Source organism: Paenibacillus sp. FSL R5-0766, assembly GCF_037971845.1.
In the GTDB taxonomy this organism is placed as follows: domain Bacteria; phylum Bacillota; class Bacilli; order Paenibacillales; family Paenibacillaceae; genus Paenibacillus.
In genome coordinates this window covers 57,672-115,342 of record NZ_CP150227.1, presented here as the reverse complement: position 1 = coordinate 115,342, position 57,671 = coordinate 57,672, and the positions used below count along the sequence as shown (strand labels likewise).

The 57,671-nt window shown below is 47.5% G+C and carries 51 protein-coding genes, 1 tRNA gene, 3 rRNA genes and 1 riboswitch (1 of these 56 only partly in view); of the genes, 11 read left to right on the top strand and 44 right to left on the bottom strand.

What is annotated here, in order from left to right; translation table 11 throughout:
* On the top strand, window positions 1-937 hold the 3' portion of the coding sequence (locus MKY66_RS00550) for a PBP1A family penicillin-binding protein (RefSeq protein WP_036607282.1). It extends 1,142 nt beyond the left edge of the window; 937 of the gene's 2,079 nt are visible here — the last part of the coding sequence; its start codon lies off the left edge, out of view; the stop codon is at window positions 935-937.
* A gap of 202 nt (window positions 938-1,139) precedes the next feature.
* Here the strand turns inward: MKY66_RS00550 and MKY66_RS00545 are convergent, their stop codons facing one another.
* Complete coding sequence (locus tag MKY66_RS00545; protein WP_076217003.1) at window positions 1,140-1,643, bottom strand: YwhD family protein; 504 nt, start codon at window positions 1,641-1,643, stop codon at window positions 1,140-1,142.
* Window positions 1,644-1,744: 101 nt separating this feature from the next.
* On the opposite strand from MKY66_RS00545, the gene MKY66_RS00540 reads away from it, so the two are divergent.
* From MKY66_RS00540 to MKY66_RS00520, 5 genes are all read left to right on the top strand, one after another.
* Complete coding sequence (locus MKY66_RS00540; RefSeq protein WP_076217002.1) at window positions 1,745-3,736, top strand: M1 family metallopeptidase; 1,992 nt, start codon at window positions 1,745-1,747, stop codon at window positions 3,734-3,736.
* Window positions 3,737-3,746: 10 nt separating this feature from the next.
* The gene (locus MKY66_RS00535; RefSeq protein WP_076217015.1) at window positions 3,747-4,598 is read left to right on the top strand and encodes a hypothetical protein; all 852 of its coding nucleotides are present in this window, start codon (window positions 3,747-3,749) and stop codon (window positions 4,596-4,598) included.
* A gap of 245 nt (window positions 4,599-4,843) precedes the next feature.
* A riboswitch (cyclic di-AMP (ydaO/yuaA leader) is annotated at window positions 4,844-4,981 on the top strand.
* A 39-nt stretch (window positions 4,982-5,020) separates the two neighbouring features.
* The gene (locus tag MKY66_RS00530) at window positions 5,021-5,455 is read left to right on the top strand and encodes a C40 family peptidase (RefSeq protein ID WP_223199955.1); all 435 of its coding nucleotides are present in this window, start codon (window positions 5,021-5,023) and stop codon (window positions 5,453-5,455) included.
* Window positions 5,456-5,809: 354 nt separating this feature from the next.
* Entirely contained in the window at window positions 5,810-6,304 is a 495-nt protein-coding gene (locus MKY66_RS00525) for a GNAT family protein (protein ID WP_076217001.1), read from the top strand.
* 150 nt (window positions 6,305-6,454) lie between these two features.
* Window positions 6,455-6,811 (top strand): cytochrome c, encoded by a 357-nt coding sequence (locus tag MKY66_RS00520; RefSeq protein ID WP_036607288.1) that lies wholly within the window; start codon window positions 6,455-6,457, stop codon window positions 6,809-6,811.
* Window positions 6,812-6,886: 75 nt separating this feature from the next.
* Here the strand turns inward: MKY66_RS00520 and rbsK are convergent, their stop codons facing one another.
* The 4 genes from rbsK to MKY66_RS00500 are packed head-to-tail and all read right to left on the bottom strand — an operon-like array spanning window position 6,887 to window position 8,756.
* Window positions 6,887-7,870, bottom strand: coding sequence for a ribokinase (gene rbsK, locus MKY66_RS00515; protein WP_076217000.1), 984 nt, complete (start codon window positions 7,868-7,870; stop codon window positions 6,887-6,889).
* 45 nt (window positions 7,871-7,915) lie between these two features.
* Entirely contained in the window at window positions 7,916-8,212 is a 297-nt protein-coding gene (locus tag MKY66_RS00510) for a 4a-hydroxytetrahydrobiopterin dehydratase (protein ID WP_062838136.1), read from the bottom strand.
* Between the two features lie 30 nt (window positions 8,213-8,242).
* Entirely contained in the window at window positions 8,243-8,437 is a 195-nt protein-coding gene (locus MKY66_RS00505; protein WP_076216999.1) for a hypothetical protein, read from the bottom strand.
* 25 nt (window positions 8,438-8,462) lie between these two features.
* Entirely contained in the window at window positions 8,463-8,756 is a 294-nt protein-coding gene (locus MKY66_RS00500) for a hypothetical protein (protein WP_076216998.1), read from the bottom strand.
* Window positions 8,757-8,990: 234 nt separating this feature from the next.
* Here MKY66_RS00500 and motA point away from each other — a divergent pair, with 234 nt between their 5' ends.
* Together motA and motB are read left to right on the top strand one after the other, a co-directional pair.
* Window positions 8,991-9,791, top strand: coding sequence for a flagellar motor stator protein MotA (motA, locus tag MKY66_RS00495; protein WP_056698100.1), 801 nt, complete (start codon window positions 8,991-8,993; stop codon window positions 9,789-9,791).
* The gene (gene motB / locus MKY66_RS00490) at window positions 9,778-10,596 is read left to right on the top strand and encodes a flagellar motor protein MotB (protein WP_076216997.1); all 819 of its coding nucleotides are present in this window, start codon (window positions 9,778-9,780) and stop codon (window positions 10,594-10,596) included. Before motA ends, motB begins: the two co-directional genes overlap by 14 nt.
* Window positions 10,597-10,809: 213 nt before the next feature.
* Here motB and rluF read toward each other — a convergent pair whose 3' ends face one another.
* Both rluF and MKY66_RS00480 read right to left on the bottom strand, forming a co-directional pair.
* Window positions 10,810-11,511, bottom strand: a complete 702-nt coding sequence (rluF, locus tag MKY66_RS00485) for a 23S rRNA pseudouridine(2604) synthase RluF (RefSeq protein WP_076216996.1) — start codon at window positions 11,509-11,511, stop codon at window positions 10,810-10,812.
* Window positions 11,512-11,529: 18 nt separating this feature from the next.
* The gene (locus MKY66_RS00480; protein WP_076217014.1) at window positions 11,530-13,869 is read right to left on the bottom strand and encodes an ATP-binding protein; all 2,340 of its coding nucleotides are present in this window, start codon (window positions 13,867-13,869) and stop codon (window positions 11,530-11,532) included.
* Between the two features lie 332 nt (window positions 13,870-14,201).
* Between MKY66_RS00480 and tadA the strand changes: the two genes are divergently transcribed.
* Together tadA and MKY66_RS00470 are read left to right on the top strand one after the other, a co-directional pair.
* A complete protein-coding gene (gene tadA, locus MKY66_RS00475) occupies window positions 14,202-14,702 on the top strand; it encodes a tRNA adenosine(34) deaminase TadA (protein WP_076216995.1) in 501 nt (166 codons plus the stop codon).
* A gap of 234 nt (window positions 14,703-14,936) precedes the next feature.
* Window positions 14,937-15,506: a GNAT family protein gene (locus tag MKY66_RS00470; protein ID WP_076216994.1), complete on the top strand. Its 570-nt coding sequence runs from the start codon at window positions 14,937-14,939 to the stop codon at window positions 15,504-15,506.
* A gap of 265 nt (window positions 15,507-15,771) precedes the next feature.
* Here the strand turns inward: MKY66_RS00470 and MKY66_RS00465 are convergent, their stop codons facing one another.
* The 13 genes from MKY66_RS00465 to MKY66_RS00405 all read right to left on the bottom strand — a co-directional run bounded on the left by MKY66_RS00465 (window position 15,772) and on the right by MKY66_RS00405 (window position 30,261).
* Window positions 15,772-16,866, bottom strand: coding sequence for a hypothetical protein (locus MKY66_RS00465; protein ID WP_076216993.1), 1,095 nt, complete (start codon window positions 16,864-16,866; stop codon window positions 15,772-15,774).
* A 233-nt stretch (window positions 16,867-17,099) separates the two neighbouring features.
* A complete protein-coding gene (locus MKY66_RS00460; protein ID WP_036607296.1) occupies window positions 17,100-17,252 on the bottom strand; it encodes a small acid-soluble spore protein P in 153 nt (50 codons plus the stop codon).
* A 22-nt stretch (window positions 17,253-17,274) separates the two neighbouring features.
* The gene (locus MKY66_RS00455; protein WP_017691325.1) at window positions 17,275-17,451 is read right to left on the bottom strand and encodes a hypothetical protein; all 177 of its coding nucleotides are present in this window, start codon (window positions 17,449-17,451) and stop codon (window positions 17,275-17,277) included.
* Window positions 17,452-17,480: 29 nt separating this feature from the next.
* Window positions 17,481-17,819, bottom strand: a complete 339-nt coding sequence (locus MKY66_RS00450; RefSeq protein ID WP_036607297.1) for a hypothetical protein — start codon at window positions 17,817-17,819, stop codon at window positions 17,481-17,483.
* 192 nt (window positions 17,820-18,011) lie between these two features.
* Window positions 18,012-18,100: transfer RNA gene (locus tag MKY66_RS00445), tRNA-Ser, on the bottom strand.
* A gap of 193 nt (window positions 18,101-18,293) precedes the next feature.
* Entirely contained in the window at window positions 18,294-19,577 is a 1,284-nt protein-coding gene (gene serS, locus MKY66_RS00440) for a serine--tRNA ligase (RefSeq protein WP_076216992.1), read from the bottom strand.
* 273 nt (window positions 19,578-19,850) lie between these two features.
* Window positions 19,851-20,441: a pyridoxal 5'-phosphate synthase glutaminase subunit PdxT gene (pdxT, locus tag MKY66_RS00435; protein ID WP_076216991.1), complete on the bottom strand. Its 591-nt coding sequence runs from the start codon at window positions 20,439-20,441 to the stop codon at window positions 19,851-19,853.
* A gap of 217 nt (window positions 20,442-20,658) precedes the next feature.
* Entirely contained in the window at window positions 20,659-22,047 is a 1,389-nt protein-coding gene (locus MKY66_RS00430) for a D-alanyl-D-alanine carboxypeptidase family protein (RefSeq protein WP_076216990.1), read from the bottom strand.
* A gap of 416 nt (window positions 22,048-22,463) precedes the next feature.
* On the bottom strand, window positions 22,464-23,921 hold the full coding sequence (guaB, locus tag MKY66_RS00425; RefSeq protein ID WP_017691330.1) for an IMP dehydrogenase: 1,458 nt from the start codon (window positions 23,919-23,921) through the stop codon (window positions 22,464-22,466).
* Between the two features lie 367 nt (window positions 23,922-24,288).
* Window positions 24,289-24,405: ribosomal RNA gene (gene rrf, locus MKY66_RS00420) — 5S ribosomal RNA — on the bottom strand.
* Window positions 24,406-24,480: 75 nt separating this feature from the next.
* A 23S ribosomal RNA gene (locus MKY66_RS00415) occupies window positions 24,481-27,408 on the bottom strand.
* A 309-nt stretch (window positions 27,409-27,717) separates the two neighbouring features.
* Window positions 27,718-29,270 (bottom strand): 16S ribosomal RNA (locus MKY66_RS00410).
* Together the 16S, 23S and 5S rRNA genes form the textbook arrangement of a ribosomal RNA operon.
* 439 nt (window positions 29,271-29,709) lie before the next feature.
* The gene (locus tag MKY66_RS00405; RefSeq protein ID WP_076216739.1) at window positions 29,710-30,261 is read right to left on the bottom strand and encodes a hypothetical protein; all 552 of its coding nucleotides are present in this window, start codon (window positions 30,259-30,261) and stop codon (window positions 29,710-29,712) included.
* Window positions 30,262-30,347: 86 nt separating this feature from the next.
* Between MKY66_RS00405 and MKY66_RS00400 the strand changes: the two genes are divergently transcribed.
* Window positions 30,348-30,938, top strand: a complete 591-nt coding sequence (locus tag MKY66_RS00400; protein ID WP_076216740.1) for a TetR/AcrR family transcriptional regulator — start codon at window positions 30,348-30,350, stop codon at window positions 30,936-30,938.
* 86 nt (window positions 30,939-31,024) lie between these two features.
* Here MKY66_RS00400 and MKY66_RS00395 read toward each other — a convergent pair whose 3' ends face one another.
* The 24 genes from MKY66_RS00395 to spoIIE form a co-directional block, all read right to left on the bottom strand.
* Window positions 31,025-32,362, bottom strand: coding sequence for a TrkH family potassium uptake protein (locus tag MKY66_RS00395; RefSeq protein WP_076216741.1), 1,338 nt, complete (start codon window positions 32,360-32,362; stop codon window positions 31,025-31,027).
* A 204-nt stretch (window positions 32,363-32,566) separates the two neighbouring features.
* Window positions 32,567-34,078, bottom strand: a complete 1,512-nt coding sequence (gene lysS, locus MKY66_RS00390; protein ID WP_076216742.1) for a lysine--tRNA ligase — start codon at window positions 34,076-34,078, stop codon at window positions 32,567-32,569.
* A 116-nt stretch (window positions 34,079-34,194) separates the two neighbouring features.
* Complete coding sequence (greA, locus tag MKY66_RS00385; RefSeq protein ID WP_076216743.1) at window positions 34,195-34,674, bottom strand: transcription elongation factor GreA; 480 nt, start codon at window positions 34,672-34,674, stop codon at window positions 34,195-34,197.
* A 246-nt stretch (window positions 34,675-34,920) separates the two neighbouring features.
* Entirely contained in the window at window positions 34,921-35,940 is a 1,020-nt protein-coding gene (dusB, locus tag MKY66_RS00380) for a tRNA dihydrouridine synthase DusB (protein WP_076216744.1), read from the bottom strand.
* Between the two features lie 98 nt (window positions 35,941-36,038).
* Window positions 36,039-36,242 (bottom strand): helix-turn-helix transcriptional regulator, encoded by a 204-nt coding sequence (locus MKY66_RS00375; RefSeq protein ID WP_047844502.1) that lies wholly within the window; start codon window positions 36,240-36,242, stop codon window positions 36,039-36,041.
* Complete coding sequence (gene folK / locus MKY66_RS00370; protein WP_076216745.1) at window positions 36,194-36,742, bottom strand: 2-amino-4-hydroxy-6-hydroxymethyldihydropteridine diphosphokinase; 549 nt, start codon at window positions 36,740-36,742, stop codon at window positions 36,194-36,196. Before folK ends, MKY66_RS00375 begins: the two co-directional genes overlap by 49 nt.
* Window positions 36,743-36,751: 9 nt before the next feature.
* Window positions 36,752-37,114 (bottom strand): dihydroneopterin aldolase, encoded by a 363-nt coding sequence (gene folB / locus MKY66_RS00365; protein WP_036606103.1) that lies wholly within the window; start codon window positions 37,112-37,114, stop codon window positions 36,752-36,754.
* A 115-nt stretch (window positions 37,115-37,229) separates the two neighbouring features.
* On the bottom strand, window positions 37,230-38,093 hold the full coding sequence (gene folP, locus MKY66_RS00360) for a dihydropteroate synthase (RefSeq protein WP_076216746.1): 864 nt from the start codon (window positions 38,091-38,093) through the stop codon (window positions 37,230-37,232).
* On the bottom strand, window positions 38,090-38,974 hold the full coding sequence (locus MKY66_RS00355) for an aminotransferase class IV (RefSeq protein WP_076216747.1): 885 nt from the start codon (window positions 38,972-38,974) through the stop codon (window positions 38,090-38,092). The genes folP and MKY66_RS00355 overlap by 4 nt, the downstream gene beginning before the upstream one ends.
* 1 nt (window position 38,975) lies before the next feature.
* Entirely contained in the window at window positions 38,976-39,551 is a 576-nt protein-coding gene (gene pabA, locus MKY66_RS00350) for an aminodeoxychorismate/anthranilate synthase component II (protein WP_076216748.1), read from the bottom strand.
* A 50-nt stretch (window positions 39,552-39,601) separates the two neighbouring features.
* Entirely contained in the window at window positions 39,602-41,215 is a 1,614-nt protein-coding gene (locus tag MKY66_RS00345) for an anthranilate synthase component I family protein (RefSeq protein ID WP_076216749.1), read from the bottom strand.
* Between the two features lie 140 nt (window positions 41,216-41,355).
* Complete coding sequence (cysK, locus tag MKY66_RS00340; RefSeq protein ID WP_036668448.1) at window positions 41,356-42,294, bottom strand: cysteine synthase A; 939 nt, start codon at window positions 42,292-42,294, stop codon at window positions 41,356-41,358.
* Between the two features lie 344 nt (window positions 42,295-42,638).
* Window positions 42,639-43,589, bottom strand: coding sequence for a peptidyl-prolyl cis-trans isomerase (locus tag MKY66_RS00335; RefSeq protein WP_076216750.1), 951 nt, complete (start codon window positions 43,587-43,589; stop codon window positions 42,639-42,641).
* A gap of 23 nt (window positions 43,590-43,612) precedes the next feature.
* Window positions 43,613-44,533 carry an Hsp33 family molecular chaperone HslO gene (gene hslO / locus MKY66_RS00330; protein WP_076216751.1) on the bottom strand — a complete coding sequence of 307 codons (921 nt, stop codon included), beginning with the start codon at window positions 44,531-44,533 and terminating at the stop codon, window positions 43,613-43,615.
* 73 nt (window positions 44,534-44,606) lie between these two features.
* A complete protein-coding gene (locus MKY66_RS00325; RefSeq protein ID WP_026081372.1) occupies window positions 44,607-45,377 on the bottom strand; it encodes a type III pantothenate kinase in 771 nt (256 codons plus the stop codon).
* 6 nt (window positions 45,378-45,383) lie between these two features.
* A complete protein-coding gene (nadC, locus tag MKY66_RS00320; RefSeq protein WP_076216752.1) occupies window positions 45,384-46,250 on the bottom strand; it encodes a carboxylating nicotinate-nucleotide diphosphorylase in 867 nt (288 codons plus the stop codon).
* A complete protein-coding gene (nadB, locus tag MKY66_RS00315; RefSeq protein ID WP_076216753.1) occupies window positions 46,247-47,887 on the bottom strand; it encodes an L-aspartate oxidase in 1,641 nt (546 codons plus the stop codon). The genes nadC and nadB overlap by 4 nt, the downstream gene beginning before the upstream one ends.
* 35 nt (window positions 47,888-47,922) lie before the next feature.
* The gene (gene nadA, locus MKY66_RS00310; RefSeq protein ID WP_036606114.1) at window positions 47,923-48,861 is read right to left on the bottom strand and encodes a quinolinate synthase NadA; all 939 of its coding nucleotides are present in this window, start codon (window positions 48,859-48,861) and stop codon (window positions 47,923-47,925) included.
* 299 nt (window positions 48,862-49,160) lie between these two features.
* The gene (gene ftsH, locus MKY66_RS00305; RefSeq protein WP_036606115.1) at window positions 49,161-51,206 is read right to left on the bottom strand and encodes an ATP-dependent zinc metalloprotease FtsH; all 2,046 of its coding nucleotides are present in this window, start codon (window positions 51,204-51,206) and stop codon (window positions 49,161-49,163) included.
* 100 nt (window positions 51,207-51,306) lie between these two features.
* On the bottom strand, window positions 51,307-51,846 hold the full coding sequence (hpt, locus tag MKY66_RS00300) for a hypoxanthine phosphoribosyltransferase (RefSeq protein ID WP_017691352.1): 540 nt from the start codon (window positions 51,844-51,846) through the stop codon (window positions 51,307-51,309).
* A gap of 52 nt (window positions 51,847-51,898) precedes the next feature.
* Window positions 51,899-53,338, bottom strand: coding sequence for a tRNA lysidine(34) synthetase TilS (tilS, locus tag MKY66_RS00295; RefSeq protein WP_076216754.1), 1,440 nt, complete (start codon window positions 53,336-53,338; stop codon window positions 51,899-51,901).
* A 44-nt stretch (window positions 53,339-53,382) separates the two neighbouring features.
* Window positions 53,383-54,330 (bottom strand): protein kinase, encoded by a 948-nt coding sequence (locus MKY66_RS00290; protein ID WP_036606117.1) that lies wholly within the window; start codon window positions 54,328-54,330, stop codon window positions 53,383-53,385.
* Complete coding sequence (locus MKY66_RS00285) at window positions 54,314-55,066, bottom strand: VWA domain-containing protein (RefSeq protein WP_076216755.1); 753 nt, start codon at window positions 55,064-55,066, stop codon at window positions 54,314-54,316. Before MKY66_RS00285 ends, MKY66_RS00290 begins: the two co-directional genes overlap by 17 nt.
* 85 nt (window positions 55,067-55,151) lie before the next feature.
* Window positions 55,152-57,659 carry a stage II sporulation protein E gene (gene spoIIE, locus MKY66_RS00280; protein WP_179088588.1) on the bottom strand — a complete coding sequence of 836 codons (2,508 nt, stop codon included), beginning with the start codon at window positions 57,657-57,659 and terminating at the stop codon, window positions 55,152-55,154.
* Window positions 57,660-57,671 lie beyond the last annotated feature (12 nt).

Here is a 57,671-nt window from a genome sequence, read left to right as displayed (position 1 = left end):
CACCAGCGCATCCATATTTAACAGTGAACCTACCCTGTTTCACTATGACAATGACCGCAAAACCTATAAACCCGGCAACTTTGGAGACAAGTATCTGGGTGAGATTGATCTAAGACAGGCGATCGCCGCTTCAGACAATATCTATGCGGTGAACACCATTATGCAGATCGGTCCTGAGCAGGTTGTCAGTATGGCAAAAAATCTGGGCATTACAAGCAACCTGAGCGCCGTGCCCTCTCTTGCACTGGGAACCTCACCTGTTAGTCCGCTGGAGATGGCGTCGGCCTTTTCCGTCATTGCTGCTGGTGGACAACGGACGCCACCTGTCGCCATTCTGCAAGTAACAGATGCCGCAGGACGTGTACTCTATGAATCCCCTCAAACCAAGGCTGAGACCGTCGTGGAACCTGCAGCAGCTTATGTCCTGACTCGTTTAATGGAAAGTGTCTTCGAAAATGGGGGAACGGGTAACCGGGTGTCTAAGGCGATCAAACGTCCGGTTGCCGGAAAGACGGGAACGACCAATACGGATGCCTGGCTCGTCGGATTCACACCCGAGCTCTCCACCGCTGTATGGGTTGGGTACGACCAAGGCAAAGCCATCTCAACTTCGGATGGTCGCCGGGCGGCGCCGATCTTTGCCCAATTCACAGAGCAGGCTCTTGCGAGCGTACCACCCAAAATTTTCACCGTGCCTGATCATGTTGTAAGTGTCTATATTGACCCGGAATCCGGCAAGCTGGCAGGCAACGGTTGTGAAGAGAAACGATTGGAAGTTTTTATTGATGGTACTGAACCGACAGAGGTATGTCATGGTACGACGGATGATTCGGATTCTGGAGAAGATGAGAAGACCCGCCAGGTACAGAATCAACAAGGCATACAGGAAGAAAAACATTCCTGGTGGGGAGATTTCAAACGTTGGTGGGTAGAATGATGCAAATGGGCGATGACTTAGTTGCGTCACCTATAACCCCTGGTTATATTGAACAATTGGAAATTCACTTCGAATGGAAACTCATAATTATTCAGATCGATGAATATGATTAATGCACAAGCAAAAGACCCCCAGCCGAACTTTCCGGTCAAGGGGCCTTTTGCTTCTTTTTGCTTTTATACTTTGTTGAAAATGATCTGCCTTAGGCGAGTGCTTCCTTCAATACATCTGGAGAAGCATTCCACCATTCTTCATTGTGTGAGATCAGCAGTGTCTTAAGTGCAGCTCGAGCTTCAGGTCCAAGCTCATCCAGCATGAAGCGACGCTTCAAGGCATAATCCATGCGATTCACATGTTCGGCCAACAGTTTCCATCCGCGTCTTGCTTCCGTATCAATCCACATCTCACATGCCGTTGCTCCACCATACAGTTGGCCTTCCTCCGTGCGATCGACAGCTACCCACACCAGCCATACCTGGCGTCCGTTGGGCACATCTTCACGATTGGTAGAGAACTTGATATTGCGTTCCACTTTGCTCTTCGCATGCATCGCACCGATATCGATTTTGGCTTCGCCATTATCAATAATGACCGGGGAAAGGTTATTCAGATCAATGGAGCCTGCACCGAAGCCTTTATGCTTGCTTTTTGCACTAACGATATTCAAGGCAATCTGTTTTTTGCCGTTTTGCTCGTTTTGGTCCATGTTTATAGCCTCCAAGGGTTGATACAAATATTTTAACTAATAATTGCCCCATTGCAAACATATACATGCTGTAGATGCTTGTCAACGGGAGGTATTTAACGATGATTCCACGACGCGCCAAGAGCTGGCTCACTGCATCCCTGGCCCTGTGTGTACTTGCCGGAGGGATATGGATCACTCTGGGTTATAATCGCTCAACTCATTCCGAATTGCCAGTACTCGCCCCCGAATCGGGCAAGCCCAAGGCAATAGCTCCAACTCCAGCACCTCCAGAAAGTGTACAGACCCCTACAGCCGAAGTGTACAGCAACCGTGTTGTGGAATATCACATGGATGTGAAGCTGGTCGAAGGAAACGTATTGGAAGGGACTCAGACGATTACCTGGACACATCCAGGCAAAAAAACCGTCAGCGAGCTTTACTTTCATATGTATCCCAACGCCTTCTCTTCTGCTGACACCACCTTTATGAGGGAATCCGGCGGAAAGCTTCGGGGTGATGTCATGCCTACCAATGGTTACGGCTCCATGAACATTACCGAAATGAAAACGGAGGACGGGCTCTCTCTCCTGCACCGGATGCAGTATGTGCAACCAGATGACGGAAATATCAAGGACACCACCCTCATTAAAGTACGCCTGCCCAAACCCGTCAAAGGCGGGGAAAGCATCACGCTCCACACCCGATTTGAAGTGAATCTGCCAAAGATTTTTGCACGGATGGGAACTGCTGATCACTTTGTCATGGCAGGTCAATGGTTTCCCAAATTAAGTGCCTATGAACCTGTAGGCAGGCGTGGACGAACAACGGAAGGCTGGAATCTGCACCAGTACCATGGCAATTCAGAGTTCTACGCCGACTTCGGTATATATAGTGTGCGTATTCGGGTGCCTGAAACATACAAAGTGGCTGCTACCGGATTTCCAACGCAGCAAGCCGTGGTGAAGAACGGAGAAAAGGTCTATCAATTCTATGCCGATGATGTGCATGACTTCGCCTGGGCAGCCTCACCCGATTTTGTGTACGCCGAGGAACCATTCTCTGCACCCAATGTGCCTGGTGTACGAATCAAGTTATATCTGGACCCAGCTCATCAGGATCTGAAAGAACGTTATTTCCATGCTGCGAAGGCGGCTCTAGCCAATTATAGCAAATGGTTTGGCCCATATCCTTACGCTACCTTATCCATCGTAGTTCCACCCAAAGTGGGGAACGGTGCTGGAGGTATGGAATACCCTACGCTAGTTACGGCCTTTGGAGCCGATGACACTACGCCAGGTTATGACCTGGAACGTACCGTAATCCACGAGATCGGACACCAGTACTTCTACGGCATGGTTGCCAGCAACGAATTCGAGGAGGCCTGGCTGGATGAGGGGTTCACCTCTTATGCAGAAGACAAACTGATGGAGCAGGAATACGGATTGATTCCGAATCTGCCGGTACAATCGGGACTGATTACGTCTCCTTCATCCTTAACACAAGAATCCTGGAAGTTTGATTCACAGAATGAGTATGCAGCCAATGTCTATACACGTGGCAAGCTTGTATTGCTTGGTATTGAACATCAAGTCGGTGCAAAAAAGATGGAACGCATTCTCTCTACCTATGTGAAGAAGTACCGCTTCAAACATCCCACTTCGGCTGATTTTCAGAACGTTGTGGAACAAGTGACCCGCACTTCCTGGTCTGATTATTTTGATCAGTACGTCTTTGGTGACGGGATGGCTGACTTTGCTGTAGAGAAGATTCGTGTTACGCCCGTACAGAAAGACGGTCAAACATTGTACGAGTCATCCGTGACGATCGCAAAAAAAGGGAGTGATTACAGCGCCGTTCCTGTTCGCATTGCTTTTGAAGATGGGCATATCCTCACCAAACAATGGAATGGAAAAGAAGATCGCATCACGTATAAATTAACTCACACATCTCCCGTATCCTGGGCCATGACCGATCCCCTGTACACGATCGTGCTGGAGAACCGCCATATGAACAATTTCCTGAAATCCGGACTGGATGAGCGGGCGAAGTCCCGCTGGAGCATGAGTGTAACCAAACTAATAGAAGCCATATTCGGAGGTCTGTCATGGTGAGGTGGAAACGGTGAAAGCGAAAATACGTGAAGGCTGGTTTCTCGTCCGTCAGCATATGTTCATTGCAGCAATCTTATTTCTCTATCAACTCATTTGGGGATATTTCTTCTATCGAATGGTACAATCGGCGGTCATCCCACTACTCCTGCGCTATCCGAATGCTGATGCCGGGGAGTTGAGTACACTTTTGTTCAAAATGGAAAGTCAACTTAACCTGTCTACCCATCCGGAGGTTCATCGTTATCTATGGATTCTAGGGGGCATGCTGCTGGTTCGGATGTTGATCAGCCCCCTCATTCAGGCAGGACTGCTCTACTCACTTCAGCACTTTAATTCTACAGAAGAGCGCATCCCCTTTGTCCGCGGAATCAAAAATCTGTGGAAACCGATGCTGCTGCTCCACACCATACGTACTTTATTGATACTTCTGCCCGCCTACTGGCTCATACCGAAGCTCTACTCGATTCTCATGGACGGATTTCATTCCCTTCAATTACTTTTGCCTGGTATCCCTTATGTTGTTGCCTGGATTTTATATGGTTGGATCATCCACCACGCCATACTCTACATGCAGTTCGGTGTTTCGGCACCAGAAGGAGAAGGCGGGGCTCACGGTACCCTCAGAGCACTCTGGATTGCAATGCGTCATCTCATCGCTGTAATCGGCATTGCACTCCTGCTGGGCGGAGTACACCTGCTCGTCTTTGGGGCATTCACTTCAGCCTCATGGTTATTAACGGGACTTACCGGACTTATACTACAACAGACGTATCCACTTGCCAGATGTCTATTGAGTCTGTGGAAAATATGCAGCCATTTCCGATTATGGCAGTCCAAAATATCCAAAGGTGAGAGCAGATAGTTTAAAAATTGTTACCATCACATGTTAAACTCTTGCCCTAATATGTACTTAATAAATAGGCAAACCTCAACCTTTCCCCGTCAAAGGTCGAGGTTTTTTTGCTAAATTTGTTGTTAAACGTTGCCAAAGCCGTACTCCTCTGTTACAATAATCGCAGTGAGTTTTTAGTAACAACTTTGTAATCTTTACATTCATATTTGTAACTACTTAAAATTAAATCGTCATTTCTTGATTTCGCAGGTGCATAACTAGCATAGCCAAATTCCTGGCACCTGGGAAGCGGGGGAACCAGTTATGGGTGAATTGATCTTGCTACAGAGGGATCATAGGGGACCTTCAACCGAATCCTTAAGCTAACCTCGCAGGCATTGGAAGGGGAATATCTCTTGTTCAAGAAGAAATTAACCGCAGCTGTACTTAGCATCACATTCGCTTTATCACTTGGTGCAGGTAGCGCATTCGCAGATTCAAAGATGGACACAGTAATTGATTCAGCAATGGGAACTACATACAAAAGTGGGGGAACAACGCTTAACGGCTTTGACTGCTCCGGATTTACACGGTATGTATTCGACAAGTTGGGTATTGATTTGGCACGCCAATCCAGTTCCCAATTCGACATGGGCGATTCCGTATCCCGCATGGAAATGAGAGCTGGCGATCTGGTGTTCTTTAATACAACAGGTAAAGGCGTATCTCATGTAGGAATCTTTGTAGGAGATGGAAAGTTTGCACACTCCTCTTCTTCCAAAGGCGTTACGATCAGTGCATTGAGTGAAAACTATTGGGCCAATCGTTATGTTGGCGCGAAACGGATTATGAGCACGGACGCATATGAATCACTGGCCCTTGACTAGGGACAAGCTGAGCAACATGATGCTGTAACCATTAACCATACTGGAACGAAGCAAGAAGCATAACAGAACCGCCCGGTACATTCTCCGCAGGAATGTATCCGGCGGTTTTTTTGTGCTTCAATCCTTATTCATGTTACAAGTTATACTCGGGGTATATCCTGCGACATCAACAGGTTCATTTTGCGTTCGTTCGTCCGTGCCCTTATGATGTTTTTACCCATCCCGTTATAATATAAACGAAATTACCGGAACTTTTGTTTCATTTTTTTCTTGGGAAGGAAGACTTGCTAAATGAACATCTCTTTTGTAGAGTGGACAAAGAGTTCTGTTTCAAGGAAAGGAGCATGCAGGTGTATGAAGGAAACCCCTGTGACGTTTCACGTTGTACCCATGCGAGAAGAACATGCGGAGCTTATCTGCAGTTGGCAGTATGACCCGCCTTACAATATCTACAGCTGGCTCCCCTGGGAGCAGATGAAAGCTCTGGAAGTGGAATTCGGAGATGCACAGCTGCGGCAGGAGCAATATGCGATCGTCCTGGATCAGAACGATCGTATATGTGGATTTGCTCAATACTTCCCACTTGAAGGGGTAACCCGGATTGGCCTTGGCATGCATCCAGAGCTGTGTGGTCAGGGTCAAGGGACAGCTTTTGTCACTGCTATTGTACAGGAAGCCATTCGCCGAAATCCCACGAATGAGATTGATCTGGAAGTACTCACTTGGAATGCTCGTGCCATTCAAGTCTATCTGAAGAGTGGATTTGTCACCCAGGATACATACGAACGACAGACCCCAAGCGGCCTGAAGCCCTTTCACTGTATGGTTTATGAAGGGCCTCGCGGTTAGAATCCATTGCAAAACAACCAAATTCGCCCCTTGTTATGTGATTAGTTCAAAAAATTCCCACAAAATGCTATGATGTCAGTACAGGTTCCGTTATAATGATATGGATAGTTTCAGGTTAGATGATCTTTCATTCTGGAGGGGACATAAGGGATGCACAAATGGATCATGAGCGGAGTATTTTTTGCAGCATGCGCTTTAGCTATTGTTTTAATGTTTACGCTTCCAGGGAAAGAAGAAGTGGCTGAAGAAGCCAAACCAACCATGCCGGAAGTAACATTGGATGCCGGACAAGCTGAAGCACTGGTCAAAGCCAATTGTATCTCCTGTCACGGGGATCAGCTTCAAGGTGGCGTAGGACCTGCTCTGGCCAACATCGGCAGCCAGGATGATCTGGAGAAGATCTATTCTACGATTGTCAAAGGTAAAGGTGGTATGCCTTCCTTCAAGGGCAAGCTACAGGATGAAGAGATTGCCAATATCGCCATGTGGCTGTCAGAGAAGAAATAATCTCTGCACACGCATAACAAAGAGGCCCTTTAATCCCCTTTTGGGAGAATAAGAGCCTCTTTGTTATATCAATTATTAGGCATCTAGCGCGTGCTCGGCCAGAAAGGCCTCAACTTCACGTGCGGACGGCATCCCGGACTGGGCACCGAGCTTTGTCACGGATAACGCGGCCGCACCCATGGCGAAGCCTACGGCCGCGTCCAAGGTCTCACCGCGCGCGAGGGCTACCGCCAGCGCGCCGTTGAAGCAATCGCCAGCGCCGGTCGTATCGACGGCGCTTACGGCGTAGCCGGGCGCACGGCACGCGCCGGCACGCCCTGCTTGTACGCGGCCACCAGGCGCCGCCGCGTACACAGCCCCCTCGGGGCCGAGCGTCGTAACGACAGCGGCCCCGAGGGATGCGGCGAGCTCTGCGACCGCCGCATCCAGGTCTTCCGGCCGGAGATGATCCCGGCCGGTAAGCACGGCAAGCTCACTGCGGTTCGGCGTGACAACGTCGACGCACCGCAGGAGCTCCTGGGGTAGACCCGGCACCGCGGGAGCCGGGTTGAGCACCACCAGTGCGCTGCCTTCAGCCGCCAGTTGGGCGGCGCGGGTAACCGCTGGCAGCGGGATCTCCAGCTGCAGCAGCACCGCTGCGGCTGCAGTCAGGCTTTTTACCGTATCCGCCTCTTCCAGCATCTCAGGCACCACTTGCCCATTCGCACCAGGAATAACGATAATCCGGTTGTCTCCCCGAGAGAGCCAGATGGAAGCCGTCCCAGTAACCGTGTCTTCCAATCTGCGAACCTGCGAGACATCTGCACCACTTTCCGTCAGACTGTGCAGCAGACGTTCGCCAAAACCATCCGATCCCACCGCACCAATCATTGTGGTCTGTCCACCCAGACGCGCAGCAGCGACAGCTTGATTTGCACCTTTGCCGCCAGCGAGATAGTGGAGTTCCTCCCCGCTCACTGTCTCTCCCTCTTCCGGAATCGTATCTGTCTTCACCACGAGATCCATATTGAGACTGCCTACGACAGCAATAAGAGGTTGTTCCTGATTATAGTCTGACATGTATGGGTTCACTCACTTTCGGGCGTGCGATAATAACCAACCTTGTTATTCCGACCTCATTTTGTCATAAGCTTCGTTGTACTGCCCTGCTTCCTTAATATCTACAGATGTAATACCGCCCGCATCCCATGACGTAAGACGCAGCGTAACCGTTGTATAGTCAATCGTAATAAAAGGATGATGATTGAACGCTTCCGAGATCGCAGCGACCTCATCCACAAATGCAATCCCTTTCATGTAGTTGGAGAACACAAATTTGCGTACAATCCACCGTCCCTCTTCCAGTTCCCAGCCTTCCAGCCTCCCCAGATGAGCTTCGACTTCCTCTTGCGAAAAAACCATGCGTTATCTTCCTCCCCATAGGATGGTACATTACAGACGTATGTCCGTATAACCACCGACACCTTCGGTCCGATCAACAGCAACCTCAAAGGCCAGGCTCACCGCCATGCGGTTGGCCCATTTCACGACTAACATCTTACCACGGACAAGCTTCAAAATCCAATCACCTACATGGCATAGAACCACTAACCATAAGGCTTTGGGGGAAATTCCAGTTCCATTCATCCCCCTGAAAATGCATATAAACACACTAAATTAAAGGTACAAATGTCAACTCTTCTTCCCCGATCAAAATATGAATGCGGTGCTGCTCCTTATCATGGATGACCACGCCACTTCCAACCGGAATAACAGACTCCTCACCCAGCGCATAGAACAAATCCTCCGCCAACGCCTCATCCACTTCAAGTTGGTCAGATGCAGCCAGTCTCTCCCACTCTTCCGAGTCCATTTCAAAGAAAACATACCGATCCGGTATGCGCCCGATTGCCGTTGTCAAATCTGTCAAAATTCCTTCATAATCCCGTCCATGCTTTACGCCCATTGGCTTTTCACTCCTATTCGGCCCCTAAGGAGCGGATTTGATCTTATTATACCTGAAAATAGCCCTTAAAAAAAAAGGCCTATTGGTCGATAAATACTATACATGATCGTTTTAACTGTTTTGGCAATCCAAAAGTGTGCCAAGCATTAAGAGAATTGCGGCTCTACGTTCGTCCGGAAGCCCGAATATAGCCGCTTGAAAGGATTCAATTTTATCTCATGGATGAGGTGTATGATGAACATTTCAACAATTATTGGACTTGTTTTGGGACTCGCTTCACTTGTAATCGGTATGATGTTGAAGCATGCTCCCGTAATTAATCTGGTCAACAACCCAGCAGCCTACATGATTATATTTGTTGGTACCGCAGCAAGTATTTTTATGGCATTCCCTATGTCAGAAGTCAAGAGAATTCCGAAGCTCTTCGGAATTTTGTTCAAACAGCAAAAATTGATCGATCGCGTATCCCTAATCGGCACATTTATGGACTGGGCTTCCACTACCCGTCGTGAAGGTTTGCTTGCACTAGAATCAAAAGTTGAAGAAATCGACGATCATTTCCTTCGCAGCGGCATGCGAATGATTATCGACGGGAACGATCAAGATTTCGTCAGCGATGTTCTAATGGAAAATATTCACACTACAGAGGAACGTCACCGCAGTGGTGCACTGATCTTCTCCCAAGCAGGTATGTATGCTCCAACACTTGGCGTTCTTGGAGCCGTAGTTGGTTTGATCGCAGCCCTTGCGGACCTTAGCGATATGGATAAGCTCTCTCAAGCGATCGCAGCAGCATTCATCGCTACCCTCTTGGGTATCTTCACAGGTTATGTACTGTGGCATCCAATGTCCAACAAGTTGAAGCGGATGTCCAAGCAAGAGATGGAAATCAAGCTCATGATGGTTGAGGGTCTGCTCTCGATTCAATCCGGTGTTTCCACCATTGCTATCAATCAGAAATTATCTGTATTCCTGACACCTTCCGAACGTAAACAACTGGAAGAGAAGGAGGGTTCATCAGGTGAAAAAGGCTAAGAAGCATGAGCCACATGAAGAGCATGCAGACGAGAGTTGGTTGCTCCCTTATTCCGACTTGATGACCTTGTTGCTCGCTCTGTTTATTGTGTTGTTCGGCATGAGTTCCATTGATGCGGGTAAGTTTGAACAAATGGCTTCCGCACTAAGCAGCGCATTGAATGGTGGATCAGGTGTCCTTGATTATAGCTCCATGAATCCTGAAACTCCGGGTGCTGATCTTGGTAAGAAGAAAGAACAGCCTGAGGAGATTACGAAAAAATCACCAAATCAGATCACCGATGCTCAGATGGCTCAGAAAGAGCAAGAGAATCTGGAGAAGCTCAAGAAACGGCTTGACCAGTATATCTCGAAGAACGGGCTTTCCGACCAGCTGAACACCAAGCTGAATCAATCTGAATTGAAGATCACCATCAGTGATAACGCCCTGTTCTCCTCAGGCCGAGCAGATGTGAAGCCTGAATCACGATCCCTCGCCAAAGCGATCTCAAGCATGCTGCAGGAGTTCCCTGAATATGAAGTGGTGGTATCCGGGCATACCGATAATATTCCCATTTCGAACAACCAATATAAGGATAACTGGGATCTGAGTGCGGATCGTGCGCTCAACTTCCTGAAAATCCTGTTGCTGAACACACAATTGGACCCTTCCAAATTCACACCAAGTGGTTATGGAGAGTATCACCCGATTGCCAGCAATGACACCAATACCGGACGGGCACAGAATCGCCGTGTAGAGGTATCTATCATTCGGAAGTATCAAAGTAACAATACAAATGTAAAAGCCGTTGGCGAAGGAAACTAGAGGCCTGCAGCGATTCATTAACCAAAGACCGTTCTCCAGGTACAAGGAGAACGGTCTTTTTGGTTTATATAAAGCTTATGCTTGGTTTATCTCTACATTTTTTCACACTATTTGCGAAGATTCACCTGTCGTCATTGATCCTATACCAAAAAGCCCTGCGCTCCTTTTCGGAAAGCAGGGCTTCAATCAGTTAATTAGTCAAAGTCGAATCAACTATTCCAGTGAATAGTCCAACAGACCGCCCAGCTCCGCTTTTTCAGCAGCGGTAAGCTCTCTCCATGAACCTGTCGCCATTTCTCCAAGATGAATGTTCATGATCCGAATACGCTTCAACTTACGAACCTCGTAGCCAAAGGCACTGCACATCCGCCGAATCTGACGGTTCTTTCCTTCAGTCAGGATGATACGGAATACTCGATCCGTCATCCGGGTCACTGTACAAGGCAGGGTCATTTCACCCAAAATCTTAACCCCGGTGCTCATACCTCTAAGGAAACTCGGGGTTACAGATCGATCAACAGTAACGATATACTCTTTCTCATGGCGTCCTTCTGCTCTAAGAATCCGGTTAACGATATCGCCATCATTGGTCATCAGGATCAAACCTTCCGAGTCCTTATCCAGACGTCCAATAGGGAAGATACGTTCATCATGCCCGACAAAATCAACGATATTCCCCTGAATATGCTGCTCGGTTGTGCTTGTGATCCCGATCGGTTTATTCAGCGCGATATATACGTGTTTTCTCTTTTCCTTGATCGGTTTGCCATTGATTCTTACATCGTCGCCTTCTTCTGCCTGACTGCCTAGCTCAGCCTTAGTTCCATTAATCGTTACCTGACCGCTATCCACCAACTTGTCTGCTTCGCGCCGGGAGCAGTAACCTGTTTCACTAATAAATTTATTAATACGCAAAAGGTAATCTCACCTCATCTATTTCTCTTCATCTGTAAGTGGTTCATCCGTTACCTGATCTACCTCAATGACTTCCGATTGTTGCTCGGATGCAGGCAGTTCAATAATAACCGTTGTTCCCTTGTTCATGACGCTTTTAATATCCATCATGCCCTTATGTGATTGAATAATGCGCTGACTGACCATCAGGCCAAGCCCTGTTCCAGACTCTTTATTCGTAAAGAAAGGCTCCCCAAGCTTAGGCATCATCTCTTCCGGGATACCAATACCTTCATCCCTAATCTCAATTCTGACGCGTTTCGACTGCTCGTCATGCTTGAGCTTGATATGGATACTTCCTCCATTTGGCATGGCCTCCATACCATTTTTCAGCAAATTGATGAATACCTGCTTCAATTGGTTCTCTTCACAGTGTACCATAGCCGAATCAGATGAGGCACGCAGTACAAATTCTACACCATGCAGATGCGCCTGACTATCCAGTAACGAGATGACATCGCCAAGAATAAAACGAATATCCCGATTCTGAAAATGAACCGCCTGCGGTTTGGCCAGAATCAGAAATTCACCAACGATAAGGTTGATGCGATCCAGCTCCGATAACATCAGATCCAGATGACGATGATTCAGCTTGTTGCTCTCTTGCTGTAACTGCAGGAATCCGCGCAGCGTGGTCAGTGGATTACGAATCTCATGTGCCACACCTGCTGCAAGCTGGCCCACGGTTGTTAGCTTCTCAGAACGTCTGAGCAGCTCTTCCATCCGATTACGACTTGTAATGTCCCTGGAGACGCTAATCAGCGCGGTAATCTCTCCAGCCTCGTCTCGTACCGGAGCCGTACTGACACTGACCTCTACTCGGGTCCCGTCTTTCTTCATCCAGGTGGTTTCGTTGGACGTAATGGACATTCCCTCAACGAGTTGGGCATGCTGACGTTTCATTTCTTCTTCTGCCTCTGGTGGGATGATCTTCAGATTACGGCCTTCCACCTCACGACTTCGAAAGCCATATAATTGTTCAAATGCCCGGTTAACCCGCAGCACTTTTCCTTCAAGATCCGTAATGTGAATGGCATCCGCTGTCTGATTGATAATGGACTCCAGATGCTCTTTCACCGCCCGATTCTCTTCATACATCTGTTTCAGACGGCTCGTATAATGGCCCAGATTACGAATCATGGCATTAATACGATTGGCTAGTTGGCCAAGTTCATCCTTCCTCCGTACTTTCAGACGGAAATCAAAGTGCCCATCCGCTACATCATTCACTTTTCCCAGTATGGATTGGATCGGACGTGTAATATACCCTGCGAGTAGATAGCTACCAAAGATCACGATCTCCAGCAAAACCAACGATATGGAGGCATGGCTCACCAACTGCTCAGATACCATGGAGGATATTTGCTTATAGTCCATGACAATACTGATTACATAGGAAGACTGATTGGGTGTGAAAATGGGAATAAAACTCTTCAGTACCTTCTGTTCATGCGTTTCACTGACAAAAGATACATTTTGCCCTGTTCGAATGGCGCGTACCACAGCACGATGATCCTCATCCGTAGAACCATACTGGTATGTACCAAAACGAATTGGTCTGTTATTCAACTTGCTAAAGTTTGAATCTCTTCCGTCATCACCCATGTTCGGGCTGCCAAAAGTCAACGGATTGATGCCTGTAATCTCCAGAATGGAGGGATTGACCTCACGGATTTTATTCAAAATCTCATCCGGACTAGAGATTTTCACATAGTCATCAACTTCCGTATTATTATAGAAAGGATTGATTATGTAGTTTCTCTTTCCATCATGGTAGTAACCCCAGATATCAATATCCGAAGGACTGGAGGTTGAATATTCGAATCCATCTGACCAGAAATGCTCCAACTTCTGCCCTTGGGGAATCGTCACCTGTTGTTTTTCAAACAACTGCTTAAAGGCCTGATACCAATAGGTCATGGATTTGGTGGACAGCCCGATTTCTCTCGGATCCGAAGAGCGGCTAACAACGATGTCATCATCCGTCTGCTCCATTAACGAAATATGTGAGACGCCGACCTTTTGGCTCAAGCGTACAAGTTCTTCATTTGTGATATTATTAATATCCGGGTCCAATTCTTCAGCCGCCATGACAGCAGCAAGCCACAGATTGTTTCCAATCTGCCGTTTTACATAATCCGAACTGTATTGATTCTGTTCGACAGAAATTGCAATCTGCTTTGCAGTGAGCACCATCTTGGTTTCACTGTCCTGCCTCAGATTCTCTTCTGTAGTATAATAACTCAGTGCGATATTCAACACTAAAATAACGAGCACTGAGCACGACATAATCATGGATAATTTCGTTTTAATAGACAAGTTTTTTTGTTCACCTCTCGGCTTGTACCCTCTGGCGATATATGGCAAAACCTATCTCCATCATAACGCTTGTATGTCTTTTTGAAAAGGATAATTGACCTGTGTCCAAAAGTTACCGAATGACTGAAAAGCTCGAAATTCGTTGTTTTTTGCATTTTCGAACCCTACAATGAAATTAATCACTATATTTATCCACATACCCACAGGCTTGTGGATAGTTTGTTTATAACTATGTGAGCAACTACATGGTTATCCACAATTCTATACACAACATGTTAACAACCCGAATACTTGTTCGCTGAATAAACGATTTTGGAAGGAGTTATATAGTAATGACTGACCATTTTCTTCAGTCCGATCTTGAGCATTTATCTGAGGAAGCTCAGCATGAGCACTGGATGCGGGAGGCCATTGCCGAGGCCTACAAAGCTGAGGCTCTTGGGGAAGTGCCGATTGGAGCTGTAATCGTACAAAATAACCAAATTATTGGTCGGGGATACAATCTGCGTGAAACTACACTGGATTCCACCGCCCATGCAGAGATGGTCGCTATTCGTCAGGCCAGCGAGACCATCGGAGCTTGGCGTTTGTTGGATTGTTCTCTGTACGTCACATTGGAACCTTGTCCAATGTGTGCAGGTGCAATTGTACAATCAAGGGTCCCCCGCGTAATCTATGGTACGGCTGATCCCAAGGCAGGCTGTGCAGGTACACTGATGAACCTGCTACAGGAGCCTCGTTTTAACCATCGCACCGAGGTTATTCCAGATATCCTCCAGCCTGAATGCTCCACGATGCTAACTCAATTTTTCAGAAGTCTGCGTAAAAAATAAACTATATAAATTGAAACTAAACATTTACACGAGAACGTAGAGGACAGAAATGACCTGAAGAAGCAACGCGTTCGCCTTTATCCCCAGATTTCCACCTCTATAATATAGAATCGAAAAATCGGGGGATAACAGCGATCGGAAAGTTGTTCTGTCATCGGAGTGGCAAGTGTAATATTCTTTAGTTCAATTCATATAGCACTACAAACATCCCAATTAGAAAGGAAGTGTGCTGTAATGGCACTAACACTCTATGATACAGCCAATGGCATAAGCCTTCGGTTGCTCACACCCCAGGATACACAGTCCTATCTGGACCTGATTCAGGTCACACGCGTCCCCTACCAGTCTGTAGAACCCGTGCGAGACGATGAATTCTATACACTGGATGCTCAGACTCGGCGGATTGAGGATCGGGTCAAGGCAGCAGAAGAAGGTACAGGATATCAATTTGGAATCTATACCATTAAAGACAGCCTGCTGATTGGACAAGTAAGTATCAACAATGTCGTACTGGGCGTTGCCAATTATGCGGATATGGGTTACTTTATCCATCCAGATTATCAGGGTGGCGGACGAATGACAGCAGCGGTTAAACTGGCCGTAGCTTATGGCTTCCGTGCGCTGAAGTTAAATCGGGTTCAGGCTGCGGTATTGCCCTCCAACAAAGGTTCACAGCGCGTACTGGAGAAGAACGGATTCCAGTTTGAAGGTACTGCTCGCAAATACCTCAAGATCAACGGCAAATATCAGGATCATCAGATCTATGCTGTGCTTGCTGAAGACTTGGACGAACTTGCGAATTAACTGATTTAGAATTTCCACCACAAAGCTGTCTGTATTTCCAATTCAACAATATACAAATTTAATATTCCAAACCGCACTACTCTAGCTATGTAGGAGAGAGTGCGGTTTTATTTGTATAGATCACCAGCCACCATTCAAAATCAAAGATCAATTATTTTGCGGATTCCCCTCATACGCTGTGTAACAAAAAGAAACCGCCTGTATCCAAGCGGAAGGAGATTATCCCTCACTTGAATCACAGACGGTTTATTTGAACTCAGCGAGATTAGTATCCGTATGAAGCGTTCATCAGTTCTTCGAACTCTTGCATAGTAATTACGTCATCGCCAGTAGGGATGTTGATTTTGAATGCTGCTTTTTCGTTAATCTTGGTGTACGTATTGGAACCGGTAAATGCCAATTTCACTTCGTCTTTTGTATCTTCTGGCTTGATCAGCACATCAGCGACCATCTTTTGATATACCGGGAAGTCGTTTTTGTCCAATGCGAAATCGATGTTGAATTGGTTAATTGTCAAAACATCTTTCAATTTATCCAAGTCTTTAGCCATTTCAGCCTGATCTGCCTCAGTGATTTTCAGATCTTCTTTAGCTTTGTCGATATCAGCCTGATCCATTTGCAGCATTTCACGATATTCCTCTTTGGACAGAATATCCAATACTTTAGGCATAGCTTTTGTTACCAGTACAGTAACTGCTTCTTTAACATTGTCATTATTCACCGAGAATTGTACAACCTGCTTCGCATCTACACCTTCAGGAAGTTGTGCATCTTTGGTGTCAAGATTTTTGAAGAATTTAGCTTGATCGTACTCGCTCAGCACTGCGTCCATGACTTCGTTGCTCAGCTTTTGAGTTTTGGCTGCGTCCATAGCATCCGGGTTCCATTCCGTACCCTCTTGCTCAGCCAGTTCTTTCAGGTCAAGTTCCAGGAATTTACCTACAACGTTCTCCGGAATCGGGAAGAACGGAATGTTCGGCACTTTCACATAGAGTTTCTCTGCCGTCATCACCATTGGAATGTTAAAGGTCATACCCATATCGCCTTTAAGCTCGATGCCAAGAGTCATCTCGGTCTGCATTGGCTCACTTTGGTATACACCTGTTACATTCAACTGAGCATCCTTCAGCATGCTCATAAACTGAGTCATAGTAGGATCCGTTTGTGAAGCATCCCCAGGTTTATAGCTCAATTCATTAATTGTAAAGTTGGAACTCATTTCATACGAAGTCAATTTGGAAGCATTGGCCGCAGCCGTCTTCAATGCCTCTTTTGGTTCCTGCTTGCTGCTACATGCTGTCAATGCCATAGATACGGTCAACAGCAACGTAAGAAGAAGCGCCCCCATACGTTTAGTCATTTGTTTCTCTCCTCTCGTGATAACCCCAAAAAAAGTAATTCAATATCAATGATATACCATATCGTCAGATACCGAAACCTAATTTGGGAAAAATGTGATCTTTCCTCTTTAAAATGGCTACAAAGACCTATGTCAGCTTGGGAATAACCATGTGCCTGTCTTTATATATGTATGAATACGCAAAAGCCCCCTGTTAGGTAACAAGGGACTTTTGCTTGAATCTGTTTCTTCTATTAACCTTGGGGATTCAAATGATCCACATGATTTTGGTTTTTTACTTTTTTGGAACCGGATAATGGTTCCTGCATGGAAGAGCGTTTGGATGAATGACGATGCTGTTCGGATGCTTGTGCTTCCGGTACGGGAATTGTTTTTGGTTTGCTCATATTATTGCCCCCTCATCATTGGTTAGGAATGGGATGGGTCCCTATCTTCCGTTTTGTCATGATTCAGTGCATCCTGATGACGACGATCATTAATATCTTGCTGAATTTGCTGGGCATGATGACTGTTTACGGCAGGCTGCTCCAGATCATCGACTACATTTTGCAGGTTTTTGTCTACTCCCGCTTTGGCTTTAGTCAATTGAGTTCACTCCTTCAAATTTCAGGCTATTATCTCGTCTGGGATTGTAACGACTGGGCGCATTCATGAATGTGCCGTGTATAATCGTGAGCCAGTTCCTGAATCGGTTCTGTACGCTCATCAGTCGTTCGTCCATCCCGTTCCACATCAATTAGCTGTACGCTGACTTCACGGGAATCGACATATGCACATTTGAAATCAAAAGAGTACATCTCGTGCCCTGCTGTAGCAATGTGTATCCGAATCGCCTGCTGATCGGCTTCATCGGCCATTACCTGAGCCTGGTCTCCAACATTCAGGACTTGAGGCAAACGTTCTTGCCAAGCCCCTACAAGCTCTGTCTGATCGATGTTTAACTCGCGGTTCATCTTACCACCTCCACTCCTATAAAGTGCGGCGATGAAGATGTTTTTATACATATTAACCTTATTCCAAATATAACGTTGTACTGTGCAACGTATACATCGGTCGCCAACCTGTATGCTAACTACGTTTAACAAACTCACAACGCAAAAAAGGACCCGAGCGAGATCGCTCGAGTCCTTGTTATAAGTATAGTATGGCGGAGAGGGTGGGATTCGAACCCACGTGGAGTTGCCCCCTAACGGTTTTCAAGACCGCCCCGTTATGACCGCTTCGGTACCTCTCCAGGGAAATTAACTTTTATAAACTTGCCACGAAAAGTATCATACCACATCTCGACATTATAATGCAACCTTTTTATATGAAAATTGATAATTCTAATCAGACAACTGTCTCCGTTATACAAAACACTCCAATCCGCCATTCCAAAATGACGGATTGAATTTGTATTCCTCTTGATGAGGATGGTTAGCTAACTCTTAAGAGCGACGTGCAATCACACTGGTGCCGCCCATATAAGGACGCAGTGCTTCAGGAATAACAACCGTACCATCTTCCTGTTGATAGTTCTCCAGGATAGCCGCTACCGTCCGTCCAACAGCCAATCCCGACCCGTTCAATGTATGAACAAATTCCGGTTTGGCTTTTGGCTCTCTGCGGAAACGGATATTGGCACGACGTGCCTGGAAGTCCTCACAGTTAGAGCAAGAAGAAATCTCACGATAGGTATTGCTCTCAGGCAACCATACTTCAATATCATACGTTTTAGCTGAAGTGAAGCCCATATCTGCGGTACACAATGTCAGAACGCGATACGGCAAGCCCAATAATTGAAGCACACGCTCCGCATTTTGAGTCATTTGCTCCAACTCTTCATACGAAGTCTCTGGAGTAGAGAGCTTGAGCAGCTCTACTTTGTTGAATTGATGCTGACGAATCAAGCCGCGTGTATCCCGTCCAGCCGAACCGGCTTCAGAGCGGAAACAAGAGCTGTATGCCACAAAGTGCTTAGGCAATTGATCTACATTCAGAATCTCTTCGCGATGGTAGTTCGTTACCGGAACTTCAGCAGTAGGAATCAGATAATATTCAGTATCTTTCAACTTGAACAGATCTTCTTCGAACTTAGGCAGTTGACCTGTTCCAAACAAGCTGTCCCGATTAACGATGTATGGAGGCAGAATCTCTTCATATCCATGTTGATCGCTGTGCAGATCCATCATGAAGTTAATCAATGCACGTTCGAGACGTGCACCCAGACCTTTATAAAAGGTAAAACGGGAACCTGTTACTTTGGCAGCCGCTTCAAAATCAAGAATATCGAGATCCTGCGCAATTTCCCAGTGTGCTTTTGGTGCAAAAGTAAATGACTTCGGCTCTTCCCAACGACGAATCTCAACATTGTCGTCTTCAGAAGCTCCAATAGGTACACTTTCGTTAGGAATGTTTGGAATCGCCATTGTGAGATCATTGATCTTCACTTCCAGTTCCCGAACTTCCTCGTCCATGGCTTTGATTCGATCAGAGACTTCACGCATCTCCACAATCAGATCATCTGCATTCTCACGATTTTTCTTCAGTCTAGCAACTTCCGCGGAGACCGTATTCCGACGACTCTTCAGCGTTTCACTCTCTTGAAGCAATTCCCGACGCTTGGCATCCATCTCGGTAAATCCAGCGATAAGATCCAGCGATTTGCCACGTTTAGTCAATGCTTCTTCTACACGTGCATACTCATTCCGCAATATTTTCACATCAAGCACGATATACCCCTCCTAAATAACCTCACAACGTGAAGCCTTATGTTAAATCCATTCTCAAAACTCTACTGTATATACCTTACTATATACTTATCGGAACCTGTAACCCAAAAAACAACCTATATCCCCGGTGTCACCCTCCGCTGCGATTCCCGCTTTGAAGCAGATACAGGCAACATCAGGCATCCGTTCAGATGCAACTGCCATCCAGCGGCCTTACAAGGCTTCTGGGGAAGTGATCCGATGACCGGGAGATCATAGGTTGTACATCATGCATTATTTAGAGTCTACCGTGTGTTTGTAGGATCTGGCCATGTCTACAAAATAAGTATGCAGACGATAGTCATCCGTCAATTCCGGATGGTAGGAGCAAGCCAGCAAATGCCCCTGACGAGCGGTAACAATCTCATCCTTGTATGTGGAGAGAACTTCGACCTGGTCTCCGACACTCTCGATCAAGGGTGCCCGTATAAACACAGCCCTTACCGTTTCCTCAATGCCTTTGACCGGCAAATCCGTCTCAAAACTTTCTCTCTGCCGTCCAAATGCATTTCGGGATACAGTCATATCCATTAGCTCCAAATGAGCTTCTTCTTGCCCTGCAATGTGTTTAGCCATAACGATCAAGCCAGCACAGGTACCAAATACCGGTTTGCCTTCAGCAGCAAACGTGCGAATGGCATCCATAAACCCATACTTGCGCATCAGTTTACCGATCGTCGTGCTTTCCCCGCCAGGGAGGATAAGACCATCCAAGTCCTCCAATTGCTGAACCTGTTTGATAGCTATACCTTCTGCTCCAGCACGTTCAATACTTCGAATATGCTCTGTTACAGCTCCTTGAAGTGCTAAAACGCCGATCTTCATACGCTCATTCCCCTTCTCTTACCAGCCACGATCTTGCATACGGTAAACGAACATTGTACTTTTTTACTTCATCATACGTGAATTCTAACTTGATATTTTACCGGAAAAATTGTAAATATACAATCCATCCGGTCGGAATAACTTGTATTTTGTCAATGATATGATCACATATACATCAAAATCATGATCATACTCTTTTAATGAAGTTTGCTAAGGGTTAGAACAAGTTTTTGATCCCGTCAAAGAGATCTACGAAGAAATCCTTCACGGCACGGAAGAACAAACGGAACCATCCGCCTTTTTCAGCCTCTTCAGCAGTGATCAAGTTCACTGTTTTTTCCTGTGGCTCAATTCCATCTGCTTTATACGTGTACGTTACCGTACCCACTTTCGTACCTGCCTTGATTGGTGCTACCAGCTTATCAGCCTCATTTACGTTAGCTTTGAACGTCACATTCAGGTTCTGAGTACCTTTGGGAACAACAAAACTTACCGCATTATCAGTTACAACAGGAACGGTTGTTTCTTTCCCTTTTTTCAAAGGTACCGCTTCCCAGCCCGTCACTTTGGTCTTGCCTGCAACAGCCTGTTTCACTTCAAAGTTGTTAAATCCATAGTCCAATACCTTTTTAGTTTCTCTGAAACGTGCGGATTCCGAATCTGTGCCCATAACAACACTAATTAGACGCATACCGTTACGTTCTGCTGTACCTGTAAAGTTATTACCTGCGTTCGTGGTATGGCCTGTTTTCATTCCATCCAGACCTTCATAGGCATAGCTTTTGAAATTGGTTATATTTTTATTCGCTTCCAGCATCCAGTTATAATTGATAATTGGAGCTTTATCATTGGGACGGAACTTGTAGGATTGAATAGTTGTAAATTCTGTGTAGTCCGGGTGATCCATAATGATGTATCGGCATAGAATTGCAGCATCTAGAGCGGACATCACAGTTTCCTTGTCTTCAGCTGGGCGGAAATCAGCAGGCATATCTGCTCGGTCGAGACCGGAAGAGTTGATAAAGAAGGTATCCTTCATGCCCATACGCTTCGCTTCATCATTCATCATTTTCACGAAAGCTTCTTCCGAACCGGCAACATGTTCAGCCAAAGCAACCGTAGCATCATTGGCAGAGCCAACAGCCATAGCAATATAGAGATCCTTAACTGTGTGCTGGTCACCTTCCGCGAGGAAAATTCGCGACCCGATACTTTGTGCAGCATTCTTTTTAACAGTTACAATATCGTCCCAACCGAATTTACCTTGTTTGACTTGTTCGGCGACAATGTACTCTGTCATCATTTTGGTCATACTTGCAGGTGGCATCGCTTTATCCGCATCGACATTTAGTAGAATCTGTCCCGTTGAGGCTTCCATTAGCACCGCAGATCTAACCTCAAGCCCAAGCGAGTCTACCCCAGGCACCTGTACAGCTTTCTCCGTCTTTGTTGTTGTTGCCGCAGCAGTCAGAACCTGACCGGAGTTGTCCGCAGCAGCCATGACCGGCATTACTGCAGACATGCAAAGCATGTTAATTAGCATTACCGAGGCTACGCTCTTTTTGAGCATTTGGCGTTTCTTTTTATTCATGTGTTTGGCTTTCAATGATGAATACTCCCTTCGATCCAAAGCATTGTTAATTGCTTCAGTGCAGCTTATGCTGCGATTTTCTTGTTCCCTAACCTGCGTGTTTGATGTACGAGTTGTGTGCTATATGCGCTGTATCGAACGAGCAATATTATTGCTCCTAAAGTTCGTTATCGATTGTCACTTAGTCCGCATTTTGCAAATGCTTATGTAAAAGGACGTCCGCGCTTCTGTTTACCTGGCAGCCTTTTCTGGCACTGCATTTGCTTTTCAAAACCATATTCATAGATTCACGTCAAATAGCCGCCGCAACGCCTTAATCCATCCATGGATCGTCACCGCTTGTTCTATTCTATCACAGGGGTATCTGCAAAAAAAGACAGACCCGGTGAAAATCACCGAGCCTGTCCTGGAAATGATTAACTCTCTTCCGATTACAACGAGTAGTTAGGTGCTTCTTTGGTAATCTGTACATCATGGGGATGACTTTCGCGCAGTCCCGCACCGGTAATACGAATAAAGCCAGTATCGTTCCGAAGCTGCTCCAGGTTGCTTGTACCGCAGTAACCCATACCGGAACGCAGACCACCAATCAGTTGGTGAATCGTATCAGACAATGGACCTTTGTAAGCGACACGACCCTCAATTCCTTCTGGAACCAGTTTTTTGTCATCATCCTGGAAGTAACGATCTTTACTACCTTGTTTCATTGCTGCCATTGAACCCATACCGCGATAAACTTTGTAGCTACGTCCTTGGAAGATCTCAGTTTCCCCCGGGCTTTCCGCTGTGCCGGCAAACAAACTTCCCAGCATCACCGCGTGTGCACCTGCAGCCAGTGCCTTCGTAATTTCACCGGAATATTTGATTCCGCCGTCCGCGATAATCGGAACTCCATATTCGCGTGCCACTGTTGCACAATCGTAGACTGCAGTTACTTGAGGTACACCAATACCAGCGATAACACGTGTTGTACAAATCGAACCTGGACCAATACCCACTTTGACTACTGAAGCCCCTGCTTCGATCAGGTCACGAGTGGCTGCGCCAGTAGCGACGTTACCTGCAACGATGGTCAGGCTAGGGAAACGTTCACGAAGCTGACGTACAGCTTCAATGATATTGATGTGGTGTCCGTGAGCCGAGTCTACCGTAATCAGGTCGACACCAGCTTGTACCAAAGCATCTGCACGTTCGAATGTATCTTTGGAGATACCAATCGCTGCACCAACCAACAAACGACCTTGAGCGTCTTTGGCTGCATGAGGGAATTGAATGGCTTTTTCAATATCTTTAATTGTGATAAGACCTTTCAATGTGTTTGTCTCATCAACTAATGGAAGTTTCTCAATCTTGTGCTTTTGAAGGATACCTTCAGCTTCTTGCAGTGTAGTGCCAACAGGAGCGGTAACCAGATTCTCACGAGTCATGACTTCGCTAATTTTGATGCCGTAATCATGAATAAAACGCAAATCGCGGTTAGTCAAAATACCAACCAGCTTCTGATCTCCTTCAATAATAGGTACACCGGAGATCCGATATTTCGCCATTACTGCTTCCGCATCAGACACCAGATGATCTGCCGTCAGTGAGAATGGATTCGTAATAACACCACTCTCCGAACGTTTAACACGATCTACTTCTTCTGCCTGTTGTTCAACCGACATATTTTTATGGATAATACCGATACCGCCTTCACGTGCAATGGCAATAGCCAATGTCGCTTCAGTTACCGTATCCATACCCGCACTGATCAAAGGAATATTTAGCTTTACAGTATCACTCAAACGAATAGATACATCTACTTCTTTAGGCAGTGTCTCGGATTTCCGTGGCACTAGCAATACATCATCAAAGGTGAGGCCTTCCTTACCAAATTTATCTTCCCACACGCAAGTGTTCCTCCTTATGTTTGCTCAGCTTTACGGTCCAAAACCCGAAGATTCCAGGCTGTATTTTACGCCGAAAATACGTTTTCTGAAAAATTTATTATTGCCATCTTAGCAAAGCGATATTTAGACTGTCAAGGAAAAGTACCTGGTTATAGCAGGTGTATTGCCTGATGAACACAACTGTTTTTCCAGAGCGGACAAGTCTAGTTATTACGCAAAAAAACGCCAATTCGTATCGAATAACGTTACTTTTATACATACTATTGTGCTGATAAATTACCAAATTCAATCTGTATTTTAATCCCATACTGCATAATAAAACTATATAATAAAAACCACCACCGAATAACATCGGAAGTGGTTCTTTGCTTGGCGGCGTCCTACTCTCCCAGGACCCTGCGGTCCAAGTACCATCGGCGCTAGAGGGCTTAACGGTCGTGTTCGGGATGGGTACGTGTGGAACCCCTCCGCCATCGCCACCAAACGCGTAGCTTACATTTCAGAGTTGTTGTTCTCTGAAAACTAGATTCGAAACGAAACATGCGAATTAAACTTGCTATTGGATAAGCCCTCGACCGATTAGTACTGGTCAGCTCCATGCATTGCTGCACTTCCACCCCCAGCCTATCTACCTCGTCGTCTTCAAGGGGTCTTACATACTGGGAAATCTCATCTTGAGGGGGGCTTCACGCTTAGATGCTTTCAGCGTTTATCCCGTCCGTACATAGCTACCCAGCGGTGCTCCTGGCGGAACAACTGGTACACCAGCGGTACGTCCATCCCGGTCCTCTCGTACTAAGGACAGCTCCTCTCAAATTTCCTACGCCCACGACAGATAGGGACCGAACTGTCTCACGACGTTCTGAACCCAGCTCGCGTACCGCTTTAATGGGCGAACAGCCCAACCCTTGGGACCTACTTCAGCCCCAGGATGCGATGAGCCGACATCGAGGTGCCAAACCTCCCCGTCGATGTGGACTCTTGGGGGAGATAAGCCTGTTATCCCCAGGGTAGCTTTTATCCGTTGAGCGATGGCCCTTCCATGCGGTACCACCGGATCACTAAGCCCGACTTTCGTCCCTGCTCGACTTGTAGGTCTCGCAGTCAAGCTCCCTTATGCCTTTGCACTCTTCGAATGATTTCCAACCATTCTGAGGGAACCTTTGGGCGCCTCCGTTACTCTTTAGGAGGCGACCGCCCCAGTCAAACTGCCCACCTGACACTGTCCCCGCACCGGATTACGGTACCAGGTTAGAACCTAGATACGATCAGGGTGGTATCCCAACGTTGCCTCCATGCAAGCTGGCGCTCACACTTCAAAGGCTCCCACCTATCCTGTACAGATCGTACCCAAATTCAATATCAAGCTGCAGTAAAGCTCCATGGGGTCTTTCCGTCTTGTCGCGGGTAACCTGCATCTTCACAGGTATTAAAATTTCACCGGATCTCTCGTTGAGACAGCGCCCAAGTCGTTACGCCATTCGTGCGGGTCAGAATTTACCTGACAAGGAATTTCGCTACCTTAGGACCGTTATAGTTACGGCCGCCGTTTACTGGGGCTTCGGTTCACAGCTTCGGGATCGCTCCCTAACCACTCCCCTTAACCTTCCAGCACCGGGCAGGCGTCAGCCCGTATACTTCGCCTTACGGCTTCGCACAGACCTGTGTTTTTGCTAAACAGTCGCTTGGGCCTTTTCACTGCGGCCCCCTCGTGCTATTCACACTACCGGGGCACCCCTTCTCCCGAAGTTACGGGGTCATTTTGCCGAGTTCCTTAACGAGAGTTCTTCCGCGCGCCTTAGAATACTCTTCTCGCCTACCTGTGTCGGTTTGCGGTACGGGCACCATCACCTGGCTAGAGGCTTTTCTTGGCAGTGTGAGATCATGACCTTCGCTACTATAATTTTCGCTCCCCATCACAGCTCAGCCTTACAATGTGCGGATTTGCCTACACATCAGCCTTACTGCTTAGACGGACATCCATCAGTCCGCGTCACTACCCTACTGCGTCCCCCCATTGCTCATAACGGCTTACGGTGGTACAGGAATTTCGACCTGTTGTCCTTCGACTACGCCTTTCGGCCTCGCCTTAGGTCCCGACTTACCCTGAGCGGACGAGCCTTCCTCAGGAACCCTTAGGCTTTCGGCGGATCAGATTCTCACTGATCTTTTCGTTACTCATACCGGCATTCTCACTTGTATAATGTCCAGCGCTCCTTACGGTACACCTTCAACCCTTATACAACGCTCCCCTACCCCTGATGCATAGCATCAAGCCATAGCTTCGGTGGTGTGTTTAGCCCCGTTACATTTTCGGCGCAGAGTCACTCGACCAGTGAGCTATTACGCACTCTTTAAATGATGGCTGCTTCTAAGCCAACATCCTGGTTGTCTGTGCAACTCCACATCCTTTCCCACTTAACACACACTTGGGGACCTTAGCTGATGGTCTGGGCTGTTTCCCTTTTGACAATGGATCTTAGCACTCACTGTCTGACTCCCGGAAGTAAGTCTATGGCATTCGGAGTTTGACTGAGCTTGGTAACCCTTGCGGGCCCCGCACCCAATCAGTGCTCTACCTCCACGACTCTGTTTTCCGAGGCTAGCCCTAAAGCTATTTCGGGGAGAACCAGCTATCTCCGAGTTCGATTGGAATTTCTCCGCTACCCCCACCTCATCCCCGCATTTTTCAACATGCGTGGGTTCGGGCCTCCAGTGCGTGTTACCGCACCTTCACCCTGGACAGGGGTAGATCACCCGGTTTCGGGTCTACGTCCACGTACTATGTCGCCCTATTCAGACTCGCTTTCGCTGCGGCTCCGGCTCTTCACCTTAACCTTGCACGGGAACGTAACTCGCCGGTTCATTCTACAAAAGGCACGCCATCACCCCTAAAACGGGCTCTGACTTTTTGTAAGCACACGGTTTCAGGTTCTATTTCACTCCCCTTCCGGGGTGCTTTTCACCTTTCCCTCACGGTACTGCTTCACTATCGGTCGCTAGGAAGTATTTAGCCTTGGCAGATGGTCCTGCCGGATTCATACGGGGTTTCACGTGCCCCGCACTACTCGGGATCCGTCTCGGAGGGAACAGACTTTCAACTACAGGGCTTTTACCTTCTTTGGCGGGCCTTTCCAGACCTCTTCGCTTAACCGGTTCCTTTGTAACTCCATGTGAGACGTCCCACAACCCCAAAGAGCAAGCTCTTTGGTTTGGGCTTCTCCGCGTTCGCTCGCCGCTACTGACGGAATCACTATTGTTTTCTCTTCCTCAGGGTACTTAGATGTTTCAGTTCCCCTGGTATGCCTCTACACAACCTATGTATTCAGTTGTGAGTAACTGGAAATTACCCCAGCTGGGTTTCCCCATTCGGACACCCCCGGATCAAAGCTTGCTTACAGCTCCCCGAGGCAGTTTCGTTGTTCGCCACGTCCTTCATCGGCTCCTAGCGCCTAGGCATCCTCCGTGTGCTCTTAGTAGCTTAACCATTTTGTTCCGGTTTCGGTCGCTCGCTTCCCTTGTTTTGCTTGCGCAAAGCCAAAAGTCGCTCTCACCCGATACCATCACAAAAGCAATTTAACTACCTTTATACACTTGACTTGTTTGCACAAGTTTAGCTTAAAGGAATGTTCTAATTCGCGTTTGTTTCGTTTCGATATCTAGTTTTCAAAGAACAAGCTCCATGCAAAAGCAAGCTGTTTGAGAGTTTGAGCTCTCAAAACTGAGCAACGAGTGAGTGTTTTGCAGCTAAGCTGCTTATTTGAATGTTTCCGTTGCAGGAAACGATTCTCCATAGAAAGGAGGTGATCCAGCCGCACCTTCCGATACGGCTACCTTGTTACGACTTCACCCCAATCATCTATCCCACCTTCGGCGGCTGGCTCCTTGCGGTTACCCCACCGACTTCGGGTGTTATAAACTCTCGTGGTGTGACGGGCGGTGTGTACAAGACCCGGGAACGTATTCACCGCGGCATGCTGATCCGCGATTACTAGCAATTCCGACTTCATGCAGGCGAGTTGCAGCCTGCAATCCGAACTGAGACCGGCTTTGTTGGGATTGGCTCCATCTCGCGATTTCGCAGCCCGTTGTACCGGCCATTGTAGTACGTGTGTAGCCCAGGTCATAAGGGGCATGATGATTTGACGTCATCCCCACCTTCCTCCGGTTTGTCACCGGCAGTCTATCTAGAGTGCCCACCCGAAGTGCTGGCAACTAAATATAAGGGTTGCGCTCGTTGCGGGACTTAACCCAACATCTCACGACACGAGCTGACGACAACCATGCACCACCTGTCTCCTCTGTCCCGAAGGAAAGATACATCTCTGTACCGGTCAGAGGGATGTCAAGACCTGGTAAGGTTCTTCGCGTTGCTTCGAATTAAACCACATACTCCACTGCTTGTGCGGGTCCCCGTCAATTCCTTTGAGTTTCAGTCTTGCGACCGTACTCCCCAGGCGGAGTGCTTAATGTGTTAACTTCGGCACCAAGGGTATCGAAACCCCTAACACCTAGCACTCATCGTTTACGGCGTGGACTACCAGGGTATCTAATCCTGTTTGCTCCCCACGCTTTCGCGCCTCAGCGTCAGTTACAGCCCAGAGAGTCGCCTTCGCCACTGGTGTTCCTCCACATATCTACGCATTTCACCGCTACACGTGGAATTCCACTCTCCTCTTCTGCACTCAAGTCACCCAGTTTCCAGTGCGATCCGGGGTTGAGCCCCGGGATTAAACACCAGACTTAAATGACCGCCTGCGCGCGCTTTACGCCCAATAATTCCGGACAACGCTTGCCCCCTACGTATTACCGCGGCTGCTGGCACGTAGTTAGCCGGGGCTTTCTTCTCAGGTACCGTCACCTTGAGAGCAGTTACTCTCCCAAGCGTTCTTCCCTGGCAACAGAGCTTTACGATCCGAAAACCTTCATCACTCACGCGGCATTGCTCCGTCAGGCTTTCGCCCATTGCGGAAGATTCCCTACTGCTGCCTCCCGTAGGAGTCTGGGCCGTGTCTCAGTCCCAGTGTGGCCGATCACCCTCTCAGGTCGGCTACGCATCGTCGCCTTGGTGAGCCGTTACCCCACCAACTAGCTAATGCGCCGCAGGCCCATCCCCAAGTGACAGATTGCTCCGTCTTTCCAGTTTCCTTCAGGCGAAGGAAACAATTATTCGGTATTAGCTACCGTTTCCGGTAGTTGTCCCAAACTTGAGGGCAGGTTGCCTACGTGTTACTCACCCGTCCGCCGCTAAGTATCAAGGAAGCAAGCTTCCTATCAACTCCGCTCGACTTGCATGTATTAGGCATGCCGCCAGCGTTCGTCCTGAGCCAGGATCAAACTCTCCAATAAAATATTGAAAAGAGCGATAAGCTCATTTTGAATCTGACGAGATTAAAAATCTCATTTGTGCTCCAGCCGATCCAAGCCAAGACTTGTCTCAAACTTTTGCGTTCATTCTGCAAGCAGAATGTTTACTCACTCGTTGTTCAGTTTTCAAAGATCAAACTTGTTTTGTTACCGAGCGTTGTTCTCCTCAGCAACTTTTATATCTTATCACATCCGCACCAACTTTGCAAGCTCTTTTTTTAAGTTTCTTTCGAAGCTTATTTCATTTGCTTGCCGCACCGTGTAAACCGTGTTTTCTTGGCCGGAATTAGAATATACCATGTACAGATTTGCATTGCAAGTCTTTTTTTGAATCTATATTAACAATCGGTTTGATTTAATACGGGGCGTACATACGGGTTCTCCCAACTTAGCCAGTTCGTATGCACGCTCACCCAGCTTTTTAATGTTTAACATTCCTAGCAGGAACCTTTCTTGGCCATAAACTATAACTAAAGCTTATCAGAAAATCGATTCCGAGTATTATTCCCCACACTCTGATCAGATTATCGAAGGCAGCTGTACGTTCAGCATCTCCAATCCACCATATCATGGCGAATAAAAAAGCACTTCCTATAGCCCAAGCCAATAGATGTCTAAACCATCCACTACGCTCACGACTCGCATGTTCTCTACCATATAACTTGCTGCTGCGAGGATTCTCTCCACCCTTGAACCAATATAGGAAATATCGATCCGCCCAAGCGATCATCTGATGACCATAAGCAATGCTTACTCCTATATACACCGCAGCTATACCATGAATCATACTTGCTGTAGCTCCTCCCTGTAGATCCATAACTGTAGCTACCAGCAATAACAGATCAATAACCGGCGTGACCGTTAACAAACCGATGCCTAACCGCTTCATGCCAAGGAGATACCTGACACTCAGACCTGTGAACACAAACACCCAAAATGCGATCTCACAACCTATAATGAAATAACCAATCATTTCAGCCTCTCCTTTTTTGATACAAATGTATTAAATATAATTTAGCACGTCTGTACTATAATAATCAACAGTGATATAATATGCCTATGCCTAAAATTGTTGATCACGATAAACAGCGTATGATCGTAGCCGAGGCAGCATGGCGTATTATACGGAGAGATGGCATGGAACAAGCCTCTGTTCGAAATATCGCTGAAGAAGCTGGAATTTCGGTCGGTTCGATGCGTCACTACTTTTCTACTCAATCGGAACTACTACTATATGCTATGAATTTGGTATCTGAACGGGTGTCTCATCGAGTCCAACAAATGTCCTTCACCGGCTCTCCGATGGACAATATGAAACGCCTATTGCTCGAATTCTTACCAAACACGGAAGAAAAACTGGCCGAAATGGAGGTGTGGTACGCTTTTACAGCCAGATCGAAAACCGATCCTACACTCAAAGAACTTGCTAATACCGTATATGATGAACTTAGAAAAGCTGTAGGTTCTGTTATCACCTACTTGATTAAACTCGATCTCTCCAAACCTGATCTGGACAAAGAACTGGAGATCGAGAGATTGTATGCACTGGTGGATGGCTTGGGTATCCATACCGTGCTTAGACCAGATCAGATGAATGGCAGGCTCATGGACGATGTTCTCACTTTGCACCTTGCTTCCTTGTGTCGTTAAACCAAAAAAAACCGCAGCACATTCGTTGTGACTAAGGCCCGTTACGATAACAGGAGTTAGTTCTGAATGTCTGACGGTTTTTCTTTTTATCCGATAATGATCCGGCCTTCCGGATGACGATACAGTTTCTTCTCTTTGCGAGGACGAAGGGCATACGCGATGGTTAATGGCCCAATCCGGCCTACAAACATGGTAAAGGTAATAATGATTTTGCCCCAATTGGTCAACTCATCAGTCACTCCCACAGAAAGACCCACGGTACCGATTGCGGATGCAGCTTCAAACATCAGTGAAAGGAATGGCGCATCCTCTGTCGTAAGCAGAAGCATCACCACGATCACGAATATGATCAGAGAAACCATAATAATGGTTAGCGCCCTCATTAGCAGTTCTTTCGGAACACGCTGACGGAAAAACACAATATCCTTATTCCCCCGAATCATGGCATACACTGCACCAATCATGATCAGGAATGTAGTCGTCTTGATCCCGCCCCCGGTCGATCCCGGGGAGGCCCCGATAAACATCAGCAGAATGAAGAAAAATTGGGTAGCCTGCCTCATCTCCGTGATATCGATTGTACTTGTTCCCGACGAACGTGTAGAGACAGACTGGAAGAAGGACGCATAGATCTTCTCGCTCCAGGTGAGTGAAGCCAGTGTATGTCCATTGGTGAATTCGAAAACAAACAACACAATCGCTCCTATACCGATCAGCGCTCCAGATACAGACAGCACCAGTTTGGACTGAAGAGATAGACGGCGGCGTTTGCGATACTCAAACAGGTCATTCAATACTACAAATCCAAGTCCACCAGAAATAACGAGCACAGAAGCAGTCACATTGAATAGCCAGTCTCCGGTGTAGTATTGGAAGCTGTTGCCGAACAGATCAAATCCGCCATTATTAAACAGGGAAACGGAATGGAATAATCCATAGTATATAGCCTGACCAATTGACATCTCCGTTGCCCAGCGCAGCGCCAGTATGACGGCAGCCACCCCTTCAATGGTAAAGGAGAAAATCAACACTTTGCGGATAATGCGTACTATCCCTTCCATACTGTCTGCATTAATGGCTTCTTTGAGTAATAGCCTGTCCTTGAGCGAGATTCGTTTGCCCAACACTAGCGCAAAGAGAGTAGCCATAGTCATGAAGCCGAGTCCACCAAGCTGCATTAATACCATAATGACGATCTGACCAAACAAATTAAACGTCGTCCCTACATCCACAACGACAAGTCCAGTCACACATGCGGCAGAGGTTGATGTAAAGAGCGCATCAATAAACGCCAAATGCATACCGCTTTGGTTGGAGATTGGCAACATGAGAAGCACCGTTCCCATCGCAATGATAAGCAGAAAACCACCGACCAGAATTAACGGAGGAGATAAGAATTTGGCAAAGTGAAGCCTGAACTTCATGAAGGGCACCTCTTTTAACAAAAATACGAACAGGTTAATCTAACAAATTCAAGACGCGGTGTTACCCTAATGGTGTGCTGAGAGCAAGGGCCATCTGACAAACTTTATTTTTAGCGTCTATGTAAACCTAAAGAGGAACTTGCCCCAGCATGATACTGAACGGCAGGTTCCTCTTCTATTATGAACGTATCCTACGTTCCTTATTTAATCTTGCGTACGAGGACGCATGTGTGGGAAGAGCAGTACGTCACGAATCGACGGGGAGTTGGTAAGCAGCATGATCAGACGATCAACCCCGATTCCCAATCCGCCTGTTGGTGGCATACCATATTCGAGCGCACGGATGAAGTCGTCATCCATCTCATGAGCTTCATCGTTCCCATGTTCTTTCTCCAGCATCTGTGCTTCAAAGCGCTGACGCTGATCGATTGGATCATTCAGCTCTGTGAAGGCATTGGCATGCTCGCGTCCAACGATGAACAATTCGAAGCGATCCGTGAAGCGTGGATCTACATCATTTTTCTTCGCCAGTGGTGAGATTTCAAGAGGATGTCCCATGATGAATGTCGGTTGAATCAACGTCTCTTCTACAAACTCTTCAAAGAACGCGTTCAGAATATGACCAAATGTCATATGTTTTTCAACCGGAACCTTATGTTCCTTCGCCAAGTTATGTGCTTCCTCATCCGTCATGTGTACGGAGAAGTCTACACCCACAACTTCCTTAACTGCATCCACCATCGTAACACGGCGCCACTGCGGCGTAAGATCCACTTCATAATCTCCATACTGGATCACTTGCGTACCCAGTACTTCCTGTGCAATATGAGCAACCAAATTCTCCGTCAATTGCATAATATCCTTGTAGTCGGCATATGCCTCATACAATTCAATCATTGTGAACTCCGGATTGTGACGTGTGGACATACCTTCATTCCGATATACACGACCAATCTCATATACTTTCTCCAGTCCGCCAACAATCAGACGTTTCAGGTGAAGTTCAATCGCAATCCGCATGTACAGTTCCATATCCAGCGCATTGTGATGTGTGATGAACGGACGTGCTGCCGCTCCTCCTGCGATGGTATGCAACGTAGGTGTTTCCACTTCCAGATATCCAAGGGAATCCAGGTAACGACGCATCGATTGAATAATTTTGGAACGTGCGATAAAGGTCTGTTGTACATCCGGGCTCATAATCAGGTCAACATAACGCTGGCGGTAACGCAGCTCTACATCGGTGAGACCATGGAATTTATCCGGAAGCGGATAGAGCGATTTGGACAGCACTTCAAGATCTGTAACTTTGACAGAAGTTTCACCTGTTTTGGTCTTAAAGATCACGCCAGTTACCCCAACGATATCGCCAAGGTCCAGCAAGGTGAATGCCGCATACTTGTCTTCAGGCACGGTATCCTGACGAACATAGATCTGGATTCTGCCGCTCAGGTCCTGAATATGTGCGAAGCTTGCTTTACCCATTCCCCGCTTCGCCATAATCCGTCCGGCAATACTGACTTCGATGTGCTTCTCTTCCAGCTCTTCCTTGGTCAGTTCTTCATACTTCTTCAGAATGGAGCCGGCTTCTTCGGTACGTACGTATTTTTGGCCAAAAGGGTCGATTCCCAATTTGCGGAGCTCGTCCAATTTGTCACGGCGAATTTGTAAAAGCTCGCTAAGTTCGGTTTCCTGATTCAAGACTTCATCCGTCATGATCTGTATTCATCTCCTTATTTGCATTGCAGGCATCCCGTGAGGACACTCTTCCTCAAATGTTGAAAAAGCTTCCCTAGGGAAGCTTTTGTTTACCGTGCCCAACTGCTTCGTTACTATAGCTTTTTAATATCTACAATTTTATATTGAATTACGCCAGCAGGCACACTTACATCAACAACTGTACCATTTTTCTTGCCCAGGATCGCTTTACCAACAGGGCTTTCGTTTGAGATCTTGTTCTGAAGCGGGTTAGATTCAGCAGAACCTACAATTGTATATTCTGTGATATCACCAAATTCCAAATCTTCCACAGTAACTGTTGCACCTACACTCACAACATCGGTGTCAATCTCATCACTGTTAATAATGCGTGCGTTCCGAAGCATTTTCTCCAAAGTAATAATACGACCTTCAATGAAAGCCTGTTCGTTCTTGGCATCTTCGTATTCAGAGTTCTCACTGATATCTCCATACCCGATGGCTACCTTAATCCGTTCAGCCACTTCGCGGCGCTTCACTGATTTCAATGTTTCCAGTTCTTCTTCCAGCTTCTTAAGTCCCTCTGGTGTAAGGATAACTTCCTTGTCGCTCATCTCAACCGATTCTCCTGTCATGGGAATAATTTGGATTGTACGGCAACGGAATCAGTGATAATTACATAGCTCCGCCCGCATACATCTTCAAAACTATATGAAGTTCTCCAGAGAAATAGAATATTCCTCCTGATGACTAGCCTTTAATTAACGCACATGGCGAATTTATACTGTGAAAGTATAGGGGAACGATCTCGAAAAGTCAATGTTACGTCCTCTATAGCTGTAAACGTTTTACAGTCTTAATTACGATGCACTTCCGGCAATTACCGGTTCTGACTCCAAATTGCCTTCGCTTTTCAGCTGACTCACAAAGTTCTCCAGAATCTGTACCATCTCGTCACGCTTGGTACCTTCCATAATAACGTCCTTGATGCGAGCAGATCCTTTCAAGCCTTTCAAATACCAAGCCAGGTGTTTACGCATCTCGCGTACAGCAACCGTCTCATTCTTCAATGCGATCAGTCGATCCATATGCAGGATGGCAACACGGATCTTCTCTTCGCCATTCGGGTCAGGAAGCAATTCACCCGTGCTTAAGTATTGAATGGTACGATACAGCATCCAGGGGTTACCCAGGGCGGCACGACCGATCATAACTCCGTCACAACCCGTTTCATCCAGCATACGGCGTGCATCCTCTGGTGTATGGACATCACCATTGCCGATCACGGGAATAGAGACAGCCTCTTTTACATCTTTGATGTGTGACCAGTCAGCTGTGCCTGTATAGAGTTGCTCACGCGTACGGCCGTGCACACTTACCGCCTGCCCACCCGCACGTTCAACCGCGAGCGCATTCTCCACCGCGAAGATATGCTCGTTATCCCAGCCGATACGCATCTTGACCGTCACCGGCTTCTCAACCGCGTCCACAACAGCCGATACCATCTCATAGATTTTTTTCGGATCAAGTAACCAACGTGCACCTGCATCACATTTCGTTACCTTTGGCACAGGGCATCCCATGTTAATGTCGATGATGTCTGCATTGGTTTCTTGGTCCACGATTTTGGCTGCTTCTACGAGGGAATCACGATCTCCCCCAAAAATCTGAAGGCTCAGCGGTTTCTCACGCTCATCTACAAACAACATCTCACGTGTACGCTGGTTGCCATGGACAATGGCTTTGCCACTCACCATCTCCGCGCATACGAGGCCTGTTCCGAATTCTTTTGCGATCAAACGAAAAGCCGGATTACATACGCCAGCCATCGGCGCAAGTACGACCTGGTTTTTCATTTCAATGCCACCAATGTTAAGCACGGTAGTCGTTCCACCCCTTTTTTAATTCTGTATATATCACGATATTAAGTTCCATCGGTGTGTCTTGGTTGTTGTAACATGGCGAAACCGAAACGGTCCTAGTTGCCCCGCAACTCCTCGATACTGATTGCCAGCACACCAGCAATTCGATCGAGCTCTTGCTGTGATACCTTACGGTTTCCCCGCTCAATGGTTCCCAGAATGGCCAGCGAAATGCCGGTCTCGGCCGCAAGTTCATGTTGTGTTAAACCTTTCAGCTTCCGGAATGCCCGGATTCGATTGGCCAGTTGCATGTTTTCCAAAGCTGTATTCCATCCTTTCCATCCAGTACAGACAACGATGAGTGTACAAAGGTATACAAACCTGAAATCTCGCCCTCCGGTACGATATCCGACAGTGGCACCAGTACAAAAGCCCGTTCTCCCATACGAGGATGAGGCAATTGAAGCAATTCGGTATCTCGCGTCTCACCCTGCATCCAGAGCAGATCCAGATCAACGGTGCGCGGTCCCCAGCGAATATCACGAACACGTCCAAGCCGGTTCTCAATATCCAGTAATTCCGTGAGCAATTGCTCTGGTGTCAGCATCACCTGTACGGCGACTGCCATATTCAGAAACGCAGGCTGATCTACATATCCTACAGGCTCCGTCTCATATAGTGCAGAACAACGCAGAACGGATATATGAGGGTGTTCATCCAGCAAAGACAATGCTTCAAACAGCGTCTGTTCCCGGTCACCCAAATTGGCCCCTAAAGCAATATAAGCCTCTGAAGATTCAGAGGTCGAATGTGCAATCATGATCGGTTCTCACTTTCTTGTGCGGCGAAGCTCTACCGTTACGCCCTCAAAATGAATATCGAATGGCGGATGTGGCTTCGTCACCTTGACTGTCAATGCATTGATAATAGTATAAGTGTCTAGTAAAGAAGATGCAATATGTTCGCCCAAAGCTTCAATTAACTGGAACGATTTATTCTCAACAATCTGTTTTACCAACTCATGGATCTCCGCATAATTAATCGTTTTGGTCAGATCGTCGTTACGTCCAGCTTCACCCAGGTCCATATCAATCTCCAGATCAATATAGTACCGCTGCCCCAGCTTCCGTTCTTCTGCAAAAACACCATGATATCCATAATACTCCATACGATGCAATACCATTCTATCCATACGTCCGCCTGCCCTCTATATATATTGAAATTTTAATCTATTTGAAGTCATCCCTTAGCTTCGCCTTTGAAAAACGCTTCGCTTTCACTGGACGGGTCACTCGGACCCCCCAGCATTATTTCCTCCGTAGACCCGGAGAAGCATACAACATGGCATCACACATGTCTGCCGTCCGCCGAATCGGCTTCACATCATGAACCCGAACCATCTGGCAGCCCTGGGCAATGCCAAATGCAACGGTGGCAGCCGTTCCTTCCAACGCATCATCCGCCCCGACATTCAGGGTGTTCTGGATGAATCTTTTGCGTGAGGTGGCTAGCAGAACGGGATACCCCATTTCATTGAGCAAACCGAGCGATGACATGAGCTTCAGATTTTCTCCGAGATCCTTCACAAAACCAATGCCCGGGTCCAGGATAATTTGCTCTGCTTTCACGCCGGCTGTTAATGCAATCTGTATGCTCTCCTGCAAATCACTGACGACATCATTCAGATAATCGGTATAGTTTCGCTTCTGCCGATTATGCATCAGAATGATGGGACACCCCAGCTCTGCTGCCGTGCGGGCCATATTTGGATCTGCCTCGGCACCCCACACATCATTAATAATATGAGCACCTGCCAGAATAGCCTGACGTGCAACATCGGCTTTATACGTGTCTACCGATATCGGAATGTGTGGGGCTCGCTGATGCAATGCTTCAATAACCGGAATAATCCGGCTAAGCTCTTCATCGGCGCTCACGACATCTGAACCTGGCCGGGTAGACTCCCCGCCGATATCAATCAGGTCCGCCCCGTCCTCCATCATCTGTTTGGCATGAGCAACCGCCCGCTCCACGTTGGTATAACGTCCACCATCCGAGAATGAGTCAGGCGTGACGTTAAGAATGCCCATAATCTGTGTTCTTGTACCCAGCTTCAATGCAGCTGGCCCCCATGCATAGTTCCGTTCATAGATGACAGGTGTAAGTGTCATGAAGTATACCCCGCTTTCTGCCGGTACATACCCAGAAGGACTGCTGTAACCGGGCCAATATGTCCGTTGCTAATTATCGTTTCGGCTCCGTCCTGATCCCGCAGAGTTGTCACCGGAACCAGTTCAGCCACCGAGCCTGTTAGAAATATTTCATCTGCTTGCAGGAGATCCTCCCAGGCATCTAACGTTTCTATACAGGGGATTCCTTGCTGCGAGGCAATTTCCAGTACCAAAGCTCTAGTGATGCCCGGCAGAATACCGGTTGAGAGTGCTGGCGTGTAGATTACTTTTTCCCGTACCCAAAACACATTGCTGACGATCCCTTCTGCTATATGACCATCCCGGGTTAATTGTAACCCTTCCGCACCCTGCACATGCTGCCCGTATCCATTAAGCTCCCTTCTCGCCAGAATGCTGTTCATGTAATGTAGCGACTTGAACCGAACTGCTCCTTCGGGCGTGTTGCGAGGTGTAGATAACCGTTGGAGCATTTTGCCATTCTCATATAAAGAGGGAGAAGGTTCAGGTAATGCTTTTGCCAGTACGATATGATTTGGCTTCGAATAATCACCAGAAGGTAATCCTAGCGGTGCTTCGCCCGCTGATACCGTGTATCGCACATACGCATCCATAAGTCCGTTCGCATCCATCAAACGTTGAATCCAATCTGTCACCTCTGCCGCGGTCGTTGTAAAAGGAATGCCAAGCTCCTTACACCCCGAGGCCATGCGCTCCAGATGCCGTTCCAAAAGATATGGGACACCTCGATACGTCCGGAACGTCTCAAACAGTCCCAGTCCGTACAAAAAGCCGTGATCCGTTACAGGAACCACGGCCGCCGCCATATTGACCAACTCTCCGTTTATCGCGGCATATTGCATGTTATACCTTCACTTGTTGGGATAAAAAGTTACGAAGCATCTGATGACCATGGTCTGTAATAATGGATTCCGGGTGGAACTGAACACCTTCAATCGCATATTCTTTGTGGCGCAGACCCATAATTTCACCTTCAGCTGTCTCCGCTGTAATCTCCAGACAGTCAGGCAAGCTACTGCGCTCGACAATCAGGGAGTGATAACGGGTAGCTGTGAATGGAGATGGCAATCCGGCAAATACCGATGCCCCGTTGTGGTGCATCTCAGATGTTTTGCCGTGCATCATGCGCTCCGCACGAATGACATTGCCACCAAACGCTTGTCCAATGGACTGATGCCCCAGACAAACACCAAAGATCGGAATGCTTCCCTTGAAATGATCAATGACTGCCAAGCTAATGCCTGCTTCATTCGGTGTACACGGGCCCGGAGAGATCAGAATATGATCAGGTGCCAGTGCCTCTATGCCTGCCAGATCAATCTCGTCGTTGCGGCGAACTTCCACCGTCTCACCCAGTTCACCCAAATATTGAACCAGGTTGTACGTGAAGGAATCGTAATTATCGATAACCAGTATCATATGCCTGCTCCTCCTCATCTTCCGTCAATGCAAGTGACGGTTGCTTCGTTTTATTTTAGTTTAACAGCTTCTGTTCGCTCCGCTTGTTCTTGTTCAATAGCTCTGCTTGCTTCAGCCTCTTCGCTGTAATTCACAGCTCTCATCATGGCTCTTGCCTTGTTGCGGCATTCCTTGTATTCCCGATATGGATCGGAATCAATAACAATCCCTGCCCCGGCCTGTACATAACCAATACCGTCCTTAATGGCAAGTGTACGAATGACGATGTTCAATTCCATATTTCCACTGTAATCCATCCACCCGATGGAACCCGTATAAGGCCCACGACGAACAGGCTCCAGCTCCTCGATAATCTCCATGGTGCGGACTTTCGGCGCTCCGGTAATCGTTCCACCCGGGAATGTCGCAGCGATCACATCAAATACGGATAACCCTTCTGCCAGCCTGCCTTCCACCTGGGAAACGAGATGCATGACATGGGAATACTTCTCGATGGTCATCAATTCAGGCACATGAACCGAACCATAGGCCGCAATCCGTCCGATATCATTACGTTCCAGATCAACGAGCATAATATGCTCCGCCTTTTCCTTCTCACTGCTGAGCAGTTCATTCGCCATAGCATTATCTTCTGCTGCATCACGGCCCCTTCTTCGGGTCCCTGCAATGGGACGTGCACTGACTTTGCCATTCTCCACTTTGACCAGAAGTTCGGGAGATCCGCTTACCAGTTGAAAGTCTGGACTACGCAGCATTCCCATATACGGTGATGGATTCACAAGGCGCAGCCATTCATAAATATGCTCAGCGCTCGAATGAAGCCGCTTCTCCTGTCTCAAGGACAGATTCACCTGGAACACATCGCCCTGCCTGATATATTCCTGTACCGTACGTACAGCCTGTTCAAAGTCCTCCTGGGGAAAGGAGGTTTCCCATCCTTCCGATTCCCTTTCCGCATCTTCAGGCTGCGGGGTACGATTGACCTGCTTGTTGCGGCGTTCCAGTGCCTGTTGTTGATCCTCAGCCTGTGCAGCCCCCATAATATGAAGCCATCTTTGCTGCATCGCTGTCGCTCGTGCTTCGGCCGTTGCATATAGGCTACGGATATCAGTTTCGTTCCGGTTAGGCTCTAAAGCCAGATGAACCATGCAGAAAAGCGCCTGCTGCTCATGGTCATACGCCCATATTTCTTCAAAGCGCATCCACCAATAATCCGGCAGAGCCGGGTTATCTTCAGCCAAGACTGGAAGCTTCTCCAATGATCTTGCTACATCGTAGCTGAGATAACCTGCGTATCCACCCCCAAAGTCTGGAGCCCCATTAACCTTGGGTGCGCTATACGGGGCAGTCCATCTCTTCAATACATCAAGTGGCTTGCCGCTGTCCGTCGAGGTGGTTTCTTGCGTCACATCATGAATAACCGCTTCTTGACCTTTACCTGAAATTACGGATACGGGGTCTAACCCCAGAAATGTATATCTCCCGCCTTTGCCATTCTCCAGCACAATTGCGTAGGGTGACGCCTGCTCCCAGGCTGCCTCCCACGATAACGGTAAACCGCCATGATACGGTCCCTCATCCGACTTCGTGATATAGGGCATCATGGTCCAGCCTTGTTCAGCCCACTCCATCCAGTCGGCGTATGTTGTCATCAGGTGTGTCATTGCGGTGTGCCGCCCTCCATCTGTCGCTAGTTCTATTGTCTGATAGTATACTAAAGCGCCGCCCCTTTTAAAAGCATTACACCAAAAATCCTCCATACCCGTCATAAGGGCAAGGAGGATTGGTTTTGTCATTTGTAGACTTAGCCTTCGAAATTGTAAAGAGGTGTGCTGAGATAACGTTCGCCGTTACTTGGCACGATTACGACAACGCGCTTGCCTTCACCCAACTGTTTCGCAACCTGAAGACCTGCACGGATCGCCGCACCGGAAGAGATCCCGGACAGAATGCCCTCTTCCTTCGCTACCTGACGAGCCGTCTCGAATGCATCATCATTCTCAATGTGAATGATCTCATCATAGATTTCCTGATCCAGAATCTCAGGGATAAAGTTGGCACCAATCCCCTGGATCTTATGTGGTCCTGGTTTGCCGCCCGCCAGAATTGGCGAAGCTGCTGGCTCAACCGCAACAATTTTAATACCAGCGAAAGCTTCTTTCAGCACTTCGCCTGTACCTGTAATTGTTCCGCCTGTACCAATTCCCGCAACGAAAGCATCCAACGTACCGCCCACAGATTGAATTGCTTCAACAATCTCAGGGCCAGTCGTTTCACGGTGGATCTTCACGTTGGCTTTATTTTTAAATTGCTCAGCCATGAAATAGGATGGGTTTTCCTTAAGCAGCTCTTCGGCTTTTTTAACAGCACCATTCATACCTTCAGCTCCAGGTGTAAGCACAAGCTCAGCACCATACGCACGAAGCAAGTTGCGACGCTCCAAGCTCATCGTCTCAGGCATTACAATAACGGACTTGTAGCCTTTAGCTGCAGCCACCATCGCGAGTCCAATTCCCGTGTTACCACTTGTTGCTTCAATAATGGTATCACCCGGTTTCAGCTTGCCTTCTTTTTCCGCTTCTTCCACAATGCTAATTGCGATACGGTCTTTCACGCTTGAACCTGGATTCTGGTACTCCAGCTTCACGAATACTTCAGCACTGCCTTCTGGTACGATACGGTTCAGACGAACAAGCGGAGTACCTCCGATGAGTTCTGTTACGTTATTAACTACTTTAGCCATATGAATGCCCTCCTTAGTGGATGAATAAAACTTGAGTCCTGTTAACCTATACTGTGCGGCCGATAGCCTCTAGCTGTTATAGAAGAACTGCGGAAATCCTGTTGATCCTACCCCTTACTGCTAAGATTTCTAGACAGGGCGGAGGTTTCCGAAAGTTTCTTTGTTCATAAATAAATCTTTTATATCCGAGTAAACGAGTAGGTATTTATTATTTTCATCTTATCAACGTTAACCCTTATTGTCAATATGAGTACTCAAAAAAATACTCTGCCTTTGGCCCTAAGACCGCAGACAGAGTATTTTTATCAAGATGCAGCAGTACTATACAATCTTCTCCATTGAATTCAGGAGGCAGGAATCTCGGACAGGATGACGGCTTCATACTTGTTACGCAGCATTTGCTCTACCTGCGGCAACGGATCAGCCTGACTCAGAGCCAGCTGCATTCGAATCTCCTCACGGACCTCTTCGGCCGACTGCACCTGGCGTTCTTCTTTATCATTAAGTCTGATAATAACATAACCTTCTTCCACTCGAAGCGGTCCGGCAATATCGCCTACATCCAGCCCGGCAGCAAGTTGAAGGATTTCTTCTGACTGGAATGGATCATTCCGCTCAATCCATCCCAGCCTCCCACCAGCATCACGAGAGAAGCTGTCTGTCGATTGACTGCGAGCAGCTTCTTCAAAGTCCTCCCCCTTCTCCAACGCATCCAGTAAGGAATCGGCTTCCTCTTCTTCCTTCACTACGATGATGGACAAGTCATATTTCTCGGGGGAGACGTAATCCTCACGGTGTTCGGTCCAGTAATGCTCAATATCTGCATCCTTGATCTGTATACCGATCGTTGCGATTTTCTCAAGCAGCAGCCTGTAGCCGGCTTCCAATTCAAGTTCCTGTTTCGACAGGCCCAATTGAGACTTCATTTCGTCAAAATATGATTTCTCTGAATCGTACCCATCCATCGCGGCGGCAAGTTCCCTTGCAATCTCTTGGGGAGTGACGATCAGCTTGCGTTCAATTGCTTCGGCATATACTGCTTTACGGTTTAACATCTGGAGTAATAACTCGCTGCCATAGCGTCTTTTCAGCGCATCGGTCCACTCTTTGTCCGTGATGACTTCTCCGTTGATCGTCGCGACGGTGCTTCCTTCTTCCGTATTGGTATCATGGGATACATCTGCCTCGTCTTTGCCCTGTCTGAGACCATGCATAGCCATCACACTACCCATGACCAGCATACCTAACGTCAAGACAATTACAGCCGTCCACAACCCTTTTTCCTGTCTTGTCATTCCGCATCCCGTCCCCGCATAGATCAGTTCTTGGCTTGCTCTAGGATGGTCTCAAGTTGTTCTTTGTTAAAGTCATAGGCTTCATTACAGAATTGGCAGACCACTTCAGCCTGGCCCTCTTCTTCAATTAATTGCTCCATCTCCGTTTGGCCCAGGCTGATAAGAGTCTTCTCTACTCGCTCACGTGAACACTCACAGCTAAAATGTATATCCAATCCTTCCATCACTTGTACATCTGGCAACAATCGGCGAAGCAACTCTTCCAATTCAAGCCCCTGCTCCAGCAACGTCGTCACTGGCGGCAACGTACTAATGGCGTTTTCGATCGCCGTGATCTCTGGATCTGTCAATCCCGGCAACAGTTGCATAATGAATCCACCTGAGACAATAACGGAATTATCCGTATCAACGAGCACACCAACGCCTACAGCAGAAGGTGTTTGCTCCGATTGCGCAAAGTAGTACGTGAAGTCTTCGCCCAGTTCTCCTGAAACAATAGGCACACTGCCACGATATGGTTCTTTCAGTCCCAAATCCTTCGTTATGTTGATGAACCCTTCCGTTCCAACCGCGCCTGCAACGTCCAGTTTACCCACACTATTGCTTGGCAAATGTACATGCGGATTAGAAACATATCCTCGTACTTCGCCTTTCGCATTGGCATCAGCTACAATCTGTCCAATGGGACCATCACCGTTGACTTGTACCGTTAACTTCTCTTCACCTTTGAGCATTGCACCCATAATGGCTGCTGTTGTAACCGTACGCCCCATGGCAGCTGTAGCCGTGGGAAACGTATCGTGTCTTCTGCGTAGTTCCTCAACCAGTTCCGTAGTCTGGATAGCAAAGGCTCTTACCTTTCCATTCATTGCTGTACCACGAATTAACCGGTCATGCTTGTTGTTGTTTTCCAAGTCATTCAGCCTCCTTTGGCGTATCGCCATAATAGTATTAACACAGAAAAAACGGCACAACACTTAAGCTGTAATCTCAGCCCGCTGTATGCCGTCTCTATGCTCACCTTTCCCGGTTCCGCTCATATATAATACGCAGCCCTTCAAGCGTAAGCAGAGGATCAACTTCCTCTATACTACGGGTTTCTTCTGCGATAAGTGTAGCGAGACCACCCGTCGCGATAACTCGGGGCTTCGCTCCCATCTCCTCGCGAATACGTTCTACAATACCATCTACCTGGCCTGCATAGCCAAATATAATACCCGCTTGCATGGCATGAATAGTATTACGGCCAATGACCTTTTTGGGTTTCTCAAGCTCAATACGAGGCAACTTGGATGCCCGCTCATAGAGCGCTTCAGTGGCGATCTGAATGCCAGGTACAATAGCTCCCCCCAGGTAGTGACCTTTCTCGTCAATACAGTCAAAGGTCGTTGCGGTACCGAAATCAACCACGACGAGAGGGCCGCCATACTTCTCAACGGCTGCCACTGCATTAACAATACGATCTGCACCCACTTCACGAGGGTTCTCGTATCGCAGGTTCAAGCCAGTTTTGATACCAGGCCCAACGAGCAAAGCTTTTTTGCCTACATACTTCTCACACATCGCTTCGATTACATTCACCAGTGGCGGGACCACAGATGAGATGATGACACCTTCGATGTCACTTGCCCTGATGCCGGACATATGAAATAAATTATAAATCAATACGCCGTATTCATCCACTGTTGACTGACGTGATGTACTCAGACGAAAGTGGTGCAGCAATTCACGGCCTTGATATACGCCGAGCACCATATTGCTGTTCCCCACGTCTACAACTAGAATCAAAGAGGTTCACCCCTCTTTCTTTTCATTTAAATCCAGACTAATATCCAGGCTCTCAAAGGAATAGGTTAACCTGCCAACCGAAATTACATCCACACCACTCTCTGCAATACCACGAATGGTCTGAAGAGAAACGTTACCGGATGCTTCAACCTTCACATGAGGAGCCTGTTCACGAATAAGTTCAACCGCTTCACGCATCCGCTCTGGATGCATGTTATCCAGCATAATGATATCTGCCCCGGCTTGCAAGGCTTCTCTCACCTGCTCCAGATTTTCAGTCTCCACTTCAATCGTCATCGTATGTGGGATAACGGTTCGCGCACGCTGTACCGCCTCAGTGATTCCGCCTGCACCCTTGATGTGGTTATCCTTAATCATAACGGCATCGTACAGTCCAAATCGATGATTCGCTCCGCCACCCACGCGCACTGCATATTTCTCAAGTAATCGGTGGCCCGGCGTTGTCTTACGTGTATCCACGAGCCTGGTCTCAAGACCATCCAGCACATCCACGTAGGCACGCGTACGCGTAGCTATTCCGGACATACGTTGCAGCAAGTTAAGTGCCAGTCGTTCCCCCGTAAGCAGTGAATGTGTACTTCCCTCTACCTCGGCCAAAACCGTGCCATGGGTGACCTGGTCTCCGTCTGTTACCTTCGGTGTAAATACAAGATCAGGATCAACGACCTGAAATACAAGTTCAGCTACGGTCATGCCTGCAATAATACCATTGTCTTTGGCGTGTATAATGGCCTTGGATTGGTTGCCTGCCGGGATCGTCACACTTGTTGTAATGTCACCTGCACCAACATCTTCACGAAGCCAGTTTTTGATTGATTCGATAAGCCCTTCATTATATCCATTCAGTATCATGACATCAATTCCTCCACAATCGCTTGTTCTCGCTGCTGCAGACTATGCTTCTGCCACACGATATCATCACGCGCCGGGAAATCCTCACGATAGTGAGCCCCCCGACTCTCCTCGCGGTGTAATGCTCCGCTGGTAACTAACCAGGCACAGGTCAGAAGGTTGGCATACTCTAGCTCTTCTTTATGCGTGAGTGTCTGATCAAAAAATTGCAATTCCTGTTGCAGCTTGTCCATAGCCTTCTGCAGGTCCTCACCATTCCGACGCAAGCCTACCTGACGAACCATCATTTTCTGTAGTCGTAAGCGTCGTTCGGATACTGGCCTTTGCTCTTCCGTGATCTTGTTGATCTTGTTATTCATGCCCTCAGATGAAGGCGCAACCCCTCTTGCTTGTAATAAGCCAAGTGGAGGGAGAGATTGAATACGATCAACAATTCTCCGCCCAAATACAATCGCTTCTGATAATGAGTTGCTTGCCAGGCGGTTAGCTCCATGCACTCCTGTAGAAGACACCTCGCCACAAGCAAATAAACGGGAGATACTGCTCTCTCCACTAAGATCCGTTTTCACTCCACCCATCATGTAATGGGCAGCAGGTGCAACGGGAATCCAGTCGGTTGTCATATCCAATCCATAACGCATACAAGTCTCATATATGGTAGGGAACCGATGCTTGATCATCTCTGGCTGTTCATGCGTAATGTCCAGATACACAAAGGTACTGTTGGTGGACTCCATCTCACTAACAATCGCTCTTGCCACAATATCGCGTGGGGCCAGTTCAAGCTGGGCATGATAACGATCCATGAAGCGCTCGCCCTTCACATTGCGCAAATATGCCCCTTCGCCGCGTACGGCTTCTGACACCAGGAAACGCGGGGCTCCCGGGTAACAAAGAGAGGTGGGGTGAAATTGGATAAATTCCATGTCACGAACAATAGCCCCAGCCCGATAGGCCATGGCTACACCATCGGCAGTAGCTACATCCGGATTCGTCGTGTATCGGTACAGCTGCCCTGCTCCACCAGAGCAAAGAACAGTTGCCTGTGCCTTTACGAACACTTGAGATCCGTCATCCTTCTGAACCAGAGCACCAATGCATTCCCCTCGATCTCGATCTGTAATCAGGTCAACAACAAAATGCTCATCCCATACTTCAATCCCGGGATGCTCATTCACTTCAACAGCAAGCGCACGCACAATCTCATATCCTGTTGCATCTCCGTTGGCATGCAAAATACGGCGGTGGCTATGCGCACCTTCCTGCGTCAACGCCAACTCGCCGTTCTCCAGATCAAATAAAGTACCCAAACGAATCAGTTCCTTCACTCCGTCCGGACCCTCATTCACCAATACCTCTACCGCTTCGGAGCGGCATAAGCCCGCTCCTGCTACAAGTGTATCCTGCAAGTGGTAAGCAGGTGAATCATCCTCAGCAATAACCGCAGCGATGCCTCCCTGCGCATATCTGGTGTTACTTTCAAGTAATGACTTCTTCGTGATCATTAATACACGTTGTTGTTCACTTGCCTTAATGGCAGTAAACAAACCAGCAATCCCAGAGCCTATAACCAGTACATCCGTCTCTACCATGGGTAGCGCAGACAGATCAAAATCAACTAAATATTGCGGTATCATGTTATTCACCTGTCTTGGAGCAAGAGTAGCGCATCCTACTTTACCAACAACATGCGCTCTAGTGATTCTCTGGCTTTGTCGGCAACGGCCGGTGGCACGTAGATTTGCGGCTTCATCGTTTCCAGGCATTTTACCAGTTTCTTCAAGTTGTTTACCTTCATGTTGGGACATACAAGGAACTTGGTAGCGAAGTGGAACTGTTTATCCGGACTATCCAGACGAAGCTGATATCCTGTACCATCTTCGGTACCTACGATAAATTCCTTCGCTGATGAATTTTTGCAATACTCCAGAATAGCTGTTGTGCTGCCTACAAAATCACCCATTTCTACAACCTCAGGGCGACACTCTGGATGGACAACAAACTCTGCATTTGGGTGTTTGGCTCTCATCTCTACCACATCTTTGACTGTAAGCATATCGTGAGTGTTGCAGTAACCTTCCCAGATAATCATTTTCTTGTCTGTATGCTGCTGCACATAATGTCCCAGGTTTTTATCCGGTACCCAGATAATTTCGTCGGAATCCACCGATTGAATAACCCGGACTGCGTTCGCTGATGTACAACAGATGTCAGTCTCTGCTTTGATCTCAGCCGAGGAATTGATATACGTAACCACCTTGGCATTAGGATGTTGTGCTTTCAATTTGCGTAGTCCATCCACATTCACCATATCTGCCATTGGGCAGCCCGCACGTTCGTCCGGGATAATAACTGTTTTATTTGGCGCAAGAATTTTAGCGCTTTCACCCATAAAATGAACACCACAGAAAACGATCACATCTGCATCTGTTTGGGCTGCCTTCTGGGCTAATAGAAACGAATCTCCACGGAAGTCTGCAACCTCCTGTACTTCGTCACGTTGATAATAATGGGCAAGAATAATAGCATTACGTTCCTTCTTCAACACCATAAGCCGCTCACGCAGCTCGCGGTTCATCTCAGCCTTGCGCTCTAAAGCCAGAGCTTCCACCTGTGATCCTCTCCTTTATCGGGACAGCGTCATGCGCTGTTTCGTGGGCTAACCTAAGTCGTTATCTTCGCTTGAGAAACGAATCACAAGCGGTTTAACAACTAATTTACACAACGTTCACGACTCTGTCAATAAATGAAAAAGGCCCGGAACAGCGCTGTAACCACCTGTTTGCTAACTGGTTCGCCATCTAACTCCCGTTTATCTTTATCTATCCTCTTTTAAAATAATGGATAAAAAAAGAGAGCCTCGAGGGCTCTCTTGATTTCACCTGCTATCATAGCCAGATGTATTGTGCATTAAGACGTTGGCTTCGTTCCGCCATCATCCGGGTTATTGTTATTACCCTTTTCCAGATTCGGAGCTTCGTTTGGAATATCTCCTGCTGGTGGCTCAGGCGTTTCATCTTTACCTTGAATACGAACACGCACATCACCGATGGTATCGATGATTGGCTCTCCGCCTTCAGTTGGTGTGCCTTCACCATCATTGTCATTCTCTGCTTTTGGAGTCAAAGAACCTGTTTCGATCAATTGCTTGATCTGATCCATTTCCAATGTCTCAACCTCAAGCAAAGTTTGAGCGATCAGGTGCATCTCTTTTGAATGTTTAACAAGCAAGTCCTTACACTTCTCATAACAGTCATTGATAAAGCGTTGCATTTCCTGATCAATCTCGTAAGCAATGGAATCCGAGTAATTCTGTTCATGACCGATATCCCGACCAAGGAATACCTGTCCTTGTGAACTTCCGAATTGCATAGGTCCCAATTTCTCACTCATACCGTATTCCATAACCATGCTGCGAACAATACCTGTCGCTTGCTGGAAGTCACTGTATGCACCAGTACCAATTTCTCCGATGAACAATTCTTCAGCTACACGACCCCCGAGAAGCCCGGTTACTTTATCCAGCAATTCCTGCTTGGTAACCAGCATACGGTCTTCTTTTGGCAACATGATTACATATCCACCCGCACGTCCGCGCGGAATAATGGTCACTTTATGTACCATATCAGCATGTTCGAGGAAGTAACCTACAATGGTATGACCTGCTTCGTGATAAGCAACGATTCGTTTCTCGCGATCACTGATGACACGGCTTTTCTTCTCCGTACCAACGATGACACGGTCAATCGCTTCGTCAACTTCCTTCATGGAAATATCTTTACGGTTACGACGCGCTGCAAGCAATGCCGCTTCGTTCAAGAGATTTTCCAGATCTGCACCAGAGAAACCTGTTGTACGCTTCGCGATAATATCCATCTTCACATCTTTGGTCAGTGGTTTATTACGGGAATGTACTTTCAGGACAGCTTCACGACCTCTTACATCAGGGCGGTCAACCGTAATTTGACGGTCAAAACGTCCAGGACGCAGCAAGGCAGGGTCCAAAATATCTGCACGGTTCGTTGCAGCTATGATGATAATACCTTCGTTAACTCCGAATCCGTCCATCTCAACGAGCAACTGGTTGAGTGTCTGTTCACGTTCATCGTGACCACCACCGAGACCAGCACCACGCTGACGTCCTACAGCATCAATCTCATCGATAAAGATGATACATGGGGCATTTTTCTTCGCATTTTCAAACAAATCACGTACACGTGATGCACCGACACCGACAAACATTTCCACGAAGTCGGAACCTGAAATAGTGAAGAATGGTACACCCGCTTCACCGGCTACGGCACGAGCGAGCAATGTTTTACCGGTACCTGGAGGCCCTACGAGCAATACGCCCTTAGGAATCCGCGCACCTACTGCTGCGAATTTACGAGGGTCCTTGAGGAAGTCTACAACCTCAACAAGTTCCTGTTTCTCTTCGTCAGCACCCGCAACATCTTCAAATGTAACCCGCTTCTTCTCTTCGTTGTAGAGACGAGCACGGCTTTTACCAAAGTTCATTACTTTACCGCCGCCGCCTTGAGCCTGATTAAACAGGAAGAAGAACAGCAGGAACATAATGATCAAAGGAATAAAGGAAGTCAGCAACGTCAACCAAATGCTGTCACCTTTCATTGGCTCCTGATGATATTGGAAATTGTTAGTTTCACTTGCAGCTACAAGCTCACTAATTGCCTCATCCGTAGGAGGAATATACGTTGAGAAATTTTCTGATTTGGCGCCATCAGGTGCCTTCTTGTATTGACCGGTCACGAGATACGTTTGACCGTTGAATTGAACCGTCAATTCAGAGACATTGTTGGCTTTGATCGCTGCACGCAACTGATCATATCTAGGATTATCGGTGGCTTCGCCGCCATTGCTGACGAACTGGACTATCCCCACCACAACTAAAAAAAGAATCAAATAAAAACCAGAATTCCGGATGAACCGATTCATCCCCTACCTCCTCTCGAGACACTTTAATTATTTTAACATAGCCCGACATGGCTTCTCAACAGAAGCCAAGAACAGCTCAAGGCTTGGGTCGGGCAGGATATTAGCTACTATAGACTTCCGGCTTCAAAATCCCGATATAGGGCAGGTTCCGGTACTTCTCCGCAAAATCCAAACCGTAACCAACGATGAACGCGTCAGGAATGTCAAAGCCTGTGTAATGAGCTTCCAACTCAACTTTACGGCCTGAAGGCTTGTCGAACAGCGTAACCACACGCACCGACTCGGCACCGCGGTTTTCTAGCAGTTCAATCAGATAGCTGAGTGTAAGTCCGCTGTCGATAATATCTTCGACAATCAGAACTTCCCGTCCTTCAACGGATACATCCAGATCCTTAATGATTTTGACAACACCTGATGACTTGGTGGAAGCGCCGTAACTGGATACTGCCATAAAATCCATTTCAACAGGTACCGTTATGTTTTTAACCAAATCAGCCATAAATATAAACGCACCCTTGAGCACACAAATGACCAAAGGATTGCGATTTGCATATTCGGCACTTAGTGTTGCGCCTAATTCCTTGACTTTACTCTGAATTTCTTCTTCACTGATCAATACTTCCTGAATGTCGTTCTGCAACTGTGCGAACCTCCTAAGTTATACTATGAAAGCCTTACCTGAACCATAACCACTACCCCTGAATCGCTGAATCGCCTACAGTCATGTACAGGATTGCGGAAGTGCCCTCCCTGACAGGAGCCACATTGGACCGTCGAACACCCGGTAACCAGATAATATGACCTGCTCCATCACATACCACAGGAATACGTGGACGGACAGATGGGGGGATTTTCTCATCGATGAAAATATTTTTCACCTTTTTGCTTCCGTTTAATCCCATCACTTTCATGGTATCTCCAGGTAACCGTGAACGCACAACCAGCGGCATAAGCAGTTGATCCGCATCAAACGCGGCTTGATCCGCCGATTCCGGTACATGATAGTCCTCGGGACTCACCGTCATCAACCGAATATACCGGTTAATTGGGGTGAGTGAAAGCTCATAAGTTCCACTCCATTGCGCAAGACGATACTCGTAAGATTGATCCTGTACGTCCGTCCGTATGCCAAAAGAAATCAGATTATACTCCCGAGTGCAGGCGAGTGTCTGTCCTATATCCAGGCTCCAGGTCGTCACATGGGTCTCCATGACCTTGCGCCGAATGGTTTCTATACGGGTAAAGTCGACAAAATCACTGTCCAAAGGCAGATAATTCAATATTAGTTTAATCAACCTTCGTTGTAAAGCGACATGTAACTTCAAGAAGGAAGGCACCTCAAAGGTTTGCCTTCCGCCGTTCACCTGCACTAGACACCTGTATGTGTCATATGCACTCTGCTCCATGAAATCGTCTTCATCACCCACAATTTCGGCAAGCCGATTCAATGACGGCGTGAGTTGTCCATTATACTGCCCCAAAAAAGGAAGCACATCCAAGCGAATGGCATTACGCCGATATTTACGCAGGGCGTTGCTCTCATCATTGAAATACATAAAACCCTGGGTATTACAAGCTTCTACAAGGTCTGTCTTGTTTATACGAAGGCATGGACGAATAAGTTCCACATTTTTTTCTCGTCTTTTAAACTTCATTCCTGAGAGTCCCGACAAGCCGGTTCCACGAAGCAAATGAAGCATGACCGTCTCCGCCTGATCATCGGCATGATGTGCCAAAGCGATGCTTGCCGCATTATATTTGGAAGCCACTTCGTGCAAAAAGGCATATCGCTTGTTGCGGGCTGCTTCCTGTGGTCCTTGACCCGTCAGCTCCATATATGAAGGTACATCGGCCTTGGTCCATTCAAATGTAATACCAAGCTGCTGTGCCAGTTCCATCATTTTCTCGGCTTCATCATCAGATTCACTCCGGAAGCCATGATGCACGTGGGCACAGATCAATTCAAGTGGCACATGCCGCTTGCTGATCTCGTGCATGATATGCAAAAAAGCTACCGAGTCCGGCCCGCCCGATACTGCGACGACAATCCGATCCCCGGGAACCCATAACTGATGCTCTTCCGCTGCATCCAGCACGTTCTTCACCAGCATGTTCCAGCGTAAAGCCTCCATACCTGTTCCTCATTCCTTGCGTTATGTATATGCACTCTCACAGATCAGAAAAGTAGTGCATAGATGAGCACTCCAATAAGTAATATCACAGATACAGCGAATGCGTTCATAAGCCAGCGCGGTGTTGTACTTTTGGAACGACGGCGGAGAGGCGTGGGGCGTGCCATCATTTCCTTCCACCCTTGTGCCGCATGACCTGCATCACGAAACTGACCTCGTAATGCCTGAGTCGTCCAATTGCGAAAAGGACCCAGTCGTTCACTGCGCTCCACCAGCGCTACGAGCTGATTCACACTTCGCAGTTGCGGTAATCCTTCGGCCGCCAGTGCCTTGAGCGCGTCTGCTTCAAGTACATGAATCAATAATAATGCAAATGCAAATACATCATAGGTACCATCTGCCGTACGGCTGCCTGCATTCCAGAAGCCCCGATCATACCATTCGGTGAACTGTTTGACGCTTCGACCAATCGACGTAACTCCGCCGTAGTCGATCAATTCCACCTGCCCATAGTCGGATACCAACACATTCTGAGGTTTGAGATCACCAAACACCCATCCCGCCTGATGCAATTGTGCCAGCTTCTGCAAGAGTCTAAGTCCCACCAGAAGTGTCCAGTCTGTCCCCTGACGCCGAATGAAGTGATGAAGTGCCTCACCTCTAACGTAACGCATCACATAAAAGGGAATATCCCGGCCACGAACGGCATAATCATCCACATCTTTAAGATAGGAAGGAATGCCGCTCTGCCGAAGGGCCTCATGATTACGCTGTAGTTGAAAAGATTTGAGCACATTAACTTCCGATTGCAGATCAACCGGATCAAATCCCATTTTTAGCGCATAGTGTTTGCCATTTTCACCCCGTTGGACAAGAAAAACGATGCCATTAGCTCCTTTGCCCAGTAGCTTCCGAATCGTGTAACGACTGCGATTCCATTTCCCTGTAACCACTGTTCCTGGTGGGAAAGAGGCGTCAGACAACGTTGTCACCGAGCATCCCTTCTCTTTCAATGCGATAGTTCCCTTCTATTTCCTGCTGTTTCTCCAGTGTACCATAACGGTAAAAATCAATCACCTTCTGAATTGCAGGACCTGTCGGCGTTGCACCCTTCATCTGCAACCTTCCAAACAAGGACCGAACACGGCCTGGATCCGTTGTCCAGTCAATATCCATTACCGCATCTTCTCCACTGTGTCGTCCCGGAAAATGAAATACGGAAAGCTTGCTCTGACCTATACGCGCCTGCAAACTTAACATTAAATCACGAATGCCTTCTTCTACCGCAGCCAATTTGGGTTTCATGCTGGCACTAACGTCAATCAGCAATATCACCTGTAACGCTGTAGTTTCAGCCATATCATCCATCACTTCCACGACCCGGGCGCGTTGTGAAGGCTCCAGATCCGTTACCGTTTTGGGCTCCTTCTCTCCCAAAATTTGTGTTAACTCTCTATTAACCGCCTGCTGAATGGTCTGAACCACCGTTTTCCTTGTCATCATCTGCATCGTATGGGCAAGCTGCCGTGTACCTACAATTTGGCTGATTCCACCTCCGGCTCTGGCAATATCCTCAATCTCCCGACTGCCCAACTCACCAATGGTTCCATAATCAATCACGCCAACCACATTAACCGTAATCCCCTCTTCCTGTGCTTCGGCCGCTGCCAGCACTGGACTTGGTCCCACATTGGAACAACCGTCGGTGATCAATAAGATTTGCTTCATCCGATATCCCTCCGTTATTCGTTACTCTCCAACTCTATGACTAGCATTGCCAGAATGAAGAGACTTCAAACAGAAGAATATGCAATTAACTGACGGTCCGTGGACGCTCCATCCGGTTGATGCCAGGCACACGCAGTGTGGCCCATTCAGGGCGGAAATGCTCTACTTTTCCAACAACGACGGTCATATCATCCAATATCTCATGCTGCTGATATCTTATGACACTTTCAAGCAGGCAATCGGCCAAATCTTGCGGATCCTCTGTATCAATCTCTTGAATGAGCCGTTTCATCCATAACTCTTTGTTCACCGCATACCCCGGTGCATCATAGATGCCATCCGTCATCATAATGAGGATATCCCCCGGCTGAAGCTGCACCGTCACCAGATCCACTTCAATATCCTTAATAATACCGATTGGCAAATTGCTGGCTGAAACCTGAATAACCTCCTGTCCTCGTTTGATAAAACTTGGCGTCGATCCGATTTTCATAAACGTGGTCTCTGCCGTATATTCATCGATCAGCGCCATATCCACTGTGGCATACATCTCTTCAGGGGAGCGCAGCATCAGAACGGAGTTCACGGATTTGATCGCCAATTTCTCGTCCATGCCGGACTGTAACAACTGTTCCAGTATGTTCAGCGCCGCGCTGCTCTCCATGCGTGCCCGTTCTCCATTGCCCATTCCATCACTGAGCGCCACCGCGAATGTACCGTTGCCTAACTCGACCGTACTGAAGCTGTCGCCTGACATCACATCTCCCCCTTTTGCGGCGGCAGCAACACCCGTGGTTACCTCAAAGGTTTTGGCCGAACCAAACGTGACGGTTGCCAATCCCTGACGAGGGTCGGTCATGGTCTCATGCAAGACGGCAATATGCTCGTCCAGTACATCCGAGATCAGCGGAGCAATCATTTTCCGGCACTCATCGAATCCACGTGTATATGCATGTACAATCTCAATCTCTACATTGCCCGCTTCCAGATTGATGATCTCAATGGAGTGAATGGACAAGCCCAATGACTCCAGTGCGTCCCGAATCTGCTCCTCCTGCTGTACCATCTCATCACTTTCCCGCTGAATTTCCTTGGCCAGGTCCTCCATGACCTGAGATACACCGGACAATTGCTCTGCAACCAGCTGCCGGCTATCAATAATTTGACGCTTCCATTGCATGTTATGTTGATGCAGTCCATACTGGGCACGCATGACTTCAAGGACCTCTTCCGGTTTCGCACACACCCTGTTCCAGTCGACTGGAATCTGCTTGCCTGAGATCTCCGGGTTTCCTTCAATCGTACTCATCACGTCCGTCATATATTTGTAGGTTTGAATAAACTTCGCATCCCAGCATTGTGTACGCTTGAAGCAGCTTGCACACGTGCCCTCGGCAACCGCATTCATGAAATGGTCCATTCCACCTTCTTTCTGTACCTGCTCCCCTGCACCGGACATCTGATCGAAGCTGCGTGACAATTGACGAAATACCTGTGAGAACCGGGTTACCCGTTCTGCCGTGATATCCCGTATTCGTTTGGCATACTCATGCTGCGATTTGGTATGATCCTGCGTACCCGGTACATATTTGGATATCGCCGTCATCAGGCTTTTAGGTGTTAACATGAATAGTACGATAGCTGCACACGTCTCCCATAATGAGTTCATCACATCGCCCGGTCCGCCCAGATATATGGATAGAATGGACGAACCCAGCAGCATGCCCAGTGCAACCGCCGCACGTTTGCCTTCTCGAAGCATACCCGCCAGCATCCCGGCAAAAGCAAGCAGGCTCATCTGATACACTGCTGACATGTCAGCCAGACTCAGAATCAAGCCGGTAATGACGCCAACTGAGGCTCCAAGGGGGGCTCCGCCCACCAGCGCAAAGATTAATATGAGATAACGGGAGAGCATATGCTCGACGGATAAGGACTGAATGGTCCACCCTACGGCTCCCGTCATAACGGAAGCGAGCAATATGATCAGGCAGAGGATCTCCTCGTTCTTTAGGCTGAACTTTTTTTTGCGGTAGGTGAAAATCGGTATGGCTTGTATAAAAACAAGGGTGAGCACGAAGCTTAGTACGGAATCCATCGTGAGCATCAGCATGGCGTACCAGCTGAAGGATGGTCCAATCACAACCGCGAATAACTTGACCATAAATGTAGTCGTAAATACCATCGTTGGTGCATAAGATAATTCAGCACGATCATATGACTCCAGACCGCGGAAGAGCAGATAAAAGATGGCGATCTCCGATGCAACAATGAGTGGTACCGGAAACGGTGCAAAGAGACTACCTGCGAGTAAAGCGGCGCCTACCGGAATGATGTAATCCCTGCGCATGAAAGCAATTACGGCGAAGTAAGCAATGGCAAAGGGAGATAACTCATTCAGGATCATTGCCTTTCCGAGCAGGAACCCCATAAACGTAAGCAGCAGTACCCATTTGCGGGAAGCAACCATCTGGACAGCCTTGCGGGAGCCAAGCCATTGTTTCAGACGTACCGACAGCTCCTCCCGAGCTTCCGTACCTCCTTTACCTGCTTTCATTCCCGGAAATTGAATGACATTCCACTTTTCCATCATCCTCAAGGCACC

Excerpts from the sequence above, each read along its gene's own strand:
- MKY66_RS00545 (WP_076217003.1), bottom strand. The coding sequence starts at position 1,643 with ATGGACCAAAACGAGCAAAACGGCAAAAAACAGATTGCCTTGAATATC.
- MKY66_RS00540 (WP_076217002.1), top strand. The coding sequence starts at position 1,745 with ATGATTCCACGACGCGCCAAGAGCTGGCTCACTGCATCCCTGGCCCTG.
- MKY66_RS00525 (WP_076217001.1), top strand. The coding sequence starts at position 5,810 with ATGAAGGAAACCCCTGTGACGTTTCACGTTGTACCCATGCGAGAAGAA.
- MKY66_RS00520 (WP_036607288.1), top strand. The coding sequence starts at position 6,455 with ATGCACAAATGGATCATGAGCGGAGTATTTTTTGCAGCATGCGCTTTA.
- rbsK (WP_076217000.1), bottom strand. The coding sequence starts at position 7,870 with ATGTCAGACTATAATCAGGAACAACCTCTTATTGCTGTCGTAGGCAGT.
- MKY66_RS00510 (WP_062838136.1), bottom strand. The coding sequence starts at position 8,212 with ATGGTTTTTTCGCAAGAGGAAGTCGAAGCTCATCTGGGGAGGCTGGAA.
- MKY66_RS00505 (WP_076216999.1), bottom strand. The coding sequence starts at position 8,437 with ATGAATGGAACTGGAATTTCCCCCAAAGCCTTATGGTTAGTGGTTCTA.
- MKY66_RS00500 (WP_076216998.1), bottom strand. The coding sequence starts at position 8,756 with ATGGGCGTAAAGCATGGACGGGATTATGAAGGAATTTTGACAGATTTG.
- motA (WP_056698100.1), top strand. The coding sequence starts at position 8,991 with ATGAACATTTCAACAATTATTGGACTTGTTTTGGGACTCGCTTCACTT.
- tadA (WP_076216995.1), top strand. The coding sequence starts at position 14,202 with ATGACTGACCATTTTCTTCAGTCCGATCTTGAGCATTTATCTGAGGAA.
- MKY66_RS00470 (WP_076216994.1), top strand. The coding sequence starts at position 14,937 with ATGGCACTAACACTCTATGATACAGCCAATGGCATAAGCCTTCGGTTG.
- MKY66_RS00465 (WP_076216993.1), bottom strand. The coding sequence starts at position 16,866 with ATGACTAAACGTATGGGGGCGCTTCTTCTTACGTTGCTGTTGACCGTA.
- MKY66_RS00460 (WP_036607296.1), bottom strand. The coding sequence starts at position 17,252 with ATGAGCAAACCAAAAACAATTCCCGTACCGGAAGCACAAGCATCCGAA.
- MKY66_RS00450 (WP_036607297.1), bottom strand. The coding sequence starts at position 17,819 with ATGAACCGCGAGTTAAACATCGATCAGACAGAGCTTGTAGGGGCTTGG.
- pdxT (WP_076216991.1), bottom strand. The coding sequence starts at position 20,441 with ATGAAGATCGGCGTTTTAGCACTTCAAGGAGCTGTAACAGAGCATATT.
- MKY66_RS00405 (WP_076216739.1), bottom strand. The coding sequence starts at position 30,261 with ATGATTGGTTATTTCATTATAGGTTGTGAGATCGCATTTTGGGTGTTT.
- MKY66_RS00400 (WP_076216740.1), top strand. The coding sequence starts at position 30,348 with ATGCCTAAAATTGTTGATCACGATAAACAGCGTATGATCGTAGCCGAG.
- MKY66_RS00395 (WP_076216741.1), bottom strand. The coding sequence starts at position 32,362 with ATGAAGTTCAGGCTTCACTTTGCCAAATTCTTATCTCCTCCGTTAATT.
- lysS (WP_076216742.1), bottom strand. The coding sequence starts at position 34,078 with ATGACGGATGAAGTCTTGAATCAGGAAACCGAACTTAGCGAGCTTTTA.
- greA (WP_076216743.1), bottom strand. The coding sequence starts at position 34,674 with ATGAGCGACAAGGAAGTTATCCTTACACCAGAGGGACTTAAGAAGCTG.
- folK (WP_076216745.1), bottom strand. The coding sequence starts at position 36,742 with ATGATTGCACATTCGACCTCTGAATCTTCAGAGGCTTATATTGCTTTA.
- folB (WP_036606103.1), bottom strand. The coding sequence starts at position 37,114 with ATGGATAGAATGGTATTGCATCGTATGGAGTATTATGGATATCATGGT.
- folP (WP_076216746.1), bottom strand. The coding sequence starts at position 38,093 with ATGACACTTACACCTGTCATCTATGAACGGAACTATGCATGGGGGCCA.
- MKY66_RS00355 (WP_076216747.1), bottom strand. The coding sequence starts at position 38,974 with ATGCAATATGCCGCGATAAACGGAGAGTTGGTCAATATGGCGGCGGCC.
- pabA (WP_076216748.1), bottom strand. The coding sequence starts at position 39,551 with ATGATACTGGTTATCGATAATTACGATTCCTTCACGTACAACCTGGTT.
- MKY66_RS00345 (WP_076216749.1), bottom strand. The coding sequence starts at position 41,215 with ATGACACACCTGATGACAACATACGCCGACTGGATGGAGTGGGCTGAA.
- cysK (WP_036668448.1), bottom strand. The coding sequence starts at position 42,294 with ATGGCTAAAGTAGTTAATAACGTAACAGAACTCATCGGAGGTACTCCG.
- MKY66_RS00335 (WP_076216750.1), bottom strand. The coding sequence starts at position 43,589 with ATGACAAGACAGGAAAAAGGGTTGTGGACGGCTGTAATTGTCTTGACG.
- hslO (WP_076216751.1), bottom strand. The coding sequence starts at position 44,533 with ATGGCGATACGCCAAAGGAGGCTGAATGACTTGGAAAACAACAACAAG.
- nadC (WP_076216752.1), bottom strand. The coding sequence starts at position 46,250 with ATGATACTGAATGGATATAATGAAGGGCTTATCGAATCAATCAAAAAC.
- nadB (WP_076216753.1), bottom strand. The coding sequence starts at position 47,887 with ATGATACCGCAATATTTAGTTGATTTTGATCTGTCTGCGCTACCCATG.
- ftsH (WP_036606115.1), bottom strand. The coding sequence starts at position 51,206 with ATGAATCGGTTCATCCGGAATTCTGGTTTTTATTTGATTCTTTTTTTA.
- tilS (WP_076216754.1), bottom strand. The coding sequence starts at position 53,338 with ATGGAGGCTTTACGCTGGAACATGCTGGTGAAGAACGTGCTGGATGCA.
- MKY66_RS00285 (WP_076216755.1), bottom strand. The coding sequence starts at position 55,066 with ATGAAGCAAATCTTATTGATCACCGACGGTTGTTCCAATGTGGGACCA.
- spoIIE (WP_179088588.1), bottom strand. The coding sequence starts at position 57,659 with ATGATGGAAAAGTGGAATGTCATTCAATTTCCGGGAATGAAAGCAGGT.